Consider the following 55,403-nt stretch of genomic DNA (forward strand, 5'->3'; position numbering starts at 1 on the left):
CAGCCCCGACGAACTCCGCATCGACCTCGACCCCCAGCCGGGCACCGACTACGACGACGCCGTCCGCGCCGCCCACGAACTGCGCGCCGTCCTCGACGAGTTCGGCGGCCTGCGCGGCTGGCCCAAGACCTCCGGCGGACGCGGTCTGCACGTCTTCGTCCCCATCGAACCGCGCTGGACCTTCACCCAGGTCCGGCGCGCCGCCATCGCCGTGGGCCGCGAGATGGAACGCCGGATGCCGGAGCGGGTGACGATCAAGTGGTGGAAGGAGGAGCGCGGACAGCGCATCTTCCTCGACTACAACCAGACGGCACGCGACCGCACCATCGCCTCCGCCTACTCGGTGCGGCCCCGCCCGAACGCCCCCGTCTCGGCCCCCCTGCGCTGGGAGGAGGTCGGGGACGCGCACCCCCGGGACTTCGACCTGGCGTCCATGCCCGCGCGCTACGCCGCACTCGGCGACGTGCACGCCGACATGGACGACCACCGGTACTCCCTCGAGGCGCTGCTGGAACTCGCCGCGCAGGACGAACGCGACCACGGCCTCGGCGACCTGCCGTACCCGCCGGAGTATCCGAAGATGCCGGGCGAACCCCGGCGGGTCCAGCCGAGCCGGGCCAGGAAGCCGGGGCCCCCACCCCCCTGACCCGCGGCTGACCGGCCCGCGGCTGACCGGCCCGCGGTTGACCGGCCTGCGACTGACCGGCCTGCGATCCCCCGATGGTGAAGAAGACCGACGGCACGATCCCGGGTCACGAGCCGCACCGCCCGCACAGTGCGCAGGACGCCCCGGCGACGCACGGGGGGACGCACGGGCGCTGAGGGATCATGGGCCGGTGACACTCGTCCTGACACGCGGCGACCTGGAAGCCCTGCTCGACCCCGCGGCCTGCCTCGACGCCCTCCGCGAGGGCTTTCGCGCCGCGCACGCCACGGCGGTCCCGGGGCGCCGCGCCGCCGAATCAGGCGTGTTGGCGGGAGCCGAACTGTCCGCCGACGCCGCCGACGCCACCCTCGGTAACATCCTGCGCGGCGACCACCCCGGCCGCGTCGATCCCGCCGAACGGACGGTGTACGCCCCCGGCGGCCTGCCCTGGCAGGACCTGGCGCTCGCCCGGCTGGCGTACGAGCGGGCCGAACGGCAGGGCGTCGGACGGCGGATCGACCTCCTCGCCTGAGACGGACCGAGGCCGCGTGCTGCTCCCGGACCCGGGGCACCCCCGGCGAGAGGGGCCGGTGCACGGAGGAGAGCGCTCTCACCTCCCGGTTTCGCCGCGGCTATCCTGACTTCCCACCGACCCAGGAGGAGCCCCGAAGTGAGCGAGACAGCGCCGCGTCCCACGCTGGAGGCCGTGGCCGCGCTGGCCGGCGTCTCCCGGGCCACCGTCTCGCGGGTCGTCAACGGGAGCGACGGGGTCAGGGAGCCCCTCGCCGAGCGGGTCCGGCGGGCGGTGGAGGAACTCGGGTACGTTCCCAACCAGGCCGCCCGCAGCCTGGTGACGAAACGGCACGACGCCGTCGCCGTCGTCATCGCGGAACCGGAGACCCGGGTCTTCGCCGACCCCTTCTTCGCCCTGCAACTGCGCGGCATCAGCAAGGAGCTGACGGCCCACGACAACCAGCTCGTGCTGCTGCTCACCGAGGGCCGCGACGACCACGCCCGGGTCGCCCGCTATCTGGCCGGCGGTCATGTCGACGGTGCGCTCGTCTTCTCGCTGCACCTCGAGGACCCGCTGCCCGGTCTGATCCAGGGCGCCGGAGTGCCGACGGTGTTCGGTGGCCGGCCCGGCTGGAGCGACGGCACCCGTGACGTCGTGTACGTCGACAGTGACAACCGGGGCGGCGCCCGCGAGGCCGTGCGCCACCTGGTGGGCCTCGGCCGCACCCGCGTCGCGCACATCACCGGGCCGCTCGACCAGACCTCCGCCGCGGACCGGCTCGACGGGTTCCGGGACGTCATGGGCGACAGCGACCCGCGGCTCGTCGTGGAGAGCGACTTCACGCCCGGCGGCGGCGAGCGGGCCATGCGCGAACTCCTCGCCCGCCGCCCCGACATCGACGCCGTGTTCGCCGCCAACGACCTCATGGCCTCGGGTGCCCTGCGCGTCCTGCGCGAGCGGGGGCGACGGGTGCCCGAGGACGTCGCCGTCGTCGGTTTCGACGACATGCTGCCCGTCGCCGAACAGAGCGACCCGCCGCTGACGACGGTCCGTCAGGACATCGAGGAGCTGGGCCGGATCATGGCCCGGCTCCTGCTGCACACCCTGGACCGCCGGCCCCCGGACGGCGACGGCGACGACACGTCGTCCGGGGTGATCCTTCCGACCACCCTGGTGCGCCGCGCCTCCGCCTGACCGCACCCGCGCTCACCCGCGCTTGTGCTCACCCGCGCCTGCGCTCAACCGCTCGCTGTATATGCGCCCGGCCCGGCCTGCGCCTGGCCTGGCTTGCGCCTGGCCTGGCTTGCGCCTGGCCTGGCTTGCGCCTGGCCTGGCTTGCGCCTGGCCTGGCTTGCGCCTGGCCTGGCTTGCGCCTGGCCCGGCTGCGTCTGACCGCTCCTGGCCCTCACTCGCGTCCCGCGCTTCCGCGTCCCGCGCTTCCGCGTCCCGCGCCGGCGCGATCCCAGCCCCCGCGCGCCGCCCCGCGTGGCTCAGCAGGTCCGTGGCGCGCTCACTCCGGCTGTGGCGCGCTTCTGATCACCGCGAAGCGCGCCCCGTCCGGGTCGATGAGTCGGGCGACGCGACCGACGCCCTCGACGTCCGTGGCGGGCAGCCGGACGGTGCCACCCCGCTCCCGTGCGCGGGCGACGACCGCGTCCACGTCCGTCACCTCGAAGTACGGCAGCCAGTACGCACCGGACCACGCCTGCGTCGGGTCGCCGCCCGGCGGGACGATTCCGCCGAACATCGCGTCCTCCCCGGCGCCGGCCGGGTTGACGCAGGTGTACGTGCCGCCCGGGAAGGAGACGGCGGAGGTCTCCAGGCCCAGGGTGGCGTGGTAGAAGGCGGCCGCCGCGGCCTCGTCCGGCGTGTGCAGCTCGACCCAGCAGAGCGAGCCGGGCTGGCCCACCACGTCGAGCCCCTCGGTCCGGCCCGGCTGCCAGACGCCGAACGGCGCGCCCGCCGCATCGGCGAGCACCGCCATCGTGCCCTGGTCCATGACCTCCGTCGGCGGGAGGAGCACCCGGCCGTGCGCCTGCTCGGCCGCCTTGCAGGTGGCCTCGGCGTCCGCCGTCCGGAAGTACACCGTCCACGACGGCGGGCCCTGCTCGGGCGTGGTGGACATGCCGCCCGCGGCTGTTCTGCCGTCCGCCTGGAAGAAGCCGTAGCCGCCCGCTTCCGGTCCCGCCGACCGGTACCGCCATCCGAAGAGCGCGCCGTAGAAGGAAGCGGCGGCGTCGATGTCGGACGCGCCGACGTCGAGCCAGTTCGGAGCGCCGTTGACGAAACGGGTGCTGAGCATCGTCGCCCTCCTCGTCGCAGTCCCGTCTGCACTGCCGAGTCTCGCACCGGCCACTGACGATCGCCGCCGGAGCACGGCGCCGATCCGTCCCCGATCCGTCCCCGGTCCGTCCACCGTCCGTGCCCGGTGCGTCCTGATCCGCGGCCACCCTCCGCCGGGGCGGTCCCTCCGCGTCTTCGCCGCCGCTTGCGCGCGCCGCCGTGCGCTCCTACCCCAGCGGAGGGCACCATCGAGGCGGCCGGCGGCCCCGGCCCGCTCGTATATCCGGCGTTGATCGAACGTTTTTCACCGCCCGGCACGATCCTCGACATGTACACCGACACCATGGAAATGCCCGATCTCGCCTGGCAGAGCGAGGCACTGTGCGCGCAGACCGGGGCGGACTTCTTCTTCCCCGAGCCCGGCAGCTCGGTGCGGGAGGCCAAGCGCATCTGCGGCATGTGCGAGATGCGGGCCGCCTGCCTCGACTACGCCCTCGCCCACGACGAACGCTTCGGCGTGTGGGGCGGGCTGTCCGAGAAGGAACGCCTCCAGCTCCGGCGCACGTCTCGGTGAGGTCACCCACCCACGGCACCTCGCACAGGACGACGACCGGGTCGCGGGGGTCCGGTCACGATCCGCGTGCACGTGCCGCCGGTGTCGCCGTCGCCGCCGTTGTTCTCGCTGTCGCTGTCGCTGTCGCTGTCGCTGTCGCTGTCGCTGTCGCTGTCGCTGTCGCTTCCTCGGACGAGGACGCGCCGTAGTACGCCGAAGGGCGGCCCGCCCGGGTCCACACCCGGGCCGGCCGCCCTCCGCGCCGTGCCGGTCTGCCGCTACAGGTCAGGCGCCCGCCCGTGCCGCCATCCGCGCCTTGCGCGCCGCCAGCTTCTCGTCGAACTTCAGCGCCTCCGCGTCCAGACCGCTCATGTACATGCCGAGTTCGTCCTGCGCCTGCTGCCCCTCGGGCCCGAGGCCGTCGATCTCCATGACCCTGAGGTGGCGCAGGACGGGCTGGAGGACGTCGTCGTGGTGGATGCGCAGGTTGTAGACCTCGCCGATCGCCATCTGCGCCGCGGCCCGCTCGAAGCCGGGGATGCCGTGGCCGGGCATCCGGAAGTTCACGACCACGTCCCGCACCGCCTGCATGGTCAGGTCCGGCGCGAGTTCGAACGCCGCCTTGAGCAGGTTGCGGTAGAAGACCATGTGCAGGTTCTCGTCGGTCGCGATGCGGGCCAGCATGCGGTCGCAGACCGGGTCGCCGGACTGGTGGCCGGTGTTGCGGTGCGAGATGCGGGTGGCCAGCTCCTGGAAGGCGACGTACGCCACCGAGTGCAGCATCGAGTGGCGGTTGTCCGACTCGAAGCCCTCGCTCATGTGGGCCATGCGGAACTGCTCCAGCTTGTCCGGGTCCACCGCGCGCGAGGCGAGCAGGTAGTCGCGCATCACGATGCCGTGCCGGCCCTCCTCGGCGGTCCAGCGGTGCACCCAGGTGCCCCAGGCGCCGTCGCGGCCGAAGAGGCTGGCGATCTCGTGGTGGTAGCTGGGAAGGTTGTCCTCGGTCAGCAGGTTCACCACGAGGGCGATCCGGCCGATCTCCGTGACCTTGGACTGCTCCTTGTCCCACGCCTCGCCGTCCTCGAAGAGGCCGGGGAAGTTACGGGCGTCGCTCCACGGCACGTACTCGTGGGGCATCCAGTCCTTGGCGATCTTCAGGTGCCGGTTCAGTTCCTTCTCCACCACTTCCTCCAGTGCGTACAGCAGCCGGGCGTCGGTCCAGACGGAGGGGCTGCCGAGGTGCGGGGAAGCGATCGTCACGGGTACTCCAGGGGACGTGATGCAAAGCGGAAACCGTCCGGCAGGCGATGCCGGAACTTACGGGATCGTAGGCTACGAAACCGTAGGTTACGAAGCCGTAGGTTAAAAACGTTGTAAAGACCGCTGCTCAACCGGCCGTACCGGGACGGTCACCGGGGGTTTCGGGCATGTGGAACAGCCCCGGGACCCGCAGGCCCCGGGGCTAAACAGGTCGGTCCGCTCCCTCGCTCAGGCGTACAGGTCCCGCAGCCGCACCGAGAGGCATGTCACACAGCCCTCGAGCTTCTCGAACTCGCCGATGTCGACCACGACGGGCTCGTACCCGAGGTCCGTGAGCAGGTCCGCCGTCTTCGGCGCGCTCGCCGCCATGAGCACCTTCGGGCCGCCCAGCAGTACCACGTGGGCGCCGGCCTCCTCCGGCACGGACAGGAAGCGCGGGAAGAGCGAGGGGCGGTCGACCTTGGGGATGTGGCCGATCACCGTGCCGTCCGGAAGCGCGGTGACGGCCGACTTCAGGTGCAGCACCTTGCTCACCGGCACGGCGACGACGCGTGCCCCGAGCGGCTCGAACGCCTCCCGCACCTGCTGGACGCCGGCCGCGTTGGTGCGGCCGCCCCGGCCGACGTAGATCGTGTCGCCGACCTTGAGCACGTCACCGCCGTCCAGCGTGCCCGGCTCCCAGATCCAGTTCACCGAGCAGCCCAGCCGGGCCACCGCCTCCTCGACGCCGGCGGTCTCCTCCCGCCGGGACTCTGCGCCCGGGCGCGCGATCAGGGCGACGTTGCGGTACATCACCACCGTGTCCTCGACGAACACGGAGTCCGGGCAGTCGTCGGCCGGGTCGACCTCGACGGTCTCCCACCCGTGCGCGCGCAGCGCCTCGACGTACGCCTCCCACTGCTCCAGGGCGCGCGCCACGTCGACCTTCTCCCGCTCGAGGTGCGTCACCAGACCTTCGGCGAGGCGGGGGCTGGGGCGGCGGATGAGGGCCTTCTTGCTGGGCACGTCCAGGACTCCGGGATCGGTGGTGGCGGTCCGGCGCCCCTGACACGGCGCCGGTCCGCCATCATGCAGCGCCGGTCCGCGAGGACAAAACCCCGCCCGACGGGCCGTGCCCGCCGCGGACCGCGCGCCCTACGCCGGATCCGCCGGCGCCAGCACCTCCTGCGCGGACGTCGGACGCAGCTCGCCGTCCAGCAGCAGCCACCGGGTGATCCCGATCGAGTCCAGGAACGGCAGGTCGTGGCTGGCCACGATCAGGGCGCCCTCGTAGGACTCCAGAGCCGTGGTGAGCTGCCGCACGCTCGCCATGTCGAGGTTGTTGGTCGGTTCGTCCAGCATCAGCAGCTGGGGCGCCGGCTCGGCGAGCATCAGCGCCGCCAGGGCCGCCCGGAAGCGCTCGCCGCCGGACAGGGTCGCCGCCTTCTGGTCGGCGCGGGCGCCCCGGAACAGGAAGCGGGCCAGGCGCGCCCTGATCCGGTTGTTGGTGGCGCCCGGCGCGAACCGGGCGACGTTCTCGGCGACCGTCAGCTCGTCGTCGAGGACGTCCAGCCGCTGCGGCAGGAAACGCAGCGGCACGTGCGCGTGCGCCTCGCCCGCGACCGGTGCCAGCTCCCCGGCGATCGTGCGCAGCAGCGTCGTCTTGCCCGCGCCGTTGCGGCCGACCAGCGCGATGCGCTCGGGGCCGCGCAGATCGAGCCCGCCCGCCACGCGCGCGCCGTACACGAGCTCCAGGTCCCGCAGTGTGAGCACGTCACGCCCCGGCGGTACGGCCGTGTACGGCAGTTCGACGCGGATCTCGTCGTCGTCGCGGACGGCCTCCGCCGCCTCGTCGAGCCGCTCCCTGGCCTCGGCGAGCTTCTCCTCGTGGAGGATGCGGTGCTTGCCCGCGGACTCCTGCGCCGCGCGTTTGCGCGCCCCCATGACGATCTTCGGTTCGCGTTTGCTGTCCCACATCTTCTGCCCGTACCGCTTGCGGCGGGCCAGCTTGACCTGGGCGTCGGCCAGTTCGCGCTTCTGCTTGCGCAGATCGGCCTCGGCGACGCGCACCATGCGTTCGGCGGCCTCCTGTTCGGTGGCGAGGGCCTCCTCGTACGCCGAGAAGTTCCCGCCGTACCAGGTGATCTCGCCGGCGCGCAGGTCGGCGACCTGGTCGACGAGGTCCAGCAGTTCCCGGTCGTGGCTGACGATCACCATCACGCCCGGCCAGGACGCGACGGCGGCGTACAGGCGGCGCCGCGCGTACAGGTCGAGGTTGTTGGTGGGTTCGTCGAGCAGCAGGACGTCCGGGCGGCGCAGCAGCAGCGCGGCCAGGCGCAGCAGGACCGACTCGCCGCCCGACACCTGGCCGATGGTGCGGTCGAGGCCGATGTGGCCGAGTCCGAGTTCGCCGAGGGTGGCCAGGGCGCGTTCCTCGACGTCCCAGTCGTCGCCGACCGTCTCGAAGTGCTCCTCGCGGACGTCGCCGGACTCGATGGCGCGCAGGGCGGCCCGCCGGGCGGCGATGCCGAGGGCCTCGTCGACCCGCAGGGAGGTGTCGAGGGTGACGTTCTGCGGGAGGTGGCCGATCTCCCCGGTGGCGCGTGCGGTGCCGTCGGAGGGGGTGAGGTCCCCGGCGATCAGTTTCAGCAGGGTCGACTTGCCGGAGCCGTTGACGCCGACGAGCCCGGTCCGGCCGGAACCGAAGGCGACGTCGAGTCCCTCGAAGACGGAGGTGCCGTCGGGCCAGGCGAAGGAGAGGGCGGAACAGGTGATCGACATACTCAAGTGGGCCTCGCGGTTGCGTGTGCGGTCAGGGGCAACGCGTGTCGAGACACCGGAGAGCGGCGACCACCGGGGAGCGGGAGCATGCGGGAGGGGGCACGGAAACCCGTGGACGGGACAGGCCCTGTTCCGCAAGGACGGCTCGAACGCCGAGGTCGCACGCAGCGCACACACCTGTGCGGGTGTGGCGTGGTGTCTCAGGACCTCAGACGAGCAACGTCCTTCTCCAATCGGCGGCAACAGAAGCGTTTTACACCGTAGGAAAGGCCGGAAGGGCTGTCAACGGATTATCAGGCGTCCCGCATGAGTTCCGCGAGGTCGTGGTCGAGATCGAGCTGGAGGTGCTCCAGGCCGGCCGGCACCAGCTCGTCGGTGGCCCGCAGGAAGCGCCGGATGTCCGCCGAGTGCACGTGCACGATCGCGGTGCCCTCCGGGGCGTGGAACTCCAGCACCGTGCGGTCGTAGCCGTAGGGACGGACACGGACGTCGCCGTGTCCCTCGGCGTCGTGCAGACCGGCGGCGAGCAGGTCGCGGGCGAAGGTCCAGCAGACGTCCACGCCCTCCAGGGTGGCCGGGGCCGGGAAGGTCATGCGGACGGCGAAGGGATCGCGCCGGTCGTAGTGCAGCATGGCGGGGATGCTCTGCATCCGAGGCGCGGCGGCGACCAGGCGGGCCTCTACGGGCTGCTCGATGAGGATGGACAACGCCTTGCTCCCTTGTGACGGCGGGCGGACTCTCGGGCGGGGCGGGGGGCCGGACACTGGAAGAGACGTCGGAACCGGCCGATCCGTGCACACGCAGTTCGAGTGACCTCGGTCACCGCGTTTCATGCACGGGAGTGACTCACCTCTCCTCCCGTGCCGCACCGGGCGGTTGGGGCGGCCGGGGCCGTCTGGACGGCGTGCGGGACGTGGGCTAGCTTCGCCCGCCATGAGGCGCTTGGGGAAGACGCGACGCACGGTGGCCACGGTTCGGGGGGGACGCGCAGGGCGCACGGCGGTCGTGGGGGCGGCCTGCGCGGCGGTGCTGGCCCTGCTGACGGCGGGCCCCGCCCAGGCGGGTCCCCGCGGCCCGCAGTGGGCGGTGAAGGACACCGGCACGCCCACCGTCCGCTTCCGCGGCCTCGCCGCGGTCGACCGCGACACCGCCTGGGTGGCCGGCGGCCAGGGCACCGTCCTGCGCACCGGCGACGGCGGGGCGAGCTGGCGGAACGTCTCCCCGCCCGGCGCCGCCGACCTGCAGTTCCGCGACATCGAGGCGTTCGACGCGCGGCGCGCGGTGGTGCTGGCCATCGGCGAGGGCGAGGCCTCGCGCGTGTACCGCACCGACGACGGCGGAGCGACCTGGACGGAGTCCTTCCGCAACACCGACCCGCGCGCCTTCTACGACTGCATGACCTTCTTCGACCGCCGCCACGGCCTCGCGATGAGCGACCCGGTGGACGGCAGGTTCCGCATTCTGTCGACCGGCGACGGCGGCCGTTCCTGGACGGTGCTGCCGAGCGGGGGAATGCCGCCCGCGCTCGACGGGGAGGCGGGCTTCGCGGCCGGTGGCCAGTGCCTGGTGTCCGCCGGGTCCCGGGACGTCTGGCTGGCCACGGGCGGCGCCGCACGCGCGCGCGTGCTGCACTCGTCGGACCGCGGACGGACCTGGACGGCCACCGACACCCCGGTCCCGGCGGGCGACCCCGCGCGCGGGGTCTTCGCCCTGGCCTTCCGCGACCGCGCCCACGGTCTCGCCGTCGGCGGCGACTACCGGCCCGACCAGCCCTCCCCGCGCGCCGCCGCCACGACCGGCGACGGCGGCCGCACCTGGCGGCCGTCCGCGACGCCGCCGTCCGCCTACCGCTCCGGCGTGGCCTGGCTGCCGCACAGCCGCACCGCCGCCCTCGCGGTCGGCCCCACCGGCACCGATCTGACCACCGACGGCGGCCGCACCTGGCGCACGGTCGACACCGGCTCCTACGACACGGTCGACTGCACCCCCGACCTCGGGTGCTGGGCGTCCGGCGAACGGGGGAAGGTGGCCCGCCTGGAGGGCTGAGCCGCCGTTTCGGGGTACCCGGTGGGTGCGGACACGAAAGGAGTGAGCGCACATGCCACGCGGTTCCAGCCCCAAGCGGGAGCGCCAGTACGAGCACATCAAGGAGAGCGCGCAGGACCGGGGAGAGAGCACCGAGCGGGCGAAGGAGATCGCGGCCCGGACGGTGAACAAGGAACGCGCCCGGTCCGGCGAGTCGAAGACCGCCAGTCGCACCTCCACCCAGGACATGTCGTCCGGCAGGCGGGGCGGCCAGCGGTCCGGCAGCGGCTCCCAGGGCCCGACGTACGACCAGCTCTACGAGGAGGCCAAGCGCCGCAACATCCACGGCCGTTCGGACATGAACAAGAGCCAGTTGCAGCGCGCTCTGGGCAAGGGCTGACCGGGCCGGCGGGTGACGGCGTCGCGGGCCGCCGCGCGGGATGCGTACCCTCGTCCTCACCATGACGACCGTAAGCGTTCCCGCGGGCTGGCCCGCGACCGAGGAAGAGGCCCGCGCCGTCCAGGACGAGCTGCGGGCGCGGGTGGTGCTAGACGAGACGGGCCCGCCGCCCGGCACCGGCCACGTGACCGGGGTGGACGTCGCCTACGACGACGAGCGGGACGTCGTCGCGGCCGCAGCGGTCGTCCTGGACGCCGCGAGCCTCGAGGTCGTCGCCGAGGCCACCGCCGTGGGGCGGATCTCCTTCCCGTACGTGCCGGGACTGCTGGCCTTCCGTGAGATCCCCACCGTGCTCGCCGCCCTGGAGGCGCTGCACCGACCGCCCGGGCTGGTGGTCTGCGACGGCTACGGCCTCGCCCACCCGCGCCGCTTCGGCCTCGCCAGCCATCTCGGCGTCCTCACCGGCCTGCCGACCGTAGGCGTGGCCAAGAACCCCTTCACCTTCACCTACGACGACCCGCCGGCCCCGCGCGGAGCGGCCTCCCCCCTGCTGGCGGGCAGCGACGAGGTCGGGCGGGCCCTGCGCACCCGGGCCGGCGTCAAACCGGTCTTCGTGTCGGTCGGCCACCGGGTCACCCTGGACAACGCCTGCGCGCACACCCTGGCCCTCACGCCGGAGTTCCGCCTGCCGGAGACGACCCGGCGGGCGGACGCGCTGTGCCGGCGGGCGCTTCAGGAGGCGACGATCCGCCACTGACCGACCTCGCGGTACTCCGAGTCGTACACCGCCGACCCGTCGCCGGGCTCCAGGGCGTAGTGACGGAGGTTTCCGCCCCAGTACCGCAGGATGCGGCCGAGTTCACCGGCCGGGTCCCGCGTCAACGCCCCGTCGTCCGCGGTGACTTCGAGAACGAACTTCACACTGCTCACCTCCCTCCGCTGGTGTCCTTCCATCGTTTCATTGAAGTGCTTGTTGGCACTGTGCGGCCGTCGGCCGCAGGTGGGAGCGAGGGAGAGGGGCGCCAACCCTCAAACGGGCGGTCGGCAGGGGGCCGTCGGAGAACCCGGGTGAGCACGGGGCCCGGACACGGGCACTGAGTACGGCGTCTGAGTACCTGTACGGATGTGGCGGCCGCCCCGGCTCGGCAGGCTGGTCCGCATGACGACGCACCGTTCCCCCAGCCCCCTCGCCGACCCCGGCCGGCCCGTCGAGCGCGCCGTGAACGCCGCGCTGATCCTCGCCGTCCTCGCGGGGCTCGGCTGGATCGCCGGGATGATCTACACCCTGGTCGCGTGGCCGATGTGAGCCCGCCTCGCGGCCGGGTACGGGCGGACCTGCCCGGCGGCCCGGCCGGGTACGGGCAGACATATCGAACACGGTCCGGCGCAGGGCGGACCGACGGTCCGGCCGGGCTCGCGCAAGGTGACCCGGCCGTGTTCGCGCAGAGCTCTGTCAGCGTCTCCGCCCGTGCGGCCTCGCGTCACGCCCGTGCGGCCTCGCGTCACGGCCCGTCCGGTTCCGCGCGTGCCTCCGCCTGTCCGGGCGCCGGCGTCGCGGCCCGTACCGTTCGCCCGCGAGGCTCCCGCCCCTCTCCCTCCGGCCGCCCGCTCAGCGGCTCGCCGCCACTCGGAAGCGGATGCCCGCCGCCCGCAGTCGTGCGGTCAGGGCGTCGCCCATCGCCACCGCCGTCGTGACCTGACCGGCCGTCTCCGGCAGGTCGTCGAAGGCCAGCGACAGCGCCGCCTCGGCGAACATCTTGGCCGTCTCGTCGTAGCCGGGGTCGCCGCCCGAGACCTCGGTGTACACCCGCCGTCCGCCGCCCTCGCCCACGAACCGGACGGAGAACCAGCTCTTCGCCCGCTTCTCGGCGCTCGGCCCCTCCCCGGGCCTGAGCCGGCCCGTCAGCCAGCGCCGGGCGGCAGGCACCTGGGCGGCCGTGACCAGCGCCCCGAGGGCCGCGACCCCGCCCACGGCGACCGGCAGGTGCCGTACGGCCGCGTAGTGGCGGTAGCGGAAGTCGGGGCCGTAGCGCTCCAGGGTCCGCGCGGAGCGGCGCACGATCTGCGGGTCGATGGTCGGCAGCGGCAGTGCCCAGGCGCCGACCTCCGGGGCGAACCGGGGCGTCCCCAGGGGCGCCGCGGCCCGCCGGCCCATCAGGCGCGGCTCGTACCGGTGCCGCTCGCGTGCGGCGGACGCCATCTGCCGGCCGCGCGCGAACTGGCCCAGCGCGGAGGCGAACGTACCCCCCGAGAAGGCGGCGTCGGCGGTGACGAAGCCGTCGACGGTCAGCGGCACGCCCTCCGGCAGGTGCCGCACGGTGAAGTACACCCCCAGGTCGTGCGGGACCGAGTCGAACCCGCACGCGTGCACCAGGCGCGCCCCCGTCTCGCGCGCGCGGGCGTCGTGCCGGACGTACGTCAGGTCCACGAACTCCGGTTCACCCGAGAGGTCGAGATAGTCGGCACCGGTGTCCGCGCAGGCGGCCACCAGGTCCTCGCCGTACGAGACGTAGGGGCCGACCGTCGTCGCGACCACGCGCGCGTGCTCGGCGAGGGCGCGCAGCGAGGCCGGGTCGGAGACGTCCGCGCGCAGCACGGCGGGCTCGGCGCCGCCGGGAAGCCGGTCGCGCAGCCGCCGCAGCCTGTCCTCGTCGCGCCCGGCGATCGCCCAGCGCAGGCCCTCGGGCGCGTGCGCGGCGAGGTACTCGGCGGTGAGCGTCCCGGCGAAGCCGGTGGCCCCGTAGAGCACGATGTCGTACGGACGGTCCGTCTTTTTTAGCCTGCTCATGACACCCCTCGGTCGTGCAGCCCGCGCCGCTGTCGGTGGCTGAGGCTAGCGTGAGGGGTGCGGAGCCCGACGAGGAGGCCGGAGGCAACAGGTGGCCGTGGACAGGAACGCCCTGAGGAAGTGGGAGAAGGTGCGCGGGTTCGCGCTCGGGCTGCCGGGCGCGGCCGAGGAGTTCCCGTGGGGCGAGACCGTCGCCAAGGTCAACAAGAAGGTGTTCGTCTTCCTCGGCGTCGACGACGGCAGCCACCCCCTGGGTGTCACCGTCAAGCTCAGGGACGAGACGGCCCACGCCCACGCGCTGGCCTGCCCCGGCGCCGAACCCGCCGGCTACGGCCTCGGCAGGTCCGGCTGGGTGAGCGTCCCGATCGAGGGCGAGGGCGCCCCGGCCGCCGAGCTGCTGTGCGACTGGGTGGAGGAGAGCTACCGCACGATCGCCCCCAAGCGGCTCATAGCCGAGCTGGAAGCGCGCTGAGCGAGGGCGGCGCCCGAGGACCGCACATAAACTGGCTAAGCGCTTGCTCGCCCGCTCTTGTCTCCACTGGAACGCGTTCCTAACATCACTGGTGTTACATCGGTTGTGTCACAGCAAGGGGGCTGGATGACCACGGGCACGGCAGGTCCGGCGGACGCGCAAGGCCCCGCGGAGGCGCAAGGCCCCGGGGACGGCCCGGGTACGCCCGGCCACGGCCCGCTCACCGGGGTGCGCGTGGTCGAACTGGCCGGCATCGGGCCGGGCCCCTTCGCGGCCATGCTCCTCGCCGACCTGGGCGCCGACGTGGTCCGCGTCGACCGCCCCGGCGGGCCCTCCCTGGCCGTCGACCCCGCCCACGACGTCACCAACCGCAACAAGCGTTCAGTGGTCATCGACCTCAAGGCACCGGACGGCCCCGCGCGCGTACTGGATCTCGCCGCCCGCGCCGACGTGCTGATCGAGGGCAACCGCCCCGGCGTCGCCGAGCGCCTCGGCGTCGGACCCGGGCACTGCCACGCCCGCAACCCCCGGCTCGTCTACGGCCGGATGACCGGCTGGGGCCAGGAGGGCCCCCTCGCCGCCCGCGCCGGCCACGACCTCGCCTACATCGCGCTCACCGGGACCCTCGGCATGATCGGCGCCCCCGGCACACCCCCGCCCGCCCCCGCCAACCTCCTCGGCGACTACGCGGGGGGCTCGCTCTACCTCGTCGTCGGCGTCCTCGCCGCCCTCCACCACGCGCGCGTGACGGGGACCGGGCAGGTCGTCGACGCCGCCATCGTCGACGGCACCGCCCACCTGTCGGCCATGATCCACGGCATGCTCGCCGCCGGCGGCTGGCAGGACCGCCGCGCCGCCAACCTCCTCGACGGCGGCTGCCCGTACTACGGCACCTACGAGACCGCCGACGGCGGCTACATGGCCGTCGGCGCGCTGGAGCCGCAGTTCTACGACGAGTTCGTGCGCCTGCTCGGCCTCGACGGCTTCGACGACGCCCGCACGGACCGGATCCGCTGGGGTGAGCTGCGGGAGGCGGTCGCCGCCCGCTTCACGTCCCGCACCCGCGACGAGTGGACGGCCGTCTTCGAGGGCACCGACGCGTGCGTGGCGCCCGTGCTGTCGTTGCGCGAAGCCCCGCACCACCCGCACCTCGCGGCCCGCGGCACCTTCACCGACCACGGCGGCATCACGCAGCCCGCCCCCGCTCCCCGCTTCTCCGCGACCCCCACCGCCGTCCGCGGCGGCCCCGCGCGACCCGGCGCCCACACGGCGGAGGTGGCACGCGACTGGGACGTGCCCCTGCTCGCCGCCCCCCGGGACCCCCAGCTCGTCGACCCTCACCGAAAGGCCTCCCCGTGAGCACCGAAGCGTACGTGTACGACGCGATCCGCACCCCGCGCGGGCGCGGCAAGGCGAACGGCGCCCTGCACGGAACGAAGCCCATCGACCTCGTCGTGGGCCTCATCCACGAACTGCGCGACCGTTTCCCTGATCTGGACCCGGCCGCCGTCGACGACATCGTCCTCGGCGTCGTCGGCCCCGTCGGCGACCAGGGTTCCGACATCGCGCGCATCGCCGCGATCGCGGCCGGCCTGCCGGACACCGTCGCCGGCGTGCAGGAGAACCGCTTCTGTGCCTCGGGCCTGGAGGCCGTCAACATGGCCGCCGTGAAGGTCCGTTCCGGCTGGGAGGACCTCGTCCTCGCGGGCGGCGTGGAGTCCATGTCCCGGGTGCCGATGGCCTCCGACGGCGGCGCCTGGTTCAACGACCCGATGACCAACCTCGCCGTCAACTTCGTGCCGCAGGGCATCGGCGCCGACCTGATCGCCACCATCGAGCGCTTCACCCGCCGGGACGTCGACGAGTACGCGGCCCTGTCGCAGGAGCGCGCGGCCACCGCCTGGAAGGAGGGCCGCTTCGACCGCTCGGTCGTGCCGGTGAAGGACCGCAGCGGCCTGGTCGTCCTCGATCACGACGAGCACATGCGGCCCGGCACCACCGCCGACTCCCTCGCGAAGCTCAAGCCCTCCTTCGCCGACATCGGCGACCTGGGCGGCTTCGACGCCGTGGCCCTGCAGAAGTACCACTGGGTGGAGAAGATCGACCACGTCCACCACGCGGGCAACTCCTCCGGCATCGTCGACGGCGCCTCCCTGGTCGCGATCGGCTCGAAGGAGGTCGGCGAGCGGTACGGGCTCACCCCGCGCGCGCGGATCGTCTCCGCCGCCGTCTCCGGGTCCGAGCCGACCATCATGCTCACCGGCCCCGCCCCCGCCACCCGCAAGGCCCTCGCCAAGGCGGGCCTGACCATCGACGACATCGACCTCGTCGAGATCAACGAGGCCTTCGCGGCGGTCGTGCTGCGCTTCGTGAGGGACATGGGCCTGTCCCTGGACAAGGTCAACGTCAACGGCGGTGCCATCGCCCTCGGCCACCCCCTCGGCGCCACCGGCGCGATGATCCTAGGTTCGCTCGTCGACGAACTCGAGCGCCAGGACAAGCGCTACGGCCTCGCCACCCTCTGCGTGGGCGGCGGCATGGGCATCGCGACGATCGTCGAACGCGTCTGAACACCCCGGCGGAACCAAGACACTTCAACGGAGACCCTGTCATGACACAGAGCACCACCATCCGCTGGGAACAGGACCGCACCGGCCTCGTCACCCTCGTCCTGGACGACCCCGACCAGTCCGCGAACACCATGAACCAGGCGTTCCGCACGTCGCTCGCGGCGGTCACCGACCGCCTGGAGGCCGAGAAGGACACCGTCCGGGGCGTCATCATCACCTCCGCCAAGAAGACGTTCTTCGCCGGCGGCGACCTGCGCGACCTGATCCGCGTCACCCCCGACACCGCGCAGGAACTGTTCGACGGCGGCCTGGAGATCAAGCGCAACCTGCGCCGCATCGAGACCCTCGGCAAGCCGGTCGTCGCGGCCCTCAACGGCGCCGCCCTGGGCGGCGGCTACGAACTGGCCCTCGCCTGCCACCACCGCATCGCCCTCGACGCCCCCGGCTCCAAGATCGGCTGCCCCGAGGTCACCCTCGGCCTGCTCCCCGGAGGCGGCGGCGTCGTACGCACCGTCCGGCTCCTGGGCATCGCCGACGCACTCCTGAAGGTCCTCCTCCAGGGCACCCAGTACAGCCCGCGGCGCGCCCTGGAGAACGGCCTGATCCACGAGGTCGTCACCACCCCCGAGGAGATGCTGGCCCGGGCCCGCGCCTTCATCGACGCCAACCCGGAGTCGCAGCAGCCCTGGGACAGGCCGGGCTACCGCATCCCCGGCGGCACGCCCGCGCACCCGAAGTTCGCGGCGAACCTGCCGGCCTTCCCCGCCACCCTGCGCAAACAGACCAACGGCGCCCCCTACCCGGCCCCGCGCAACATCCTCGCCGCGGCCGTCGAGGGCTCCCAGGTCGACTTCGAGACCGCCCAGGTCATCGAGGCCCGTTACTTCGTGGAGCTGGCCGCGGGCCAGACCTCGAAGAACATGATCCAGGCGTTCTTCTTCGACCTCCAGGCCGTCAACTCCGGCGCCAACCGCCCCCAGGGCGTCGCACCCCGCCCGGTCCGCAGGGTGGCCGTCCTCGGCGCCGGGATGATGGGCGCCGGCATCGCCTACTCCTGCGCCCGCGCCGGCATCGACGTCGTCCTGAAGGACGTCTCGCTGGAGGCGGCCGTCAAGGGCAGGGGCTACTCCGAGAAGCTGTGCGCCAAGGCCGTCTCCCGGGGCCGCACGACCCAGGAGAAGGCGGACGCGCTGCTCGCCCGCATCACGCCCACCGCCGACCCGCAGGACCTGGCCGGCTGCGACGCCGTCATCGAGGCCGTGTTCGAGGACGCCGCCCTCAAGCACAAGGTCTTCCAGGAGATCCAGCACGTCGTCGCCCCCGACGCCCTGCTGTGTTCCAACACCTCCACCCTGCCCATCACCGCCCTCGCCGAGGGCGTCGAGCGCCAGGGCGACTTCATCGGGCTGCACTTCTTCTCGCCCGTCGACAAGATGCCGCTCGTCGAGATCATCAAGGGCGAGCGCACCGGCGAGGAGACGCTCGCCCGCGCCTTCGACCTGGTCCGGCAGATCAAGAAGACGCCGATCGTCGTCAACGACTCGCGCGGCTTCTTCACCTCCCGGGTCATCGGCCACTTCATCAACGAGGGCGTCGCCATGGTCGGGGAGGGCATCGAGCCCGCCTCCGTCGAGCAGGCGGCCGCGCAGGCGGGCTACCCGGCGAAGGTGCTGTCCCTGATGGACGAACTGACGCTCACCCTGCCGCGGAAGATCCGCAACGAGTCGAAGCGGGCGGTCGAGGAGGCCGGCGACACCTGGGCCGGGCACCCCGCCGAGGCCGTCATCGACCGCATGGTCGACGAGTTCGGCCGCACCGGCCGCAGCGGCGGCGCCGGCTTCTACGAGTACGGCGAGGACGGCAGCCGGACGGGCCTGTGGCCCGGGCTGCGCGAGCACTTCACGCGCGAGGGCGCGGAGATCCCCTTCCGGGACATGCAGGAGCGCATGCTCTTCTCCGAAGCCCTCGACACCGTCCGGCTGCTGGAGGAGGGCGTGCTGACGTCCGTCGCCGACGCCAACATCGGCTCCCTCTTCGGTATCGGCTTCCCCGGCTGGACCGGCGGAGTGCTCCAGTACGTCAACGGCTACGAGGGAGGTCTGCCCGGGTTCGTGGCCCGCGCGCGGGAACTCGCCGAACGCTACGGCGACCGCTTCGCCCCGCCCGCACTGCTGGTGGAGAAGGCGGAGAAGGGGGAGACCTTCACCGACGGCCGCTGACCCGACCCGTGCGTCAGGGGGAGCCGTCCGCCGGCGGCTCCCCGAGCCACACCCGCAGCTCCTCGCGCAGCGACCGCTGGAACGTCGTCAGCAGCGCCTCCACGACCAGCGGCTGCATGTGCGCGGACAGCGACCGCACCTCCTCGGCGCCGCGTTCGGCCACCGCGTCCCGCAGCAGCAGCGACAGCGCCTGCGCCGCCGCGCGCGAGTGCTCCAGCAGCACCTCGCGCGCCGCGAGGACCACCTCCTGCGACAGCGGGACGTCGAGCAGCTCGACGCCGAGCCGCAGCAGCCCCGCGTCGACCCGGAAGGCGCCGTCCTCGCCGACGACCACGTTCATGGCGGCCAGCCGCTCCACGTCCGCGTCGGTCAGCCGCCGCCCCGCCAGCCGGTCCAGCTCCTCCCGCGTCACCGTCTCCACCGTCTCCGGCGCCCACGAGGCGACGACCGCGCGGTGGAGGGCGAGGCCGTGCGCGTCGAGACCGGGCGGCAACTGGTTCAGATAGCGCTCGATCGCCGCCAGCGTCATGCCCTGCCGCCGGAGCTCCTCGATCAGCGCGAGCCGCGCCAGATGCCGCGGACCGTAGTGACCGACCCGGCGCGGGCCGATGACCGGCGGCGGCAGCAGTCCCCTGGTGCTGTAGAAGCGGACCGTCCGCACCGTCACCCCGGCCCGGGCGGCCAGCTCGTCGACCGTAAGGGTCGGCTCCTCGGTCTCGATCGTCATGTGCAGCAGTATCGCTGTCCCACCACCGCTGTGACACGCGTGTTCGGAGGGTGGCCGCGGCCGACGGTGAGGGGAGGGGCGGGTGATCCGGTGAGGGTCCTGTGAGAAGCGACGCCCTGTGACGCGGGCCACCGCATGACCCGCATGTCCCTGGAAAGCTGCCCCCTTGGCCCGTGCCCCTACCCGGGAGCCGCTGGCCAGGACCGTACGGAAACCCGGTCGCACACGTCCGGGCGCACCAGAGAGTGGAAGAACCCGTGAGCAAGGACACCGTGCACACGGCCGAGGTCGCCGCCCACCCCAGGGCGACCGCGACGCCCGCGGACACGGGCGACGCCGGCTACAGCAAGGGCCTCAAGCACCGCCACGTCAACATGATCGCCATCGGCGGCGCCATCGGCACCGGCCTCTTCCTGGGCGCCGGAGGGCGCCTCCACAACGCGGGCCCGGCACTGGCGCTCGCCTACCTCGTCTGCGGCGTCTTCGCCTTCTTCGTGGTGCGGGCCCTCGGCGAGCTGGTCCTGTACCGCCCGTCCTCCGGCTCCTTCGTGTCGTACGCGCGTGAGTTCCTCGGGGAGAAGGGCGCCTACGTCGCCGGCTGGATGTACTTCCTGAACTGGTCGACCACCGGCATCGCCGACATCACCGCGATCGCGCTGTACACGCACTACTGGAGCATGTTCACGAGCATCCCCCAGTGGGTGCTGGCGCTGATCGCGCTCGCCGTGGTCCTGGCGGTGAACCTGATCTCGGTGAAGATCTTCGGCGAGATGGAGTTCTGGTTCGCGATCGTCAAGGTCGCCACCCTCGTCGCGTTCATGTGCGTCGGCGTCTTCCTGCTCGCCACCCAGCACGAGGTCGCCGGCCGGACGCCCGGCCTGCACGTGATCACCGACAACGGCGGCGTCTTCCCGCACGGCCTCATGCCGGTCGTCCTCGTGATGCAGGGCGTGATCTTCGCGTACGCGGCGCTGGAGCTGGTCGGCGTCGCCGCGGGCGAGACCGCCGAGCCGGAGAAGGTCGTCCCTCGCGCGGTGAACTCGATCATGTGGCGCGTGGGTCTGTTCTACGTGGGCTCGGTCGTCCTCCTCGCGCTGCTCCTGCCCGGTTCGGTCTACTCGGCCGACGAGAGCCCCTTCGTCACCGTCCTGTCGAAGATCGGCGTGTCCGGCGCCGGCGACGTGATGAACCTCGTCGTCCTCACCGCCGCCATGTCGTCCCTGAACTCCGGTCTGTACTCCACCGGCCGCATCCTGCGCTCCATGGCCATGGCGGGCTCCGCCCCGAAGTTCACCGCCCGCATGAACCGCAGCCAGGTCCCCTACGGCGGCATCCTGCTGACCTGCGGCGTGTGCGTCCTCGGTGTCGGGCTGAACTTCCTGATGCCGGAGCAGGCCTTCGAGATCGTGCTGAACGTCGCCTCGCTCGGCATCATCAGCACCTGGGTGATCATCATGGTCTGTCACCTGGTCTTCGTCCGCCGCGCCAGGGCCGGCCTCGTCGCCCGCCCCGCCTTCCGCCTCCCCGGTACCCCGGTCACGGAGATCGCCACGATCGTCTTCCTCCTGGCGTGCCTGGGCCTGATGTGGAACGACCCCGAGGTCGGCCGCAGGACCCTGCTGCTCGTCCCGGTGATCGCGGCCGCCCTCGTCGGCGGCTGGTTCGCGATCCGCCACCGGACCGGACGAACGACGGACCAGGAACTCACCGACCTGACGAAGTAGCAGGCCGGGGCCGCTGTCAGCGGCATCGCCCACGGTGGCGTCACGTCGGAGATCAGTCGGCCGGCGCGGCTTCCTCCCGCCACGCCGGGCTTCGATCGCGCGGGGGGACCCCCAGCGGTGGCAAGGACGTCCCCGTGCGTCACGAGGCCGTCGACGCCGCCCTGGCCCGGCCGGCGGACAGGGCCGCCGAACCCGACGCCTGCGTCCCCATGCCCCGGATAGGCTGCGGAGCGGCCGGCGGCAGGTGGTCCCGTGTCGAACCACTGCTCACCGAGCGGTCGGTGCGACGGGTACCGCGGTCACGGCCCACGACCATGGGGAGGGCCGGAGTTGAGCCGTGACACCGACGTTCTCGTGCTGGGCGGCGCGGGAGTGGACACCATCGTGTACGTGCCGGAGCTGCCGCTCCCGTACGCCGACAGCTACATGATCGACAGCGGGATCCGCCCCCGCGCGGGCCAGACCGGGGACTTCGTCACACTGGCGCTGCACGCCCTGGGGCTGCGCACGCACCACCTCGACTTCCTCGGCGACGACCCCGAGGGCGACCTGGTGCGCGCCCTGCACCGCGACCGCGGCATCGCCCTCACCGCGCTGCCGCAGCCCGCCGGCACCAAGCGGGCGGTGAACCTGGTCGGCCCCGACGGCCGGCGCCTGTCGCTGTACGACAGCAGCCGTTCCCGTCCGGACGACCGGTTCCCGCCGGAGGTTCTGCGGCCCCTGGCCGAGTCGAGCCGCCACGTCCACGTCTCCATCACCCAGCCCTGCGCCCACGCCCTTCCCGTCCTGCGCGCGGCCGGCGCGAGCATCTCCACCGACCTGCACAACTGGGACGGGCAGAACGCCTACCAGGAGGCGTTCGCCCTCGCGGCCGACGTCGTCTTCCTCTCCACGACGGCCCTGGCCGACCCCGAGCGCACCATGCGCGCCATCGCGGAGCGCGGCCGGGCCGAGGTGGTCGTCGCCACCGCGGGGGCCGAGGGCGCGTACCTGCTGAGCGACGGCGAGCTGACCCATGTGCCGGCGGTGACGCCGCCCGCACCGGTGGTGGACAGCAACGGCGCCGGTGACGCCTTCGCCGCGGCCTTCCTCTACGGCCGCCTCACCGGCGAACCACCCCGCACCTGTGCCCGGTACGGCGCGGTGGCCGGCGCCCACGCGTGCACGGTCCCCTCGACGGAGACCGACGCCATCGGCCGGACGGACCTCCTCGCCCGGGCGGCCCAGCAGAGCCTCGCCTCCTGAGGGGTCCTTGCACTGCGCCCGTCCGGCCGCGCGGCCCGGCACCGCACCTCGTCCGTGTTGCCGGAGAGCCCGGGTAGCTCCGCTGCGAGGGCTCTCCGGCGCCTTGCGATGCGCGGCACCGGACCACGCGGCCTGATCAGGCACTCATCGTGCAAGGCCCCCTGAACCACCCGCCGGACGGTCAGTCCCCGTGCGTGTCCCCGTCATGCCCGTGCGCGTCCGCGTCGTGCCCGTCCGCGTCGTGCCCGTGCGCGTCCTCGTGCGCGTGCACCCCGTTCGTCGCCGCGATCTTCTTCCACGACCTAGGCTGCCGCACGGCGGCCGAGGTCCGGGCGACGGACGCCTCCGCCGCCGCGGGCGCCGCCGGCTTCGACGGCTGGAACAGCCAGGTGTCGAGCAGCGCGCCCAGCGACCTGCCCGACACCTCCTCCGCGTAGGCGCGGAAGTCGGCGACCGTCGCGTTGCCGTGCGCGTACTTCTGCGGCCAGCCCTTGAGGATCGCGAAGAACGCCTCGTCCCCGATCTCGTTGCGCAGCGCCTGGAGGGCCAGCGCGCCCCGGTCGTACACCGCGAGGTGGAACTGGTTCTCCGGGCCGGGGTCACCGGGCCGCACCGTCCAGAACGGGTCGCCGGCCGGACGCGAGGCGTACACGTAGTCCGCGATCTCCTGCGCGGTGCCCTCGCCCTCGTGCTCGGACCACAGCCACTGCGCATAGCGCGCGAAGCCCTCGTTGATCCAGATGTCCTTCCAGGCGGCGACGGACACCAGGTCGCCGTACCACTGGTGGGCCAACTCGTGCACGACCACAGAGGTGTTGGAGCCGTTCGCGAACTGCCGCGGACTGTAGAAGGGCCGCGTCTGCGTCTCCAGCGCGTACCCGGTGGTGACGTTCGGCACGTACCCGCCCAGCGCGTCGTAGGGGTAGGGCCCGAAGTACCCGGCCAGCCAGTCGGCGATCTCCCCGGTCCGTTCGATGCTCGCGCGCGCCGCGCCCGCATGGTCGCCGAGGTCCTTGCTGTAGGCGTTGACGACCGGGATGCCGCTCTCCGTCCGGCCGGTCGTGAGGTCGAACCTCCCCACGGCGAGCGTGGCCAGATAGGTCGCCTGCGGCTTGTTCGACCGCCAGGCGTACCGGGTCCAGCCGGCCCGGGAGGTCGTCGACTGGAGCGTTCCGTTGGAGATGGCCTGACTGCCGTCCGGCACCTGCACCGACACGTCGTAGGTGGCCTTGTCCAGCGGGTGATCGTTGCTCGGGAACCACCACCAGGCCGCCTCGGGCTCGTTGGCGGCGACCCCGCCGTCCGGGGTGCGGTGCCAACTGGTGAACCCGTACGCCTGCTTCGAGGACGGGACGCCGCGGTAGCGCACCACCACCGTGACCGCCGTGCCGGCGGCCAGCGGTGTCCTCGGCGTGATCTGCAGTTCGTGCTCGCCGGACGTCGTGAAAGCCGCCCTGACGCCGTTGACCCGCACCTCGCCGACGTCCAGCAGGAAGTCCAGGTCGAACCGCGACAGGTCCTCGGTGGTGCGGGCCAGGATCGTCGCCGTCCCCTCCAACTCGTCCGTGGCCGGCTGGTACCTCAGCCGCAGGTCGTAGTGGGAGACGTCGTATCCGCCGTTGCCGTAGGCCGGGTAGTAGGGATCGCCGATGCCCGGGGCGCCGGGGGACACACTCGCGGCCGATGCCGGGATCGCCAGCAGGACGGTCGCGGCCGCCAGGGCGCCCGGCGCGATGATTCTGCGGTGCACGAAAGCTCCAAGTCGTAGGGGCACGAGGTCTGTTCGGAGCCTATGGACTCCCTGTCCCCAGGACCTGCCCACGGCCACCGCTGTCACACGATCGCCATTCGGCCGTCATGGCCGATCCCTGCCCCCGGGTGCGTTCGGGTCGCAGTCGGTGCCCACCGGCCCTCTTCTGCACGGGAGTTGACCGCTGTAGCGTCCCGCGCATGCCGACACGCACGCGCTTAACCGTCTGGAGACCGCTCGCGGCCGCCGCCGTCACCGCCCTGATGGCCGCCTTCCTCACCCCGGCGGCAGCCCACGCCGGCCCGCGGGAGAGCAAGCCCGTCCACTCCTACGAGCACGCCGTACGCGAGGCCGTCTGGGTCGACACCGGCCTCGACGGCGACGGCGACGGCCGCACCGACCGGGTCGCCGTCGACATCGTCCGCCCCCGCGAACCCGCCGAACGGGGCCGCAAGGTCCCCGTCATCATGGACGCCAGTCCCTACTACTCGTGCTGCGGACGCGGCAACGAGAGCCAGAGGAAGACGTACGACGCCGCCGGCCACATCGTCGGGATGCCGCTGTTCTACGACAACTACTTCGTGCCCCGCGGGTACGCCGTCGTCGGCGTCGACCTGGCCGGCACCAACCGCTCCGACGGCTGCGTCGACGTCGGGGGCCGCTCCGACGTCCTCTCCGCGAAGGCCGTCGTCGACTGGCTCAACGGCCGCGCCAAGGCCTACACCAGCCGTACCGGAACCACCACCGCCACCGCGGACTGGACCAACGGCAGAACCGGCATGATCGGCAAGAGCTGGGACGGCACCATCGCCAACGGCGTCGCCGCCACCGGCGTCAAGGGCCTGAAGACCATCGTCCCGATCAGCGCCATCTCCTCCTGGTACGACTACTACTTCAGCCAGGGCGCCCCGCTGTACGACTCCGGCCCCGACTGGCTCTCGGACTACGTCGACAGCCCGGACGCCCGCGCCCGGTGCGCCGCCGTCCAGCGGAAACTCGTCGACGGGGCGCCGCGCACCGGCGACTGGACCGGCCTGTGGACCGAGCGCGACTACGTCAGGAACGCGGGCAAGGTGAAGGCGAGCGTCTTCCTCGTCCACGGCCTGCAGGACCTCAACGTCCGTATGGAGCACGTCGGGCCGTGGTGGGACGCCCTCGCGAAGAACGGCGTGCAGCGCAAGATCTGGCTCTCCCAGACCGGTCACGTCGACCCCTTCGACTTCCGCCGCGCCACCTGGGTCGACACCCTGCACCGCTGGTTCGACCACGAACTCCTCGGCTACGACAACGGCATCGACCGCGAGCCCATGGCCGACATCGAACGTCACCCCGACCGGTGGGTGACCTCCCAGGTCTGGCCCCCCGCGGGCACGCGGGCGGCGACCCTGCGCCCGTCCCCCGGCGACACACCCGGCGTCGGCACCCTCGGCGTGCGCCCCGGCCACGGCACCGCGACCTTCACCGACGACCCCCGGCTCGGCGAGACCGACTGGGCCGCCCGGATCGACACCCCGACCTCCGACAAGGCCGGCTTCGTCACCGGCCCCCTCACCCGTGACCTGCGCCTGTCCGGATCCTCCCGGGTCACCGTCACGGCCACGCCCACCACCCCGACGGCCCACCTGACCGCCGTCCTCGTCGACCTCGGCCCCGACACCATCCGTGACTACGCGGCGAGCGGCGAGGGCATCACGACCCTCACCGACCGGACCTGCTGGGGCGCGAGCACCGCCGGCGACAGCGCCTGCTTCAAGGAGACCCAGTCGCGGACCACCGACGTCGAGCACACGGTCGTCAGCCGCGGCTGGGCCGACCTCGGCACCCACGCCGACCCCGGCAAGGGCGTCCCGCTGACCCCGGGCAAGGCCTACACGATCACCCTCGACCTGGCGGCCACCGACCACGTCGTACCCGCCGGCCACCGCCTGGCGCTGATCGTCGCGGGCACCGACAAGGACCTCATCGACCCGCCCGCCGACACCCCGACCCTCACCCTGGACCTGTCCCGCACCTCGGCCCGGGTCCCCTTCGTCGGCGGCGCCGGGGCGTTCGCCGCCGCCACGGCCGGATCGACGGCCACCGCGCCCGCGCCGGCGCCGCTGGACGGCGTACGGGCACCGCGCACCACGCAGCGGATCCCCTGACGCCCGACCGCGCCTACGAGGGGGCGGCCAGCCCGGCCGCCTCCTCCGCGCACCCCCACGCCACGGTCACCCCGCCCCCGCCGTGCCCGTAGTGGTGGACCAGCACCCGCCCGTCGGGCAGGGCCGTGCGCTCAAGCCGCACCGCGGGCCGTACGGGCCGCAGCCCCACCCGGTGCTCCAGGATCCGCGCCCCGGCGATCTCCGGCCGCAGTGCGGCGCAGCGCCGCACGATCGCCTCGGCCACCTCCGGGTCCGGCTCCGGCGACCACACGTCGTCCTCGGAGGTGCCGCCGAGAACCAGCCGCCCGGGCTGCGGGAACACGTAGGCCATCTCACCCTCCGGGGTGGTGGACACGATCCAGGTGCGGATCCCCGGGTTCTCCACGACGACCAGCTGCCCCCGCACGGGCCGCACCGACGGGTCCCGGGCCAGCTCGCGCGCGCCCAGCCCGGCGCAGTCGACCACCACCGGGGCGTCGGCCTCCGCCAGGTCGGACACGGTCCGCTCCTCGACCGTGCCGCCCGCGCGCAGCAACCGCCGGCGCAGCCAGGGAAGGTGAACCGTCATGTCGATCAGCGGCAGCCGTGCCCGCACCCCCGGCTCGCCGCCGCACTCCTCGGCCGTGGCACGGCGCAGCCCGGTCAGCCGGCCCGCCGTCCAGCGCTCGACGTCGGCCGGGTCCGCCCCGCCCATGACGCCCTCGACCAGACGCACCCCGGTCTCCTCGGGCCGCCCGGCCAGGTCCTCGTACACCTCCAGCGAGCGCAGCGCCCACGCGCGCGCCGACGCGAGCGGCTCGACGTGGTACGGCCACCACAGCGCCCCTGCGACGGCGGAGGTGGTCCGCTCCACCGGATCCCGCGTCCACACCCGCACCCGGCGGCCCCGCTCGGCGAGGACGACCGCCGTCGCCAGCCCGATGACGCCGGCGCCGACCACGACGACCTCGGCGCCCTCCCGTTGCCCGACAGTTCCCTGAACGTCCACGTCCGGACGGTAACCGACGACGCCCCCGAGGGGCGACGGGCCGACCGCCGCGACGCCCGGACCGCGCGCCGACTAGGATCCACGGTCTGTGACCGCCACTCTCGTCGCCAAGAACCTCGCCGCCGGCCACGGCGACCGCTCCCTCTTCTCCGGACTCGACCTCGTCGTCGCCCCCGGGGACGTGATCGGGCTGGTCGGCGCCAACGGCGCCGGCAAGTCCACCCTGCTGACGCTGCTCGCCGGACTCACCGCGCCAGAGCAGGGCGAGCTGAGGCTCTCCCCGCCGACCGCGACCGTCGGCCACCTGCCGCAGGAACCGGAACGCCGGCCGGGTGAGAGCGTGCGGGAGTTCCTCGCCCGCCGCACCGGCGTCGCCGAGGCCCAGCGCGTCATGGACGAGGCCACACAGGCCCTGGTCGACGGGGCGCCGGGCGCGGACGACGCGTACGCGACGAGCCTGGAGCGCTGGCTCGGCCTCGGCGGCGCCGACCTCGACGAGCGGGCGGAGGAGGTCGCCGGCGCTCTCGGCCTCGGCGTGGATTTCGACCAGCCGATGACGTCCCTGTCCGGCGGTCAGGCCGCCCGCGCGGGCCTCGCCTCCCTTCTGCTGTCCCGCTACGACGTCTTCCTCCTCGACGAGCCCACCAACGACCTCGACCTCGACGGCCTGGAGCGCCTCGAACGCTTCGTGACCGGCCTGCGCGCCGGCACCGTCGTCGTCAGCCACGACCGCGAGTTCCTCACCCGCACCGTCACCAAGGTCCTGGAACTCGACCTCGCCCAGCGGCGGATCAACCTCTACGGCGGTGGCTACGACGCCTACCTGGAGGAACGCGAGGTGGCCCGACGGCACGCCCGCGACGACTACGAGGAGTACGCCGACAAGAAGTCCGCCCTCCAGGAGCGTGCGCAGATGCAGCGCTCCTGGATGGACAAGGGCGTGAAGAACGCGCGCCGCAAGGCGGGCAACGACAACGACAAGATCGGCCGCAAGTTCCGCAGCGAGGCCAGCGAGAAGCAGGCCGCGAAGGCCCGCCAGACCCAGCGCATGATCGAACGCCTGGACGTCGTGGAGGAGCCGCGCAAGGAGTGGGAGCTGCGCATGGAGATCGCGGCCGCCCCCCGCTCCGGCGCGGTCGTGGCGACGCTGAGGGACGCCGAGGTCCGACGCGGCGACTTCGTCCTGGGTCCCGTGTCGCTCCAGGTCGACTGGGCCGACCGGGTCGCGGTGACCGGCGCGAACGGCGCCGGGAAGTCGACCCTGCTCGGTGCGCTCCTCGGCCGCGTCCCGCTGGACGCCGGGCACGCGGCCCTCGGCTCGGGCGTCCTGGTCGGCGAGGTCGACCAGGCCCGCAGGCTGTTCCACGGCACCGAGGCACTGCTCGACGCGTTCGGCGCGGCCGTCCCGGACACCGAACCGGCCGAGGTGCGCACCCTCCTGGCCAAGTTCGGTCTGAAGTCGGACCATGTGCTGCGCCCGGCGGGGAGCCTGTCACCGGGGGAGCGGACGAGGGCCGCCCTGGCGCTGCTCCAGGGCCGGGGCGTCAACCTGCTCGTCCTCGACGAGCCGACCAACCACCTCGACCTCCCGGCCATCGAGCAACTCGAGTCCGCCCTCGACGCCTACGAGGGCACCCTGCTCCTGGTCACCCACGACCGGCGCATGCTGGACGCGGTGCGCGTCACCCGCCGCCTGGAAGTCGCCCACGGCAAGGTGACCGAACGGTAGACGGCCTCACCGACACGGCAGGCGGCCCTGCCCGAGCCCGCCCGCCTGCCCGGCCGACCGCTCCACCCGCTCGTGGTGCGCCCCACCACCCGGCGTCGCCCTCCGGCGTGTCCGCGCCGCCCGGCCGCTGCCCCGTGGCGCCGTCGATCAGCTCCCGACGATGTCGGCGTGCCCGGGGTGCCGGTGCGTTTGGCGACCATGTGGGCGGGGACGCGATGCGGCGTCAGCGCGGTCGCCTCGTCCCCCGGGAGCCGGCCGACAGCGTCCCGCGGCAGCGTGGCGATCGTCTCGTCCGCGGACGCGCACGCCCCCCGGTACCGCCCGACGATCTCCTCCCGGCTCTCGTCGGCCCGGGCCCACAGGCCGGTGTTCGGCTCGGCGTCCCCCGTGATCCACAGCGGCGTGCCTGCGAACGGACGTCCGAAGGCCGCGCCGAAGTACAGCGCCTCCGCCCCTGCCAGGTGTTTGACGAGCCCCAAGCAGGTTCGTGCCGGTCGGCGTCATGGGCCGTCGCACGTCGTACTCCGACAGCCCGTCGGGCTTCGGCCGCGGGCGGCGCGTCCTGGAGGCCCTGAGCGGCATGGTGCGGGTGTCCTGAAGGCCTTGTGGAGGTCCGTCCTGGGATCCCGTCCGGTCGGGCGACCAGTCTGTCCGCCTCGAGATCGTCGCAAGCGGCTTTCACCGGTTCTCAGCCGAGGCGCGTCGCCAGCCCCGGGTAGTCGACGACGTAGCCGTCCTCGTCGAACTCGATGTCGCTCCTGAAGGTCCCGGAGACGAAACGCACCCGAGCGCCCCGCTCACCCGGCCCGGCATACGTGTACGTCTGCCACGACGGCCGCACGGTCAGCCCGGGCACCGACACCCACGCCATCAGGAACCGCCGCTCGCCCGGCCCCCGGTGCAGCCCGTGCCGCAGCACCGGCATCGTGTTGGTGAGCGGACACCAACCGAGGTCGCAGTCGACGGCGTCCTCGAAACCGGGCAGCCGCTCCCCGTCGGCCGTCCACCCGCCGCGCCCGTCGTGCCGCAGGTCCAGCGAGCGGGTGCGTCCGGCGGTCTCCACCGTCACGGTCAGCCGTCGCGTCACGAACCCGTCGGCGGTGTCGAGCTCGTACGTGACCCAGTACGGCTCCGGGGCCGTCCCGACCGCGCGCCCCCGCGCCCGCAGCACGCCGTCGCCGGCCTCGGTCCACGCGGTCTCGTAGCCGCCGTTCGCCGTGACGTTCCAGGTGAGGACACGGGATGTGGTCATACCGTCACCATACGGGCGGACGGGCCGGGCCGCGGCCCGGCCCGCCCCCTCAGCCGCGGCCCTTCTTCGGGTCGAGCAGCCCCGCCCGGCGCAGCGCGTCGGCCATCGCGCTGTTCGCCGGCGCCGGAGCCTGACGCGCACCGCCGCCGGCGGCGCGCTGGCCACCGGCCCCGCCGCGCTGGCCGGACTGCTGCCGCTGCTGCGGCGGACGCCCGCCCCCGCGCTGCGGCCGGCCCTCGCCGGAGCCGCCCTTGGGGGCCGCCTCGTCGTCCAGGCGCAGCGTCAGCGAGATCCGCTTGCGCGGGATGTCGACGTCCAGGACCTTCACCCTGACGATGTCACCGGGCTTGACGACCTCCCGCGGGTCCTTCACGAACGTCCGCGACATCGCGGACACGTGCACCAGACCGTCCTGGTGGACGCCGACGTCGACGAACGCGCCGAACGCCGCCACGTTCGTCACGACACCCTCCAGGACCATCCCGGAGGACAGGTCGGAGATCTTCTCGACGCCGTCCTTGAAGGTGGCCGTCCTGAAGGCGGGCCGCGGGTCGCGCCCGGGCTTCTCCAGTTCCTTGAGGATGTCCGTCACCGTCGGCAGACCGAACGTCTCGTCCACGAACTCGGCCGGCTTCAGCGAGCGCAGCACCGACGTGTTGCCGATGAGCGAGGCCACCTCCTGCCCGGACGTCTTCACCATCCGCCGCACCACCGGGTACGCCTCCGGGTGCACGCTGGAGGCGTCGAGCGGGTCCGAGCCGCCGCGGATCCGCAGGAAGCCCGCGCACTGCTCGTAGGCCTTGGGGCCGAGCCGCGGCACCTTCTTCAGCTCCGCGCGGGACGTGAACGGCCCGTTGGCGTCCCGGTGCGCCACGATGTTCTCCGCGAGGCCGGAGGTGATGCCGGAGACCCGCGAGAGCAGCGGCGCGGACGCCGTGTTCACGTCGACGCCGACGCCGTTCACACAGTCCTCCACCACCGCGTCCAGCGAACGCGACAGCTTCACCTCGGACAGGTCGTGCTGGTACTGGCCGACGCCGATGGACTTCGGGTCGATCTTCACCAGCTCGGCCAGCGGGTCCTGGAGCCGGCGCGCGATGGAGACCGCGCCGCGCAGCGACACGTCCATGTCCGGCAGCTCCTGCGAGGCGAACGCGGACGCCGAGTACACGGAGGCGCCGGCCTCGGACACCATCACCTTGGTGAGGTTCAGCTCGGGGTGCCGGGTGATGAGCTCGCCGGCGAGCTTGTCGGTCTCGCGGGACGCGGTCCCGTTGCCGATCGCGACCAGCTCGACCGCGTGCTCCTTCGCCAGCCGCGCCAGCTTGGCGATCGCCTCGTCCCACTTGTTGGCCGGGACGTGCGGGTAGATGACGTCGGTGGCGACGACCTTGCCGGTCGAGTCCACCACGGCCACCTTCACGCCCGTACGGAAGCCGGGGTCCAGGCCCAGGGTCGCGCGGGTGCCCGCGGGGGCGGCCAGCAGCAGGTCGCGCAGGTTCGCCGCGAACACGTCGACCGCCTCGTCCTCCGCGGCCGTCCGCAGCCTCAGGCGCAGGTCGATGCCGAGGTGCACGAGGAGGCGGGTGCGCCATGCCCAGCGGACCGTGTCCGCCAGCCACTTGTCGGCGGGGCGGCCCCGGTCGGCGATCCCGAACCGGTGGGCCACGATCCCCTCGTACGACGAAGGTCCCTCCGTCGCCTCCTCGGGCTCCAGGACGAGGTCGAGGACCTCCTCCTTCTCACCGCGCAGCATCGCCAGGATCCGGTGCGAGGGCAGCTCGGTGAACGGTTCGGCGAAGTCGAAGTAGTCGGCGAACTTCGCGCCCGCCTCCTCCTTGCCCTCCCGTACCTTCGCGACGAGGCGCCCGCGCACCCACATGCGCTCGCGCAGCTCTCCGATCAGGTCGGCGTCCTCCGAGAACCGCTCGGTGAGGATCGCCCGCGCGCCGTCCAGCGCCGCCTGCGGGTCCGCGACACCCTTGCCGGCGTCGACGAAGGCGGCGGCCGCCGCGAGCGGTTCGACGCCAGGGTCGCCGAGCAGGCCCTCGGCCAGCGGCTCCAGCCCGGCCTCCCGCGCGATCTGCGCCTTCGTCCGCCGCTTGGGCTTGTACGGCAGGTAGATGTCCTCGAGGCGCGCCTTGGTCTCCGCACCCCGGATCCGCGCTTCCAGCTCGCCGGTGAGCTTGCCCTGCTCGCGCACGGACTCCAGGATCGCCGTCCGGCGTTCCTCCAGCTCCCGCAGGTAGCGCAGCCGCTCCTCGATCGTGCGCAGCTGCGCGTCGTCGAGCATCTCGGTCGCTTCCTTGCGGTAGCGGGCGATGAAAGGCACCGTCGAGCCGCCGTCGAGCAGCTCCACGGCGGCCTTCACCTGCCGCTCCCGTACGCCGAGCTCCTCGGCGATCCTGCCTTCGATGGACCCTACTTCGATGGACCCGGGTGTCGTCACGATCCCGTACCGCCTTCTCCACTGAGGTTGCGCGGCAATTGTGGCAGGCGGCACCGACACTCGGGGATCAGGGCGCCGTGCGCGGCGGGCCTCAGGCCCGGTGGCCGCGCGCGGAGCCCGAGGCTCCGCCGAAGAGGCGGGCCAGGGCCCGGAAGGGCAGCGTCACGACGGTGGCGATGGCGCCGCCGATCTGGCGCAGGACGTCCGCGATGGCTCGGAACACGTGGTTCTCCTCTCTCTCACCGGCCGCGGTGGCCGGTGCTGAGCGGGTACCTCCGCGACGCCGGGACATGCCCGTCGGCTTTCCCGCGACGGCAGGAAAGGTGGGGAACCGGTCATTGCGGCCCCGCGGGGATCGCCGAAGAATCGACCGCATGGCCCAGCGAACCGTCCTCGTCGTCCTCTTCGACGGCGTCCAGAGCCTCGACGTCACCGGTCCCGTGGAGGTCTTCGCGGGGGCCGAGCAGCACACCCCGGGGAGCTACCGCCTGCGCACGGCCTCGCTGGACGGCGGCCCCGTGCGCACCTCGAGCGGCCTGACCCTCGTCGCGGACGGGGCCCTCGGCGAGGCGCCCGACCCGCACACCCTCCTCGTTCCGGGCGGGCAGGGCACCCGCAGCCCGGACCGGCGGCTGACCGACTGGTTGCGGGGACGCGCGCCCCGCGCCGAGCGCCTCGTGTCGGTGTGCACCGGCGCGATCCTGCTTGCCCAGGCGGGGCTGCTGGACGGTCGCCGGGCGACGACCCACTGGGGGTACTGCGACAAGCTCGCGCGCGACCACCCGGCCGTCGAGGTCGACCCTGATCCGATCTTCGTGCGGGACGGCAAGGTCCACACCTCGGCCGGGGTCACCTCCGGTATCGACCTGGCCCTCGCCCTGGTCGAGGAGGACCTCGGCCGGGAGGTGGCGCTGACCATCGCCCGCCACCTGGTCGTCTTCCTGCGCCGCCCCGGCAACCAGGCCCAGTTCAGCGCCCAGCTCGCCGCCCAGACGGCCCGGCGCGAGCCCCTGCGGGACGTCCAGCGCTGGATCAGCGAGCACCCCGCGGCCGACCTGAGCGTCGAGTCCCTCGCCGCCCGCGCCCGGCTGTCGCCCCGCCACTTCGCCCGCGCCTTCCGCGACGAGACCGGCACGACTCCCGGCCGCTACGTCGACCGGGTCCGCCTGGAACACGCCCGGCGCCTGCTGGAGGACACCGGGGGCGGCGTCGAGGAGGTCTCCCGCGCCAGCGGCTACGGCACCCCCGAGGCCATGCGCCGCGCCTTCCTCAGGGCCCTCGGCACCTCCCCGGCCGAATACCGCCGCCGCTTCCGCCCCGCCCACCCCCGATGACCGGCCACGAGGGACCCCACGACCGACCGGAGCCGGGCCCGCCGACCGGCCGCGAGGAAACAACGCCCCCCGACGAAGGGAAGCCCGTGCAGATCGCCATCGTCCTCTTCGACCGCTTCACCGCCCTCGACGCCGTGGGCCCCTACGAGACGCTCGGCCGTCTCCCGGGTGCGGAGACCGTCTTCGTCGCCGAGCGGACCGGTCCGCTGCGCACCGACACCGGCAACCTCGCCCTGGTCGCCGACCGGACCCTGGGCGAGGTGCCGCGTCCCGACATCGTGGTCGTGCCGGGCGGCCCCGGCCAGACCGCCCAGATGGACAACGCGCCCCTGCTGGACTGGCTGCGCGCCGCCGACGCCACCAGCACCTGGACGACCTCCGTGTGCACGGGCTCCCTGCTGCTCGCCGCGGCCGGACTCCTGAACGGACGCCGGGCCACCTGCCACTGGCTGGCCCTGGAGCAGCTCGAGCGCTTCGGGGCCGCCCCCACGGGGGAGCGCGTCGTCACCGACGGCAAGTACGTCACCGCGGCCGGCGTCTCCTCCGGCATCGACATGGGCCTCACCCTGCTGGGCCGCATCGCCGGCGACACCGTCGCCCGGACCGTGCAACTGGCCACGGAGTACGACCCGCAGCCGCCCTACGACGCCGGATCGCCGCAGAAGGCGCCCGCGGAGATCGTCGACACGCTCAGGGCGCACAGCCGCTTCATCCTGACGTAGTCCACGTGAAGCGCGGCTCCCTGCGCTCCAGGAACGCGGCGACGCCCTCCGCGGTATCGCCGCTGCCGCGCGCCTGCGCCGCCCAGTGGGCGTCCCGGTCGGTGCGGCCGTCGGCGAACTCCTTCGCGGCGGCCTGCGTCAGCTGCGAGCGGGACACCAGCACGCCGGTGAACTCCGCGACGCGCTCGTCGAGTTCCCCGGCCGGCAGCACCTCGTCGACCAGGCCCGTGCGCAGGGCCCGCCCGGTGTCGATCAACTCCCCGGAGAACAGCAGGTACTTGGCGGTGGCCGGACCCACCAGCGCCACCAGCCGGCGGGTCGCCGAGGACGGGTAGACGATCCCGAGCTTCGCGGGCGTCACCCCGAACAGCGCGCCCTCCTCGGCGAAGCGCAGGTCGCAGGCGGCCGCGAGCTGGGCGCCGCCGCCCACGCAGTGGCCCTTCACCGCCGCCAGCGTCGGCTTCGGGAAGGCGGCGAGTGCTTCCTCGGCCCGCACCGCCAGCTCCTGCGCCTCCCGCGCGGACCCCTGGAGCGTGGAGATGTCGGCGCCCGCGCAGAAGGTGCCGCCCGCGCCGGTCACCACCAGAACCCGCACCCCGGGGTCGGCGGCGAGCTGTTCCAGCAGCGGCGGCAGCGCCCGCCACATGGCGGCCGTCATGGCGTTGCGTTTGGCCGGGTGGTGCAGGACGACGGTGGCGACCGCGTCCGTGACGCCGTACAGCAGTTCGGGCTCCATGGGCCGGATGCTAACCGGCCGCCCGCCCCACCGATCGCGCACCTCCCGGTGCGTGCGACCCGCTCGCGCGCGTCCCGGTGAGTGCGACCCCATCGGGGGCACACAGGGGAGGGAAGAGGAACGCACGTGAGGAGGCGCCCATGGCCGCGTCCACCCCGCCCCGGGACGAGGCGGCGAAGCTGCAGAGGGGTTTCGGCTGGCTCGCGGTGCTCGGCACCGTCCTGGTCGTCGCCGGGCTGGTCGGCCTCCTCTACACCGGGTTCGCCACGCTCACCTCGATGCTGCTGTTCGGCTGGCTGCTGCTGATCGGCGGCGCGGTCGGTCTGCTGCACGCCGTCCAGGCGCGCGGCAGCAACTTCTTCTGGCTCGGGGTCATCGTCGCCGCCCTGAACATCGCCGCCGGCGTGGTGATCATCCGCAGGCCCGACGCGACCGCCGCCGCGCTCACCATGTTCGCCGCCCTGCTCTTCCTCACCGGCGGCCTCTTCCGGCTGGTCGGCAGCCTGGTCGTGCGTGGCCCGCAGTTCGGCTGGACGCTGGTGCTGGGCGCCTTCGACCTGCTCCTGGGCATCCTCGTGCTGATCGACTGGCCGAGCAGCAGCCAGTACGTCATCGGCTGCTTCTTCTCCCTCGCCCTGCTCTTCGACGGTCTCGGTCTGCTCGCCACCGGTTTCGGCGGCCGGCGCATCGTGGGGCTGGTCGCGGAACGGCTGGGCACGGACGCGTCCCCGGGGACCGCCGGCCCCGGGGACGGAACGGAGGAACGGCACCGCAAATCCGTACAACCCGAATAGTGCGCGAACGTGGCACGGACGGGACAGGAGCGGTCGCTCCCGTCATCGCCTCGTGCGTCGACGGTCGTGAACGCTCGAAAACCGCTGACTTGTGTTCAGTCCCGGGGCGGGTGGCCGCCCGTTGTCAAGACTCGACGTGTGGTGACAATCGAGCGCGAGGGTGGCGACCGGACGATGGACGACCACGGGCGCGGGCCCGGCCCACACCCGGCGGACGACGGGGGCGCCCCTGCCGGACCCGACGAGGACAGAGTGCCGCAACCGCTCCCCTACGAGCACGGAGTGGCGCGATTCCTTCCCCCCGAGAGGAAAGCGGCGCGACCGCTTCCCCCCGAGGACACTGCGGCGCGACCGCTTCCCCGCGAGGACACGGTGGCGCGACCGCTTCCCTACGAGGGCGTCTGGCGGTTCACCGCCCCCGCCGTGGACGCCTCGGTCCCGCAGGCGCGACACGCCGTGCGCGACCTGCTGTACCGGCAGGGCGTGCCGGTCTGCGAGGACGTCGCCCACGGCCTCCTGCTGATCGTCTCCGAGCTGGTGACCAACGCCGTACGGCACGCGGCGCTGCTGTCCCCGACGCTGGCGGTGGAGGTGGCCGTCGGAGCCGAGTGGGTGCGGGTCTCCGTGGAGGACGAGCACCCCTACCGCCCGACCGCCCTGGAGACCGACCACGCGCGCACCGGCGGCCGCGGCTTGCTCCTGGTCCGCGAGGTCGCCCGGGAGGCGGGCGGGGTGTGCGACGTCGAGCACACGGCGAGCGGCGGCAAGGTCATCTGGGCCGCCCTGCCGCTGAAGCCCGCCGCGTTCCCGGTCACCAGCCGGCCGACGGACCCGTGAGCTCCCGCACGGCCGGACGGGCCGCGTCCAGCACGGTCATGAACCAGGCCGAGAAGGTGTCCCTCGCATGCCGTTCGGCCAGCTCGGGCGGGGTCACGAAGGCCGTCCGGCCGACCTCCTCGGAGTCCGGCCGCAGCGGGGACTGCACCAGCCCCACGAACAGGTGGTTGTACTCCTGCTCCACCAGCCCCGACGCCGGGTCCGGATGGTTGTAGCGGACCGTGCCGGCCTCCGCGAGCAGCGACGGGGACACGCCCAGCTCCTCGAACGTGCGCCGCGCGGCCGCCGCGAAGGGCGCCTCGCCGGGGTAGGGGTGACCGCAGCACGTGTTGGACCACACACCGGGGGAGTGGTACTTGCCGAGCGCCCGCTGCTGGAGCAGCAGCCGCCCCCGCTCGTCGAAGAGGAAAACGGAGAACGCGCGGTGCAGCCGTCCGGGCGGCTGATGGGCCGCGAGCTTCTCCGCGGTCCCGATGGTCACACCGTTCTCGTCGACCAGTTCCAGCAAGATCGCGTCCGCGGCGCCGCTCGACGAGCCGGGCGTCGCGGTGGCAGGTGTGATCGGCATACCCATCCTTAGCATCGGTCCTCGCGCCCCCAGTCTGCCGTACGGGAGCGGCGCTTCCGGCGCTTCGCGCGCCCGCCCGCATGTCCCGCGCACGGCGGCCGGGCCCCGGCTGCGATCTTGCCCGGCGGGGCGGGCGGAGAACCGTACGGAACGATTGTCCGATTCGGGAAGGCCCCCGGCGGCGACCGCCGTTCAGTGGCAGAGGCGGGCCTCGTGCTCCGCGTGCCCGACCGGCTCCAGCTGGAAGGTGCAGTGCGCCACGTCGAAATGGTCGCCCAGGCAGCCCTGGAGCTCGTGCAGCATCTTCTCGTGACCGATCGCGTTGAGCACGTCCGAACTCACCACCACGTGCGCCGAGAGCACCGGCATCCCGGAGGTGATCGTCCAGGCGTGCAGGTCGTGCACGTCCTCGACCCCGTCGAGGGCGAGGATGTGGGCCCGCACCTGCGCCATGTCGACGTCCTTCGGCGCCGCCTCCAGCAGCACGTCCAACGTCTCGCGCAGCAGCTTCACGGTCCGCGGGACGATCATCAGGCCGATGACGAGTGAGGCGACCGGGTCGGCGGCCTGCCAGCCGGTGGTGAGGATCACGACCGCCGAGAGGAGCACCGCGACCGACCCGAGCGCGTCGGCGGCCACCTCCAGGAACGCGCCGCGCACGTTCAGGCTCTCCGCCTGGCCGCGCATGAGCAGCGTGAGCGAGACGGTGTTGGCGACCAGGCCGATCGCACCGAACACGATCATCAGCCCGCCCTCGGTGGGCGCGGGCGTGAGGAAGCGCTGAACCGCCTCGTACAGGACGTAGCCGCCCACCCCCAGCAGCAGCAGGCAGTTGGCGAGGGCGGCCAGTATCTCGGCGCGGGCGTAGCCGTAGGTGCGGCGGGCGCTCGGCGGGCGGTTGGCGAAGTGGATGGCGAGCAGCGCCATGCCCAGGCCGACCGCGTCGGTGGCCATGTGCGCCGCGTCCGCGATCAGGGCGAGGGAGTCGGCGAGCAGTCCTCCGACGATCTCGACCACCATGACGGTGAGCGTGATCGACAGCGCGACGCGCAGCCGCCCGCGGTAGGCGGCCGCGGCCGTGCCGGTCGTCGGCGCGTGGGCGTGCCCGTGGCCGTGGTCGTGCCCAGCCCCCATGAGAAACAGCCTCCTGTGATCCGCTCGGGCCTTCAGTGAACTACGGGTGGGGGGTATCCGGCAACGCGGCACTGAACACCGTTGTCATATGCCCTGACCTGCGGAAACGAATCGCAGGTCAGGGCGTCCTCCAGGTGTGTGCCGACCGTGGCGACCGCCCGGTCCGGACCGGTGCCGCGCCGGACCGGGGCCGACCGCCCGAGCCCGGACGCCCGGCGCGATGTCCCGGATGTCGGGTCTGTGGGGCGCGGTTTGTGGGCGGGGCCGCCGATCCCCGATGATGATCTCGGCACAGGCCGGTCCCACCGCGCCGCGGACCGTCTCGACCGGCGCCTGAACGGCCGGTGAACACGGGCTTCCGGGCATCCGATAGCCTCTGCCGACATGCCGCCCGCCTGGTGCCGCCAAGGGGCGCCCGCACCATGCAGACGACCGACGCGGACGCGTCGGGACCCAGGGAGTGAGTTCGGTTGCCGACCGCCATCCTCACCGGTCAGCCGGTACCGGGATCGTCGATCGAGGGCGACCTGCGCTCCCTCGGCTTCGACGTGCGCGGCGCCGCCGACGCCGCCGACGCGGAGACCCTCCTCGCCGCCGTCCCGGCCGACCAGCGCGTGGCCGTCGTCGACGCACACTTCGTCGGCCACCTGCACGCGCTGCGCCTCGGCCTCACCGACCCCCGCTTCCCGCTCGCCGCGATCCCCGGCGCCGTCACCGCCCAGCCGGCCGGCCGCCGGGCCCTGACCCGCGCGCTGGCCCGGGAGAACTCGGCGAGCGGCGGCACCGCGCTCGTCGTCGGCAGCCTCGCCGACCGCGTCGTCGCCGCCCTGGACGCCGACGGCGCCGGCGTGCACCGGCCCGAGCTCGGCAGCCTGGTCGCCGCCGTCCCCGCCGACCCGCAGGCCCGCAACGAGGCACGGCAGGCCGTCTCCGCCGTCGACGACGAGGCCGTACGCCTGAAGTCGGCCGTCAAGGCCGGCGACGGCTTCTTCACCACGTTCTTCATCAGCCCCTACTCGCGGCACATCGCCCGCTGGTGCGCCAGGCGCGGTCTCACCCCCAACCAGGTCACCACCGCCTCGCTGCTCACCGCGCTCGTCGCGGCCGGCTGCGCGGCCACCGGCTCGCGCGGCGGGTTCGTCGCGGCCGGCGTCCTGCTGATCGTCTCGTTCGTCCTGGACTGCACCGACGGCCAGCTCGCCCGCTACTCCCTGCAGTACTCCACCCTCGGCGCCTGGCTGGACGCCACCTTCGACCGGGCCAAGGAGTACGCCTACTACGCGGGCCTCGCCCTGGGGGCCGCGCGGGGCGGCGACGACGTGTGGGCCCTCGCCCTCGGCCTGATGGCCCTGCAGACCTGCCGGCACGTCGTGGACTTCTGCTTCACCGAGGCCAACCAGGACGCCGACGCCGAGACCAGCCCCACCGCCGCCCTCTCCGACCGGGTGGACAGCATCGGCTGGACCGTCTGGGTGCGCCGGATGATCGTGCTGCCCATCGGCGAACGCTGGGCCCTGATGGCCGTCCTGACCGCGGCCACCACCCCCCGCGTCACCTTCTGCGTCCTGCTGGCCGGCTGTGCCTTCGCCGCCGCCTACACCACGGCGGGCCGCGTCCTGCGCTCGCTGACCCGACGGGCGCGGCGCACCGACCGGGCCGCACGGGCCCTCGCCGACTTCGCGGACTGCGGCCCGCTCGCCGAAGGGCTCGCGACGGCGTTCCGCGACCCCGCGCGCCGGCTGCCGGGGCTCGCCGCCCCCGCCGTCGCCCTCCTCGGCGGCATCGCCGTCGTCGCCACGGCCGCGCTGACCGACTACGGCAGCCCCTGGCCCGTCGTCGCCGCACTCGTCCACGCCGCCGCCTCGGGCCTGGCCGTCGCCCGGCCCCTCAAGGGCTCCCTGGACTGGCTCGTCCCGGCCTTCTTCCGGACGGCCGAGTACACCACCGTGCTCGCCGTGGCGGCCCGGGCAGACGCGGACGGCGCGCTTCCGGCGGCTTTCGGGCTGGTGGCCGCCGTCGCCTACCATCACTACGACACGGTGTACCGCATCCGCGGTGACGCCGGCGCGCCGCCGGCCTGGCTGGTGCGCGTCATCGGGGGCCAGGAAGGGCGGGCGCTGGTCGTCACCGTCCTGGCCGCGGTGCTGACCGCCGCGCAGTTCACCGTCGCGCTCACGGTGCTCGCCGTGGCCGTGGCCCTCGTGGTGCTCGCCGAGAGCATCCGCTTCTGGGTGTCCGCCCACAAGGGCGGCGCGCCCGCCGTACACGACGAAGGAGAACTCGCATGATCGGCCTCGTGCTGGCGGCCGGCGCCGGACGGCGTCTGCGCCCCTACACCGACACCCTGCCGAAGGCGCTGGTGCCGGTGGGGCCCGAGGGTGTCGAGGGGGAGCCCACGGTCCTGGATCTGACGTTGGGCAACTTCGCCGAGATCGGGTTGACGGAGGTTGCCGTCATCGTGGGGTACCGCAAGGAGGCGGTGTACGAGCGGCGGGCGGCGTTGGAGGCGAAGTACGGGCTGAAGCTGACGTTGATCGACAATGACAGGGCGGAGGAGTGGAACAACGCCTATTCGTTGTGGTGTGGCCGGGGGGTGCTGGGTGACGGGGTGATCCTGGCCAACGGTGACACGGTGCATCCGGTGTCGGTGGAGCGGGCGTTGCTGGCGGCCCGGGGTGAGGGCCGCAGGATCATCCTCGCGGTGGACACGGTGAAGAAGCTGGCGGACGAGGAGATGAAGGTCGTCGTGGATCCGGAGCGGGGGTTGACGAAGATCACGAAGCTGATGGATCCGGCCGAGGCCAGTGGTGAGTACATCGGTGTGACGTTGATCGAGGGTGGGGTGGCGGCGGAGCTGGCCGATGCGTTGCGGGCGGTGTGGCAGGCCGATCCGCAGCAGTTCTACGAGCACGGTTACCAGGAGCTGGTGGAGCGGGGTGTGCGGATCGACGTGGCCCCGATCGGTCAGGTGGACTGGGTGGAGATCGACAATCATGACGATCTGGCGCGGGGTCGGGAGATCGCGTGCCGGTACTGACGCGTTTGATTCCCTCGCCGGTCGTGGTGGACATCCGTGAGGGTGCACTGGACGATCTGGGTGGGGTGTTGGCGGATGAGCGGATTTCGCGGTCGGGGCGGTTGGCGATCGCGGTGAGTGACGGGTCGGGGGCGCGGTTGCGGGAGCGGCTGGCGCCGTTGATGCCGGGTGCGACGTGGTGTGAGGTCGGTGGGGGGACGTTGGACGACGCGGTCCGGCTGGCGGGGGAGATCAAGGCCGGGCGGTATGAGGCGGTTGTGGGTCTGGGTGGGGGGAAGATCATCGATTGTGCGAAGTTCGCGGCGGCGCGGGTGGGGTTGCCGTTGGTGGCGGTGCCGACGAATCTGGCGCATGACGGGTTGTGTTCGCCGGTGGCGACGTTGGACAACGATGCGGGGCGGGGTTCGTACGGGGTGCCGAATCCGATCGCGGTGGTGATCGATCTGGAGGTGATCCGGGCGGCGCCGGTGCGGTTCGTGCGGGCGGGGATCGGTGATGCGGTGTCGAACGTGTCGGCGATCGCGGACTGGGAGCTGTCGCATCGGGTGACGGGGGAGAAGATCGACGGTCTGGCGGCGGCGATCGCGCGGCAGGCGGGTGAGGCGGTGCTGCGTCATCCGGGTGGGGTGGGGGACACCGGTTTTCTGCAGGTGCTGGCGGAGGCGTTGGTGCTGAGCGGGATCGCGATGTCGGTGTCGGGGGACTCGCGGCCGTCGTCGGGTGCGTGTCATGAGATCAACCATGCGTTCGATCTGCTGTTTCCGCGGCGGGCGGCGGCGCATGGGGAGCAGTGCGGGCTGGGTGCGGCGTTCGCGATGTATCTGCGGGGGGCGCATGAGGAGTCGGTGCACATGGCGGGGGTGCTGCGCCGGCACGGGTTGCCGGTGCTGCCGCAGGAGATCGGCTTCACGGTGGAGGAGTTCGTGCGGGTGGTGGAGTTCGCTCCGGAGACCCGGCCGGGCCGGTACACCATCCTCGAGCACCTCGACCTCACGACGGAACAGATCAAGGACGTCTACGCCGACTATGTCAAGGCCATCGGTAGCTGAACTCAGACCGGTCGTCCATCCCCCGGGGGTGAAGGACCGACGCAGCGGTGAGCACTGGGCAGGGCGCCTCTACATGCGCGAGGTGTCCCTGCGGGTCGACCGCTTTCTGGTCAACACCAGGGTCACGCCCAACCAGCTCACGTACCTGATGACCGTCTTCGGCGTGCTCGCCGCCCCCGCCCTGCTCGTGCCGGGCATCGCGGGGGCCGTGCTCGGCGTGGTGATGGTCCAGCTGTACCTGCTGCTCGACTGCGTGGACGGCGAGATAGCGCGCTGGAAGAAGCAGTACTCGCTCGGCGGGGTCTACCTGGACCGCGTCGGCGCCTACCTGACCGACGCCGCCGTCCTGGTCGGCCTCGGACTGCGCGCCGCCGACCTGTGGGGCCCCGGCCGCATCGACTGGCTGTGGGCGTTCCTCGGCACGCTGGCCGCACTCGGCGCGATCCTGATCAAGGCGGAGACCGACCTCGTCGGCGTCGCCCGCCACCAGGGCGGCCTGCCGCCCGTCAAGGAGGCCGCCGCCGAGCCGCGCTCCTCCGGCATGGCGCTGGCCCGCCGGGCCGCCGCCGCGCTCAAGTTCCACCGGCTGATCCTCGGCATCGAGGCGTCCCTGCTGATCCTGCTGCTCGCGATCGTCGACGCGGCCAGGGGCGACCTGTTCCTCACCCGCCTGGGCACCGCCGTACTCGCCGGGATCGCGCTGCTGCAGACGCTGCTGCACCTGGTGTCCGTCCTCGCGTCGAGCAGGCTGCGGTGAGCGTGCGGATGAAGGTCGGCGCGGTGATCATCACCATGGGCAACCGCCCCGACGAGCTGCGCGCACTGATCGACTCCGTCGTCGAGCAGAAGGGCGACCCGGTCGAGGTGGTCGTCGTCGGCAACGGCTCGCCGGTCCCCGACGTCCCCGAGGGCGTGCGGACCGTCGAGCTGCCCGAGAACCTCGGCATACCCGGCGGCCGCAACGTCGGCGTCGAGGCCTTCGGCCCCAGCGGCCGCGACGTCGACGTGCTGCTCTTCCTCGACGACGACGGCCTGCTCGCCCGGCACGACACCGCCGAGCTGTGCCGCGAGGCCTTCACGGCCGACCCGAGGCTCGGCATCATCAGCTTCCGCATCGCCGACCCCGACACCGGTGTCACCCAGCGCCGCCACGTACCGCGGCTGCGCGCCTCCGACCCGATGCGCTCCTCCCGGGTCACCACCTTCCTCGGCGGCGCCAACGCCGTCCGCACCCGGGTCTTCGCGGAAGTCGGCGGGCTTCCGGACGCATTCTTCTACGCGCACGAGGAAACCGACCTGGCATGGCGGGCCCTCGACGCGGGCTGGATGATCGACTACCGGTCCGACATGGTGCTGCACCACCCGACGACCGCGCCCTCGCGGCACGCGGTCTACCACCGCATGGTCGCCCGCAACCGCGTCTGGCTGGCCCGCCGCAACCTCCCCGCGCCCCTCGTCCCGGTCTACCTCGGGGTCTGGCTGTTGCTCACGCTGGCACGCCGGCCCTCCCGCCCCGCGCTCAAGGCGTGGCTCGGGGGCTTCCGGGAAGGGTGGACCACACCGTGCGGACCGCGCAGGCCCATGAAGTGGCGTACGGTGTGGCGGCTGACCCGACTGGGCCGGCCTCCGGTCATCTGACAAGCTCGTCCCCGAGGGCCCGGAGCGTCCCGAGGCCCCCCCGGCTCATGCCAGACCCCCTCAGGCTGTGCATCCCGAAGACGAAAGTTTCCTACTGGTGAGTGAGACAACGCATGACGGCGGAGTCGCGGTGAGCGTGCCTCCGTCGCCCGACGAGGGCCTCACGGCGGCGCAGCTGGCCGCCAAGCACGGGCTGGCCGTGAGCGGCGCCCGGCCCACGCTGCGGGAGTACGTCCGCCAGCTCTGGGGCAGGCGCCACTTCATCCTGGCGTTCTCCTCGGCGAAGCTGACCGCCCAGTACAGCCAGGCCAAGCTCGGCCAGCTGTGGCAGGTGGCCACCCCGCTGCTGAACGCGGCCGTGTACTTCGCGGTCTTCGGCCTGATCCTCGATGCGGGCCGCGGGATGGAGAAGAGCGTCTACATTCCCTTCCTGGTCACGGGCGTCTTCGTCTTCACCTTCACGCAGAGCTCCGTCATGAGCGGTGTGCGCGCCATCTCCGGCAACCTCGGGCTGGTGCGCGCCCTGCACTTCCCGCGCGCCTCGCTGCCGATCTCCTTCGCGCTCCAGCAGCTCCAGCAACTGCTGTTCTCGATGATCGTGCTGTTCGCGGTGGCCATCGGCTTCGGCAGCTACCCGGACGCCTCGTGGGCGCTGATCGTCCCCGTGCTGGTCCTGCAGTTCTGCTTCAACACCGGCCTGGCGCTGATCTTCGCCCGGGCCGGCGCGAAGACCCCGGACCTCGCGCAGCTGATGCCGTTCGTGATGCGCACGTGGATGTACGCGTCCGGCGTGATGTTCTCCATCCCGGTCTTCCTCGCGGACAAGCCGGACTGGATCGCGACCGTGCTGCAGTGGAACCCCACCGCCGTCTACATGGACCTGATGCGCTTCGCCCTCATCGAGGGCTACGGCGCCGAGAACCTCCCCGACCACGTGTGGGCCATCGCCCTCGGCTGGGCGCTGCTGTTCGCGTTCGGCGGGTTCGTGTACTTCTGGAAGGCGGAAGAGAGGTACGGCCGTGGCTGACGACCAGAGTGTCGAGCGGGTCCCCACCGTCATCGCGGACGACGTCCACATCGTCTACCGCGTCAACGGCGCCAAGACCGGGAAGGGCAGCGCGACCGCCGCCCTCAGCCGCATCCTCAAGCGCGGCGAGGAACGCGGCGTGCGCAAGGTGCACGCCGTCAAGGGCGTCTCCTTCGTCGCCTACCGCGGCGAGGCCATCGGCCTGATCGGCTCCAACGGCTCCGGCAAGTCCACCCTGCTGCGCGCCATCGCCGGCCTGCTGCCGCCCGAGAGCGGCAGGGTCTACACCGACGGCCAGCCCTCGCTGCTGGGCGTGAACGCCGCCTTGATGAACGACCTCACCGGCGAGCGCAACGTCATCCTCGGCGGTCTCGCCATGGGCATGTCCCGCGAGCAGATCAAGGAGCGCTACCAGGGCATCGTCGACTTCTCCGGCATCAACGAGAAGGGCGACTTCATCACCCTGCCGATGCGCACCTACTCCTCGGGCATGCAGGCCCGTCTGCGCTTCTCCATCGCCGCCGCCAAGGACCACGACGTCCTGATGATCGACGAGGCGCTGGCCACCGGCGACCGCAAGTTCCAGGTGCGGTCCGAGCAGCGCATCCGGGAGCTGCGCAAGGAGGCCGGCACGGTCTTCCTGGTCAGTCACAGCAACAAGTCGATCCGGGACACCTGCAACCGGGTCCTGTGGCTGGAACGCGGCGAATTGCGCATGGACGGCCCGACGGAGGACGTACTCAAGGAGTACGAGAAGTTCACGGGCAAGTAGCCCGTACCGTCCAGGGCCCCGCCGCGGAGACGACCGGTGGGGCCCTGCGTCTGCAAAGAAAGCGTCAACTCCGGCCCGGCGCAGGAAGCTTGGCGCCGATCGGTGTGTTGTTGTGACCCGCGGGACACCCCCGCGGTCCGCGCTGCGCTGTACAACGTAAGCTGTACCGGTCCCGAAACGCGTCAAGTGGGGCGATAAGGCGCGACACCCCCGACCGCACCGCTGTGCGGGCGGCTGGGCGGCGTGTCCGAAATAGTGCGTATTGGGTTGGCAGTGTAGAACGGGAGATGTGACGGCAATGGCTACGGAAACTCCCCAGCTCAACGCAGCATGCGCCGTCCCTGCCCCGGGCAGCCGACGGTGAGCGCGACGACGGCGTCGCGCACCGGGGAGTCCGGCCCCGGCACCCTGGACAAGGCCGCCGACGAGAACTTCCCGGTGGCCCCCTTCTTCCTCCCCCGCGCCTGGCGCGAGGACCTCTTGGCCGTCTACGGCTTCGCCCGGCTCGTCGACGACATCGGCGACGGCGACCTCGCCCCCGGCGGCGCCGACGCCCGGGCGCTCGGCGTGCCGGCCACCGACGCCGAGGACCGGCTCGTCCTGCTGGACGCCGTCGAGGCCGATCTGCGGCGGGTCTTCGCCGGCACGCCCCGCCACCCCCTGCTGCGCCGCCTCCAGCCCACCGTCCGACGCGGCGGGCTCACCCCCGAGCCCTTCCTCGGCCTGATCGCGGCCAACCGCCAGGACCAGCTCGTCACCCGCTACGAGACCTACGACGACCTCCTCGCGTACTGCGAACTGTCCGCCAACCCCGTGGGCCGCCTCGTCCTCGCCGTCACCGGCACCACGTCCCCCGAGCGGACCCGCCGCTCCGACGCGGTCTGCACCGCGCTGCAGATCGTCGAGCACCTCCAGGACGTGGCCGAGGACCTCGGACGCGACCGCGTCTACCTGCCCGCCGCCGACATGAGGCGCTTCCACGTCCAGGAGACGGACCTCGCCGCGCCGACGGCGAGCGCGTCGGTGCGCGCGCTGGTCGCCTTCGAGGCGCAACGCGCCCGCGCCCTGCTGGACGAGGGCGCCCCGCTGGTGGGCAGCGTCCACGGCAGGCTGAGGCTGCTGCTCGCGGGCTTCGTGGCGGGGGGACGGGCGGCCCTCCACGCGATCGCCGCCGCCCATCACGACGTCCTTCCCGGCCCGCCCCGGCCCGGCAAGCTCCGGTTGCTGCGCGAGACGGGCGTGATCCTGCGAGGAGAGGGGTGACCCGGACCGTGGACTCTCCGCCACACCCGTCCGCACCGGTACTCGCCGCCTACGGCTACTGCGAGACCGTCACCGGACGGCAGGCCCGCAACTTCGCGTACGGCATCCGGCTGCTGCCGACGCCGAAGCGGCGCGCGATGTCCGCGCTGTACGCGTTCTCGCGCCGCGTCGACGACATCGGCGACGGCGCCCTGGACGGCGACGTCAAGATCGCCCGGCTCGAGGACACCCGGGCCCTGCTCACCCGGGTGCGGGCAGGCGAGGTCGAGGAGGACGACACCGATCCCGTCGCCGTCGCCCTCGCGCACGCCGCGCGGACCTTCCCGATCCCGCTGGGCGGCCTGGACGAGCTGATCGACGGCGTCCTGATGGACGTGCGCGGCGAGACGTACGAGACCTGGGACGACCTGAAGACGTACTGCCGGTGCGTCGCGGGCGCCATCGGCCGGCTCTCGCTCGGCGTGTTCGGCACCGAACCCGGGGCGCGCGGCGCCGAACGCGCACCGGAGTACGCCGACACCCTCGGGCTCGCCCTCCAGCTGACCAACATCCTCAGGGACGTCCGCGAGGACGCCGCGGGCGGGCGCACCTACCTGCCGGCCGACGACCTCGCGAAGTTCGGCTGCTCGTCCGGGTTCGACGGGCCGCGGCCGCCGGAGGGCTCCGACTTCGCGGGCCTCGTGCACTTCGAGGTGCGCCGGGCCCGCGCCCTGTTCGCCGAGGGCTACCGGCTGCTGCCCCTGCTCGACCGGCGCAGCGGCGCCTGTGTCGCGGCGATGGCCGGCATCTACCGCCGCCTCCTCGACCGCATCGAACGCGACCCCGAGGCCGTCCTGCGCGGCCGGGTCTCCCTGCCCGGCCGGGAGAAGGCCTACGTCGCCGTGCGCGGACTGTCCGGTCTGGACACCCGGCACGCGAGCCGGCGGACCGTCCGGAGGCCCATCTGATGGACATCCGGGGCGACACGGTGGAGCGAGGTGACGACACCGGCGAACAGCGGCACGCAACCCTCCGGTGCGGCGCGGCGTCCCTGACTGCGACGGCCCGCCGTGCACAGTGCCCACGTCACGTCGGCCGCGCAGGGGAGGGAGCACGATGAGCGAGGAGCCGCTCCCGCACGCCCCGGTGACATCCGGACGGGACGTCGTCGTGGTCGGCGGCGGCATCGCCGGTGTCACCGCCGCCCTCGCCCTCGCCGACGCGGGGGTGCGCGTCACCCTGCTCGAAGGCCGGCCCCGGCTCGGCGGCCTGGCGTTCTCCTTCCGGCGCGACGGGCTCACCGTCGACAACGGGCAGCACGTCTACCTGCGCTGCTGCACCGCCTACCGCTGGTTCCTCGACCGCGTCGGGGGCAGTGCGCTGGCACCGCTGCAGAACCGTCTCGACGTTCCCGTCGTCGACGTCGCCAGGCCCGAGGGGCGGCGGCTCGGCAGACTGCGGCGCCACGCGCTGCCCGTCCCCCTCCACCTCGGGCGCAGCCTCGCCACGTATCCGCACCTCTCGCTCGCCGAACGCGCCGGGGTCGGCCGCGCCGCGCTCGCGCTGCGGGGCCTCGACCTCGCCGACCCGGCCCTGGACGACCAGGACTTCGGCAGCTGGCTGACCGCGCACGGCCAGTCGCCGCGCGCCGTCGAGGCCCTGTGGGACCTGGTCGGCGTCGCCACCCTCAACGCGGTCGCGGGCGACACCTCCCTCGCGCTCGCCGCGATGGTGTTCAAGACCGGTCTGCTGTCCGACCCGGGCGCGGCCGACATCGGCTGGGCCCGCGTCCCGCTCGGCGAACTGCACGACCGGCTGGCCCGCAGGGCGCTCGACGCCGCCGGCGTGCGCACCGAACTCCGCACCCGTGTCACCTCCCTCGCGTACGACTCCCGCGCGCACGGCGGCGGCAGATGGAGCGTCCGGACGCCCGGCGGGACGCTGGCCGCCGACGCGGTCGTGCTCGCCGTACCCCAGCGCGAGGCGCACGGCCTGCTGCCCGACGGCGCGCTCGACGCGCCCGAGCGGCTGTCGGCGATCGGCACCGCGCCGATCCTCAACGTGCACGTCGTCTACGACCGCAAGGTGCTCGACGTGCCGTTCCTCGCCGCGCTCGGCACGCCCGTGCAGTGGGTCTTCGACCGCACCGAGGCCTCCGGTCTGCACCGGGGCCAGTACCTGGCGCTGTCCCAGTCGGCCGCGCAGGACGAGATCGACCTGCCCGTGGCCGCGCTGCGCGAGCGCTACCTGCCCGAACTGCGGCGGCTGCTGCCGAGGACGCGCGCCGCGCACGTGCGGGACTTCTTCGTGACCCGGGAGCGCACCGCGACCTTCGCTCCCACCCCCGGCGTCGGGCGTCTGCGGCCCGCCGCCCGCACCAAGGCACCCGGCCTGTACCTGGCCGGAGCGTGGACCGCCACCGGGTGGCCCGCGACCATGGAGAGTGCGGTCCGCAGCGGCGTGAGTGCGGCGGACGCCGCGCTCGGCGCCCTCGGCCGGCCCCGCCCCCGCCACCTCTTCGCCTTCGAGGAGGCGGCGTACTGCATCGCCCCGGGGGCCGCCCCCCGGACCCCCGGCCGAGAACCGGAGGGGACCGGCGTCTCACCGCGAGGTGAGATCCGGTGACGTTCGATCAGCACGGCTCGGCACGTTTCCGCACCCCCTCCGGCACCGCGACAAGAGGAGAAACTGTGCCCACTGTGCCCCCGGCCTCGCCGGCCGCCCGCAGGACCGCGGTGGACGTGACCGCCCTGCTGGAGCGCGGCCGGACCCTGGCCACGCCGGTGCTGCGGGCGGCCGTCGACCGCCTGGCACCCCCCATGGACACGGTCGCCGCTTACCACTTCGGCTGGATCGACGCCCACGGCAACCCCACCGACGGCGACGGCGGCAAGGCCGTGCGTCCCGCGCTCGCGGTGCTCTCCGCCGAGGTCACCGGTGCCGCGCCCGAGGTGGGCGTGCCGGGCGCGGTCGCCGTCGAACTGGTCCACAACTTCTCGCTGCTGCACGACGACCTGATGGACGGCGACGAGCAGCGCCGCCACCGCGACACCGTGTGGAAGGTGCACGGCCCCGCCCAGGCCATCCTCGTCGGGGACGCCCTGTTCGCCCTGGCCAACGAGGTGCTCCTGGAGCTCGGGACCGTCGAGGCGGGGCGCGCCACCCGCCGGCTGACCACCGCGAGCCGCGCCCTGATCGACGGCCAGGCGCAGGACATCTCCTACGAGCACCGCGACCGCGTCAGCGTCGAGGAGTGCCTGGAGATGGAGGGCAACAAGACCGGCGCCCTGCTGGCCTGCGCCAGCTCCATCGGCGCCGTGCTCGGCGGCGCCGACGAGCGCACCGCCGACACCCTGGAGAGGTACGGCTACCACCTCGGCCTGGCCTTCCAGGCCGTCGACGACCTGCTCGGCATCTGGGGCGACCCGGTCTCCACCGGCAAGCAGACCTGGAGCGACCTGCGCCAGCGCAAGAAGTCCCTGCCGGTCGTGGCCGCGCTCGCGGCGGGCGGCCCCGCCTCCGAGCAGCTCGGCGAGATGCTCGCCGCCGACGCCAAGAGCAGCGACTTCGACACCTTCTCCGAGGAGGAGTTCGCGGCCCGCGCCGCCCTCATCGAGGAGGCGGGCGGCCGGGAGTGGACCGCCGAGGAGGCACGCCGTCAGCACACCATCGCCATCGAAGCGCTGAACGCCGTCGACATGCCCGCCGAGGTGCGGGACCGGTTCGCGGCGCTCGCCGACTTCGTCGTCGTACGAAAGAGATGATCACTATCGGTCGAATAGCCCTCGCGTAGTCGCCGGCCGGTGTCGCGGGACGAGACGCACCGGCCGACGGCGGACCCACAGCAGACGCAACGACATGCACACTGCACGAAGGGGAAGCCATGACAGCGACGACCGACGGAAGCCCCGGGGCCCTGCCGCCCCGCGCTGCCGCGGCCAGCGACACCGACATCGACACCCCCGGGGCGGCCGGGGTACAAGAAGCCGCCGTGCGCGCCGTGCGGCGCGCGACCGGATTCCTGCTCGCCCGGCAGGACGCCGAGGGCTGGTGGAAGGGCGACCTCGAGACGAACGTCACGATGGACGCCGAGGACCTGCTGCTCCGTCAGTTCCTGGGCATCCGCGACGAGTCGACGACGCGTGCCGCCGCCCTCTTCATCCGGGGCGAGCAGCGTGAGGACGGCACCTGGGCCACCTTCCACGGCGGCCCGGGCGACCTCTCCGCCACCGTCGAGGCGTACGTCGCCCTGCGCCTGGCCGGCGACCCGCCCGACGCCCCCCACATGGCGAAGGCCTCCGCCTGGGTCCGCGACCGGGGCGGCATCGCCGCCGCCCGCGTCTTCACCCGGATCTGGCTCGCGCTGTTCGGCTGGTGGAAGTGGGAGGACCTGCCCGAACTCCCTCCGGAACTGCTGTACTTCCCCAAGTGGTTCCCGCTCAGCATCTACAACTTCGGCTGCTGGGCCCGGCAGACCATCGTCCCCCTGACCGTCGTCTCCGCGAAACGCCCGGTGCGTCCGGCGCCGTTCCCGCTCGACGAGCTGCACACAGACCCGGCCCGACCGAACCCGCCCAGGCCCCTGGCCCCGGTGACCAGCTGGGACGGGCTGTTCCAGCGACTGGACAAGGTCGTGCGCGGCTACCGCTCGGTCGCGGTGCGCCGGCTGCGCAGGTCCGCCATGAACTCCGCCGCCCGCTGGATCATCGAGCGCCAGGAGAACGACGGCTGCTGGGGCGGCATCCAGCCGCCGGCCGTGTACTCGGTCATCGCCCTGCACCTGCTCGGCTACGACCTCCGGCACCCGGTGATGCGGGCCGGCCTCGAGTCCCTGGACCGGTACGCGGTCTGGCGCGAGGACGGGGCCCGGATGATCGAGGCCTGCCAGTCGCCGGTGTGGGACACCTGCCTGGCCACGATCGCGCTGGCCGACGCGGGGGTGCCCGCCGATCACCCCCAACTGGTCAAGGCGGCCGACTGGATGCTCGGCGAGCAGGTGGTGCGTCCCGGCGACTGGTCCGTGCGCAGACCCCACCTCCCGCCGGGCGGCTGGGCGTTCGAGTTCCACAACGACAACTACCCCGACATCGACGACACCGCCGAGGTGGTCCTCGCACTGCGCCGGGTCAGGCACCACGACCCCGAGCGGGTCGAGCGGGCCATCGGGCGCGGGGTGCGCTGGAACCTCGGGATGCAGTCGAGGAACGGGGCCTGGGGCGCCTTCGACGTCGACAACACCAGCCGCTTCCCCAACCGGCTGCCGTTCTGCGACTTCGGGGAGGTCATCGACCCGCCCTCCGCGGACGTCACCGCGCACGTCGTGGAGATGCTCGCCGTCGAGGGCCTCGCGCACGACCCGCGCACCCGGCGGGGCATCGAGTGGCTGCTCGCCGAACAGGAGGCCGACGGCTCGTGGTTCGGGCGCTGGGGGGTGAACTACGTCTACGGCACGGGGTCCGTGGTGCCGGCCCTGGTCGCGGCCGGGATGCCCGTCTCCCACCCGGCGATCCGGCGGGCGGTGGCCTGGCTGGAGCGGGTGCAGAACGACGACGGCGGCTGGGGCGAGGACCTGCGCTCGTACCAGGACGCCGGCCGGTGGAGCGGCCGGGGCGCCTCCACCGCCTCGCAGACGGCCTGGGCGCTGATGGCGCTGCTCGCGGCGGGGGAGCGGGAGTCGAAGGCAGTCGAGCGGGGCGTCGCCTGGCTGGCGCGGACCCAGCGGGAGGACGGCTCGTGGGACGAGCCGCACTTCACCGGCACCGGCTTCCCGTGGGACTTCTCCATCAACTACCACCTCTACCGCCAGGTGTTCCCCCTCACCGCGCTCGGCCGGTACGTCCACGGGGAGCCCTTCGCCGCGAAGGCCCCGGACGCGACCGCCGCCGAAACCGTCGTCGGGCCTCCCGCCCCGGCTGTCGTCGAGTCGGTCGTCGGGCCTCCCGCTCCGGCTGTCGTCGAGTCGGTCGTCGGGCCTCCCGCTCCGGCTGTCGTCGAGTCGGTCCTCGGGTCTGCTCCCGCCGCTGTCGTCGACACGGCCGTCGAGGCCTGCGCCCCGGCTCCCGTCGAGGCCGAGGGCAGCTGATGAGCGCCCAGCCCGCCGCCACCCCGCTGCTGATCGCCTGCGCGCTCGGCATCGAGCACCTCGCCCTGCGCCTGGGCGACCGCGGCGGGGCCGGCGGGCCGGTCACCGTGCTGCGCACCGGCATGGGGCCGAAGGCGGCCGAGCGCTCCGTCACCCGGGTCCTCGCCGACCCGGTGCTCGGCGCTGCGGCCGTCCTCGCCACCGGCTTCTGCGCCGGACTCGCCCCCGGAATGCACCCCGGCGACCTGGTCGTCGCCGACGAAACCCGCGACCCGCGCGGCACCGTGCCGTGCGTCGGCACCGAACTGCTCGTCAAGGAACTCGTGCGCACCCTGCCCGGGCGCACCGTCCACACCGGGGCGCTGACCGGCTCCGACCACGTCGTGCGTGGGCCGGAGCGGTCCGAGCTGGGCGCGACGGGCGCCATCGCGGTCGACATGGAGTCGGCCGCCACGCTGCTGAGCGCCGTCCGCGCGGGGACACGCCCCGTTGCGGCCGTCCGGGTGGTCGTGGACACCCCTGAACATGAACTCGTCCGGATCGGCACGGTACGCGGTGGAATATCGGCTTTCCGCGTCCTTCGCTCCGTCCTGCCTGCATTCTTCGAATGGCACCGCAACGTGCTGCTCCCCCGGAGGTGAGCCAGATGGCCATGCCGCTGCGCCAGTCCATCAAGGTCGCTACATACTTGGCTGAACAGAAGCTCCGCAAGCGGGACAAGTTCCCACTCATCGTCGAGCTGGAACCGCTCTTCGCCTGCAACCTGAAGTGCGAGGGCTGCGGCAAGATCCAGCACCCGGCGGGAGTGCTCAAGCAGCGCATGCCGGTCGCCCAGGCCGTGGGGGCGGTGCTCGAGTCGGGCGCCCCCATGGTCTCCATCGCCGGGGGCGAGCCGCTGATGCACCCCCAGATCGACGAGATCGTGCGGCAGTTGGTGCAGAGGAAGAAGTACGTCTTCCTGTGCACCAACGCCATGCTGCTGCGCAAGAAGATGGACAGGTTCACGCCCTCCCGCTACTTCGCCTTCGCCGTGCACATCGACGGGCTGCGCGAGCGGCACGACGAGTCGGTGGCGAAGGAGGGCGTGTTCGACGAGGCCGTCGCGGCCATCAAGGAGGCCAAGCGGCGCGGCTTCCGGGTCACCACCAACTCCACCTTCTTCAACACCGACACCCCGCAGACCGTCATCGAGGTGCTCAACTTCCTCAACGACGACCTCGAGGTGGACGAGATGATGATCTCGCCGGCCTACGCCTACGAGAAGGCGCCCGACCAGGAGCACTTCCTGGGCGTCGAGCAGACCCGCGAGCTGTTCCGGAAGTCCTTCGCGGGCGGCAACCGGAGCCGCTGGCGGCTCAACCACTCGCCGCTCTTCCTGGACTTCCTGGAGGGCCGGGTCGACTTCCCGTGCACGGCCTGGGCGATCCCCAACTACTCGCTCTTCGGCTGGCAGCGCCCCTGCTACCTGATGAGCGACGGGTACGTGCCGACGTACCGCGAACTCATCGAGGACACCGACTGGGACCGGTACGGCCGCGGCAAGGACCCGCGGTGCGCCAACTGCATGGCGCACTGCGGCTACGAGCCGACCGCCGTCCTCGCCACCATGGGCTCGCTGAAGGAGTCGCTGCGCGCGATGCGCGAGACGGTCTCCGGGAACCGGGGGTGACCCGGTGACGGCCGTCTCCCCGGGCGTTCCCGGGATGCCGGTCCGGCCGGTCGCCGAGCGCCGGAAGAGCCGGCGGATCCAGGTCGGCTCCGTGGCGGTGGGCGGGGACGCGCCGGTGTCGGTGCAGTCGATGACGACGACCCATACGTCGGACGTCGGCGCCACGCTCCAGCAGATCGCGGAGCTCACGGCGTCCGGCTGCCAGATCGTCCGGGTCGCGTGTCCCACGCAGGACGACGCGGACGCGCTGGCGACGATCGCCCG

53 protein-coding genes (1 of these 53 cut by a window edge) are annotated in these 55,403 nt (G+C 73.0%); 36 read left to right on the forward strand and 17 right to left on the reverse strand.

Features of this window, described 5'->3' with window-relative positions; genetic code table 11:
• From ligD to ACZ4YY_RS05995, 3 genes are all read left to right on the forward strand, one after another.
• On the forward strand, positions 1-646 hold the 3' portion of the coding sequence (gene ligD, locus ACZ4YY_RS05985) for a non-homologous end-joining DNA ligase (protein ID WP_468284231.1). The gene continues 380 nt to the left of window position 1, outside the view; 646 of the gene's 1,026 nt are visible here — the last part of the coding sequence; the start codon falls outside the window, past its left edge; it ends in the stop codon at positions 644-646.
• A gap of 190 nt (positions 647-836) precedes the next feature.
• Positions 837-1,178, forward strand: coding sequence for a hypothetical protein (locus tag ACZ4YY_RS05990; protein ID WP_468284233.1), 342 nt, complete (start codon positions 837-839; stop codon positions 1,176-1,178).
• A gap of 138 nt (positions 1,179-1,316) precedes the next feature.
• On the forward strand, positions 1,317-2,354 hold the full coding sequence (locus ACZ4YY_RS05995) for a LacI family DNA-binding transcriptional regulator (protein WP_468284234.1): 1,038 nt from the start codon (positions 1,317-1,319) through the stop codon (positions 2,352-2,354).
• Between the two features lie 316 nt (positions 2,355-2,670).
• Here the strand turns inward: ACZ4YY_RS05995 and ACZ4YY_RS06000 are convergent, their stop codons facing one another.
• Entirely contained in the window at positions 2,671-3,462 is a 792-nt protein-coding gene (locus tag ACZ4YY_RS06000) for a VOC family protein (RefSeq protein ID WP_468284236.1), read from the reverse strand.
• A 309-nt stretch (positions 3,463-3,771) separates the two neighbouring features.
• Between ACZ4YY_RS06000 and ACZ4YY_RS06005 the strand changes: the two genes are divergently transcribed.
• A complete protein-coding gene (locus tag ACZ4YY_RS06005) occupies positions 3,772-4,017 on the forward strand; it encodes a WhiB family transcriptional regulator (RefSeq protein WP_468284238.1) in 246 nt (81 codons plus the stop codon).
• 264 nt (positions 4,018-4,281) lie between these two features.
• On the opposite strand, the gene ACZ4YY_RS06010 is transcribed toward ACZ4YY_RS06005, so the two are convergent.
• The 4 genes from ACZ4YY_RS06010 to ssgD all read right to left on the reverse strand — a co-directional run bounded on the left by ACZ4YY_RS06010 (position 4,282) and on the right by ssgD (position 8,723).
• Entirely contained in the window at positions 4,282-5,256 is a 975-nt protein-coding gene (locus tag ACZ4YY_RS06010; protein WP_468284240.1) for an acyl-ACP desaturase, read from the reverse strand.
• Between the two features lie 228 nt (positions 5,257-5,484).
• The gene (gene ddaH / locus ACZ4YY_RS06015) at positions 5,485-6,261 is read right to left on the reverse strand and encodes a dimethylargininase (protein ID WP_468284242.1); all 777 of its coding nucleotides are present in this window, start codon (positions 6,259-6,261) and stop codon (positions 5,485-5,487) included.
• Positions 6,262-6,390: 129 nt separating this feature from the next.
• Complete coding sequence (locus ACZ4YY_RS06020) at positions 6,391-8,022, reverse strand: ABC-F family ATP-binding cassette domain-containing protein (RefSeq protein WP_468284244.1); 1,632 nt, start codon at positions 8,020-8,022, stop codon at positions 6,391-6,393.
• A 287-nt stretch (positions 8,023-8,309) separates the two neighbouring features.
• Positions 8,310-8,723, reverse strand: coding sequence for a spore wall synthesis regulator SsgD (ssgD, locus tag ACZ4YY_RS06025; protein WP_468284246.1), 414 nt, complete (start codon positions 8,721-8,723; stop codon positions 8,310-8,312).
• Positions 8,724-8,949: 226 nt separating this feature from the next.
• On the opposite strand from ssgD, the gene ACZ4YY_RS06030 reads away from it, so the two are divergent.
• From ACZ4YY_RS06030 to ACZ4YY_RS06040, 3 genes are all read left to right on the forward strand, one after another.
• Complete coding sequence (locus ACZ4YY_RS06030) at positions 8,950-10,062, forward strand: WD40/YVTN/BNR-like repeat-containing protein (RefSeq protein ID WP_468284248.1); 1,113 nt, start codon at positions 8,950-8,952, stop codon at positions 10,060-10,062.
• Positions 10,063-10,114: 52 nt separating this feature from the next.
• Positions 10,115-10,441, forward strand: coding sequence for a plasmid stabilization protein (locus ACZ4YY_RS06035; RefSeq protein ID WP_468284250.1), 327 nt, complete (start codon positions 10,115-10,117; stop codon positions 10,439-10,441).
• 61 nt (positions 10,442-10,502) lie between these two features.
• Positions 10,503-11,198, forward strand: coding sequence for an endonuclease V (locus tag ACZ4YY_RS06040; protein WP_468284252.1), 696 nt, complete (start codon positions 10,503-10,505; stop codon positions 11,196-11,198).
• On the opposite strand, the gene ACZ4YY_RS06045 is transcribed toward ACZ4YY_RS06040, so the two are convergent.
• Positions 11,174-11,362 carry a hypothetical protein gene (locus tag ACZ4YY_RS06045; RefSeq protein ID WP_468284254.1) on the reverse strand — a complete coding sequence of 63 codons (189 nt, stop codon included), beginning with the start codon at positions 11,360-11,362 and terminating at the stop codon, positions 11,174-11,176. The two genes, ACZ4YY_RS06040 and ACZ4YY_RS06045, sit on opposite strands and share 25 nt — an antisense overlap.
• 238 nt (positions 11,363-11,600) lie before the next feature.
• On the opposite strand from ACZ4YY_RS06045, the gene mmpA reads away from it, so the two are divergent.
• Positions 11,601-11,747, forward strand: coding sequence for a morphogenic membrane protein MmpA (gene mmpA, locus ACZ4YY_RS06050; RefSeq protein ID WP_468284256.1), 147 nt, complete (start codon positions 11,601-11,603; stop codon positions 11,745-11,747).
• 303 nt (positions 11,748-12,050) lie between these two features.
• Here the strand turns inward: mmpA and ACZ4YY_RS06055 are convergent, their stop codons facing one another.
• Positions 12,051-13,229, reverse strand: coding sequence for a saccharopine dehydrogenase family protein (locus ACZ4YY_RS06055; protein ID WP_468284258.1), 1,179 nt, complete (start codon positions 13,227-13,229; stop codon positions 12,051-12,053).
• A 91-nt stretch (positions 13,230-13,320) separates the two neighbouring features.
• Here ACZ4YY_RS06055 and ACZ4YY_RS06060 point away from each other — a divergent pair, with 91 nt between their 5' ends.
• The 4 genes from ACZ4YY_RS06060 (at position 13,321) to ACZ4YY_RS06075 (ending at position 18,490) form a co-directional block, all read left to right on the forward strand.
• A complete protein-coding gene (locus tag ACZ4YY_RS06060) occupies positions 13,321-13,701 on the forward strand; it encodes an MmcQ/YjbR family DNA-binding protein (protein WP_468284260.1) in 381 nt (126 codons plus the stop codon).
• Positions 13,702-13,935: 234 nt separating this feature from the next.
• Positions 13,936-15,060, forward strand: a complete 1,125-nt coding sequence (locus ACZ4YY_RS06065; protein WP_468284381.1) for a CaiB/BaiF CoA transferase family protein — start codon at positions 13,936-13,938, stop codon at positions 15,058-15,060.
• Complete coding sequence (locus tag ACZ4YY_RS06070; RefSeq protein ID WP_468284262.1) at positions 15,057-16,271, forward strand: acetyl-CoA C-acetyltransferase; 1,215 nt, start codon at positions 15,057-15,059, stop codon at positions 16,269-16,271. The genes ACZ4YY_RS06065 and ACZ4YY_RS06070 overlap by 4 nt, the downstream gene beginning before the upstream one ends.
• A 41-nt stretch (positions 16,272-16,312) precedes the next feature.
• Complete coding sequence (locus ACZ4YY_RS06075) at positions 16,313-18,490, forward strand: 3-hydroxyacyl-CoA dehydrogenase NAD-binding domain-containing protein (protein ID WP_468284264.1); 2,178 nt, start codon at positions 16,313-16,315, stop codon at positions 18,488-18,490.
• Between the two features lie 13 nt (positions 18,491-18,503).
• Here the strand turns inward: ACZ4YY_RS06075 and ACZ4YY_RS06080 are convergent, their stop codons facing one another.
• The gene (locus ACZ4YY_RS06080) at positions 18,504-19,217 is read right to left on the reverse strand and encodes a MerR family transcriptional regulator (RefSeq protein WP_468284266.1); all 714 of its coding nucleotides are present in this window, start codon (positions 19,215-19,217) and stop codon (positions 18,504-18,506) included.
• A gap of 257 nt (positions 19,218-19,474) precedes the next feature.
• Here ACZ4YY_RS06080 and ACZ4YY_RS06085 point away from each other — a divergent pair, with 257 nt between their 5' ends.
• Positions 19,475-20,941 (forward strand): amino acid permease, encoded by a 1,467-nt coding sequence (locus ACZ4YY_RS06085; protein WP_468284268.1) that lies wholly within the window; start codon positions 19,475-19,477, stop codon positions 20,939-20,941.
• 330 nt (positions 20,942-21,271) lie between these two features.
• The gene (locus ACZ4YY_RS06090; protein WP_468284270.1) at positions 21,272-22,186 is read left to right on the forward strand and encodes a PfkB family carbohydrate kinase; all 915 of its coding nucleotides are present in this window, start codon (positions 21,272-21,274) and stop codon (positions 22,184-22,186) included.
• A 181-nt stretch (positions 22,187-22,367) separates the two neighbouring features.
• On the opposite strand, the gene ACZ4YY_RS06095 is transcribed toward ACZ4YY_RS06090, so the two are convergent.
• Positions 22,368-23,936: a M1 family metallopeptidase gene (locus ACZ4YY_RS06095; RefSeq protein ID WP_468284272.1), complete on the reverse strand. Its 1,569-nt coding sequence runs from the start codon at positions 23,934-23,936 to the stop codon at positions 22,368-22,370.
• Between the two features lie 200 nt (positions 23,937-24,136).
• Between ACZ4YY_RS06095 and ACZ4YY_RS06100 the strand changes: the two genes are divergently transcribed.
• Positions 24,137-26,080, forward strand: coding sequence for a Xaa-Pro dipeptidyl-peptidase (locus ACZ4YY_RS06100; RefSeq protein ID WP_468284274.1), 1,944 nt, complete (start codon positions 24,137-24,139; stop codon positions 26,078-26,080).
• Between the two features lie 13 nt (positions 26,081-26,093).
• On the opposite strand, the gene ACZ4YY_RS06105 is transcribed toward ACZ4YY_RS06100, so the two are convergent.
• Complete coding sequence (locus ACZ4YY_RS06105; RefSeq protein ID WP_468284276.1) at positions 26,094-27,068, reverse strand: NAD(P)/FAD-dependent oxidoreductase; 975 nt, start codon at positions 27,066-27,068, stop codon at positions 26,094-26,096.
• Between the two features lie 88 nt (positions 27,069-27,156).
• Between ACZ4YY_RS06105 and ACZ4YY_RS06110 the strand changes: the two genes are divergently transcribed.
• Positions 27,157-28,797 (forward strand): ABC-F family ATP-binding cassette domain-containing protein, encoded by a 1,641-nt coding sequence (locus ACZ4YY_RS06110; protein ID WP_468284278.1) that lies wholly within the window; start codon positions 27,157-27,159, stop codon positions 28,795-28,797.
• Here ACZ4YY_RS06110 and ACZ4YY_RS06115 read toward each other — a convergent pair.
• The 4 genes from ACZ4YY_RS06115 to ACZ4YY_RS06130 all read right to left on the reverse strand — a co-directional run bounded on the left by ACZ4YY_RS06115 (position 28,692) and on the right by ACZ4YY_RS06130 (position 32,721).
• Positions 28,692-29,276: a mycothiol transferase gene (locus ACZ4YY_RS06115; protein ID WP_468284280.1), complete on the reverse strand. Its 585-nt coding sequence runs from the start codon at positions 29,274-29,276 to the stop codon at positions 28,692-28,694. The genes ACZ4YY_RS06110 and ACZ4YY_RS06115 overlap by 106 nt on opposite strands.
• Positions 29,277-29,485: 209 nt before the next feature.
• Entirely contained in the window at positions 29,486-30,049 is a 564-nt protein-coding gene (locus ACZ4YY_RS06120) for a putative glycolipid-binding domain-containing protein (protein ID WP_468284282.1), read from the reverse strand.
• A 49-nt stretch (positions 30,050-30,098) separates the two neighbouring features.
• Positions 30,099-32,498 carry a Tex family protein gene (locus ACZ4YY_RS06125; RefSeq protein ID WP_468284284.1) on the reverse strand — a complete coding sequence of 800 codons (2,400 nt, stop codon included), beginning with the start codon at positions 32,496-32,498 and terminating at the stop codon, positions 30,099-30,101.
• A 91-nt stretch (positions 32,499-32,589) separates the two neighbouring features.
• Positions 32,590-32,721: an LPFR motif small protein gene (locus ACZ4YY_RS06130; protein ID WP_260844787.1), complete on the reverse strand. Its 132-nt coding sequence runs from the start codon at positions 32,719-32,721 to the stop codon at positions 32,590-32,592.
• Between the two features lie 151 nt (positions 32,722-32,872).
• Between ACZ4YY_RS06130 and ACZ4YY_RS06135 the strand changes: the two genes are divergently transcribed.
• Both ACZ4YY_RS06135 and ACZ4YY_RS06140 read left to right on the forward strand, forming a co-directional pair.
• Positions 32,873-33,832 (forward strand): GlxA family transcriptional regulator, encoded by a 960-nt coding sequence (locus tag ACZ4YY_RS06135; protein WP_468284286.1) that lies wholly within the window; start codon positions 32,873-32,875, stop codon positions 33,830-33,832.
• 86 nt (positions 33,833-33,918) lie between these two features.
• Positions 33,919-34,554 carry a DJ-1/PfpI family protein gene (locus ACZ4YY_RS06140; RefSeq protein ID WP_468284288.1) on the forward strand — a complete coding sequence of 212 codons (636 nt, stop codon included), beginning with the start codon at positions 33,919-33,921 and terminating at the stop codon, positions 34,552-34,554.
• Here the strand turns inward: ACZ4YY_RS06140 and ACZ4YY_RS06145 are convergent.
• Entirely contained in the window at positions 34,541-35,290 is a 750-nt protein-coding gene (locus ACZ4YY_RS06145) for an enoyl-CoA hydratase/isomerase family protein (RefSeq protein WP_468284290.1), read from the reverse strand. The genes ACZ4YY_RS06140 and ACZ4YY_RS06145 overlap by 14 nt on opposite strands.
• A 140-nt stretch (positions 35,291-35,430) precedes the next feature.
• Here ACZ4YY_RS06145 and ACZ4YY_RS06150 point away from each other — a divergent pair, with 140 nt between their 5' ends.
• Positions 35,431-36,084, forward strand: a complete 654-nt coding sequence (locus ACZ4YY_RS06150) for an HdeD family acid-resistance protein (RefSeq protein WP_468284292.1) — start codon at positions 35,431-35,433, stop codon at positions 36,082-36,084.
• Between the two features lie 174 nt (positions 36,085-36,258).
• A complete protein-coding gene (locus ACZ4YY_RS06155) occupies positions 36,259-36,921 on the forward strand; it encodes an ATP-binding protein (protein ID WP_468284383.1) in 663 nt (220 codons plus the stop codon).
• Here ACZ4YY_RS06155 and idi read toward each other — a convergent pair.
• Complete coding sequence (gene idi / locus ACZ4YY_RS06160) at positions 36,896-37,489, reverse strand: isopentenyl-diphosphate Delta-isomerase (RefSeq protein WP_468284294.1); 594 nt, start codon at positions 37,487-37,489, stop codon at positions 36,896-36,898. The genes ACZ4YY_RS06155 and idi overlap by 26 nt on opposite strands.
• A gap of 192 nt (positions 37,490-37,681) precedes the next feature.
• The gene (locus ACZ4YY_RS06165; protein ID WP_468284296.1) at positions 37,682-38,623 is read right to left on the reverse strand and encodes a cation diffusion facilitator family transporter; all 942 of its coding nucleotides are present in this window, start codon (positions 38,621-38,623) and stop codon (positions 37,682-37,684) included.
• A gap of 470 nt (positions 38,624-39,093) precedes the next feature.
• Here ACZ4YY_RS06165 and ACZ4YY_RS06170 point away from each other — a divergent pair, with 470 nt between their 5' ends.
• The 16 genes from ACZ4YY_RS06170 to ACZ4YY_RS06245 form a co-directional block, all read left to right on the forward strand.
• Entirely contained in the window at positions 39,094-40,911 is a 1,818-nt protein-coding gene (locus tag ACZ4YY_RS06170; protein WP_468284298.1) for a DUF5941 domain-containing protein, read from the forward strand.
• Positions 40,908-41,660: a phosphocholine cytidylyltransferase family protein gene (locus ACZ4YY_RS06175; protein ID WP_468284300.1), complete on the forward strand. Its 753-nt coding sequence runs from the start codon at positions 40,908-40,910 to the stop codon at positions 41,658-41,660. The genes ACZ4YY_RS06170 and ACZ4YY_RS06175 overlap by 4 nt, the downstream gene beginning before the upstream one ends.
• Positions 41,648-42,709 (forward strand): iron-containing alcohol dehydrogenase family protein, encoded by a 1,062-nt coding sequence (locus ACZ4YY_RS06180; RefSeq protein WP_468284302.1) that lies wholly within the window; start codon positions 41,648-41,650, stop codon positions 42,707-42,709. Before ACZ4YY_RS06175 ends, ACZ4YY_RS06180 begins: the two co-directional genes overlap by 13 nt.
• Complete coding sequence (locus ACZ4YY_RS06185; RefSeq protein ID WP_468284304.1) at positions 42,687-43,466, forward strand: CDP-alcohol phosphatidyltransferase family protein; 780 nt, start codon at positions 42,687-42,689, stop codon at positions 43,464-43,466. Before ACZ4YY_RS06180 ends, ACZ4YY_RS06185 begins: the two co-directional genes overlap by 23 nt.
• 8 nt (positions 43,467-43,474) lie before the next feature.
• Positions 43,475-44,347: a glycosyltransferase family 2 protein gene (locus ACZ4YY_RS06190; RefSeq protein ID WP_468284385.1), complete on the forward strand. Its 873-nt coding sequence runs from the start codon at positions 43,475-43,477 to the stop codon at positions 44,345-44,347.
• 97 nt (positions 44,348-44,444) lie between these two features.
• Positions 44,445-45,374, forward strand: a complete 930-nt coding sequence (locus ACZ4YY_RS06195) for an ABC transporter permease (protein WP_468284306.1) — start codon at positions 44,445-44,447, stop codon at positions 45,372-45,374.
• The gene (locus ACZ4YY_RS06200; RefSeq protein ID WP_468284308.1) at positions 45,367-46,146 is read left to right on the forward strand and encodes an ABC transporter ATP-binding protein; all 780 of its coding nucleotides are present in this window, start codon (positions 45,367-45,369) and stop codon (positions 46,144-46,146) included. The genes ACZ4YY_RS06195 and ACZ4YY_RS06200 overlap by 8 nt, the downstream gene beginning before the upstream one ends.
• A 330-nt stretch (positions 46,147-46,476) precedes the next feature.
• A complete protein-coding gene (gene hpnC / locus ACZ4YY_RS06205) occupies positions 46,477-47,409 on the forward strand; it encodes a squalene synthase HpnC (protein WP_468284310.1) in 933 nt (310 codons plus the stop codon).
• Positions 47,406-48,356 carry a presqualene diphosphate synthase HpnD gene (hpnD, locus tag ACZ4YY_RS06210; protein WP_468284312.1) on the forward strand — a complete coding sequence of 317 codons (951 nt, stop codon included), beginning with the start codon at positions 47,406-47,408 and terminating at the stop codon, positions 48,354-48,356. Before hpnC ends, hpnD begins: the two co-directional genes overlap by 4 nt.
• Positions 48,356-48,508, forward strand: coding sequence for a DUF6380 family protein (locus tag ACZ4YY_RS06215; protein ID WP_468284314.1), 153 nt, complete (start codon positions 48,356-48,358; stop codon positions 48,506-48,508). Before hpnD ends, ACZ4YY_RS06215 begins: the two co-directional genes overlap by 1 nt.
• Positions 48,505-50,013 (forward strand): hydroxysqualene dehydroxylase HpnE, encoded by a 1,509-nt coding sequence (hpnE, locus tag ACZ4YY_RS06220; RefSeq protein ID WP_468284315.1) that lies wholly within the window; start codon positions 48,505-48,507, stop codon positions 50,011-50,013. The genes ACZ4YY_RS06215 and hpnE overlap by 4 nt, the downstream gene beginning before the upstream one ends.
• 74 nt (positions 50,014-50,087) lie before the next feature.
• Positions 50,088-51,152 carry a polyprenyl synthetase family protein gene (locus ACZ4YY_RS06225; protein WP_468284387.1) on the forward strand — a complete coding sequence of 355 codons (1,065 nt, stop codon included), beginning with the start codon at positions 50,088-50,090 and terminating at the stop codon, positions 51,150-51,152.
• 119 nt (positions 51,153-51,271) lie between these two features.
• Complete coding sequence (shc, locus tag ACZ4YY_RS06230) at positions 51,272-53,470, forward strand: squalene--hopene cyclase (protein WP_468284317.1); 2,199 nt, start codon at positions 51,272-51,274, stop codon at positions 53,468-53,470.
• Complete coding sequence (locus tag ACZ4YY_RS06235) at positions 53,470-54,111, forward strand: phosphorylase family protein (protein WP_468284319.1); 642 nt, start codon at positions 53,470-53,472, stop codon at positions 54,109-54,111. The genes shc and ACZ4YY_RS06235 overlap by 1 nt, the downstream gene beginning before the upstream one ends.
• 5 nt (positions 54,112-54,116) lie before the next feature.
• Positions 54,117-55,139 carry an adenosyl-hopene transferase HpnH gene (gene hpnH / locus ACZ4YY_RS06240; protein WP_468284321.1) on the forward strand — a complete coding sequence of 341 codons (1,023 nt, stop codon included), beginning with the start codon at positions 54,117-54,119 and terminating at the stop codon, positions 55,137-55,139.
• A 4-nt stretch (positions 55,140-55,143) separates the two neighbouring features.
• Positions 55,144-55,403: flavodoxin-dependent (E)-4-hydroxy-3-methylbut-2-enyl-diphosphate synthase (locus ACZ4YY_RS06245; protein WP_468284323.1), on the forward strand; the 260-nt coding region annotated here is incomplete at its 3' end.

The sequence above is a fragment of the Streptomyces sp. NPDC030143 genome, from assembly GCF_055573695.1.

Bases quoted from the DNA above. Each gene is read 5' to 3' on its own strand.
- ACZ4YY_RS06000 (WP_468284236.1), bottom strand. From the start codon at position 3,462: ATGCTCAGCACCCGTTTCGTCAACGGCGCTCCGAACTGGCTCGACGTC.
- ACZ4YY_RS06005 (WP_468284238.1), top strand. From the start codon at position 3,772: ATGTACACCGACACCATGGAAATGCCCGATCTCGCCTGGCAGAGCGAG.
- ACZ4YY_RS06030 (WP_468284248.1), top strand. From the start codon at position 8,950: ATGAGGCGCTTGGGGAAGACGCGACGCACGGTGGCCACGGTTCGGGGG.
- ACZ4YY_RS06035 (WP_468284250.1), top strand. From the start codon at position 10,115: ATGCCACGCGGTTCCAGCCCCAAGCGGGAGCGCCAGTACGAGCACATC.
- ACZ4YY_RS06040 (WP_468284252.1), top strand. From the start codon at position 10,503: ATGACGACCGTAAGCGTTCCCGCGGGCTGGCCCGCGACCGAGGAAGAG.
- mmpA (WP_468284256.1), top strand. From the start codon at position 11,601: ATGACGACGCACCGTTCCCCCAGCCCCCTCGCCGACCCCGGCCGGCCC.
- ACZ4YY_RS06055 (WP_468284258.1), bottom strand. From the start codon at position 13,229: ATGAGCAGGCTAAAAAAGACGGACCGTCCGTACGACATCGTGCTCTAC.
- ACZ4YY_RS06075 (WP_468284264.1), top strand. From the start codon at position 16,313: ATGACACAGAGCACCACCATCCGCTGGGAACAGGACCGCACCGGCCTC.
- ACZ4YY_RS06080 (WP_468284266.1), bottom strand. From the start codon at position 19,217: ATGACGATCGAGACCGAGGAGCCGACCCTTACGGTCGACGAGCTGGCC.
- ACZ4YY_RS06100 (WP_468284274.1), top strand. From the start codon at position 24,137: ATGCCGACACGCACGCGCTTAACCGTCTGGAGACCGCTCGCGGCCGCC.
- ACZ4YY_RS06120 (WP_468284282.1), bottom strand. From the start codon at position 30,049: ATGACCACATCCCGTGTCCTCACCTGGAACGTCACGGCGAACGGCGGC.
- ACZ4YY_RS06135 (WP_468284286.1), top strand. From the start codon at position 32,873: ATGGCCCAGCGAACCGTCCTCGTCGTCCTCTTCGACGGCGTCCAGAGC.
- ACZ4YY_RS06145 (WP_468284290.1), bottom strand. From the start codon at position 35,290: ATGGAGCCCGAACTGCTGTACGGCGTCACGGACGCGGTCGCCACCGTC.
- ACZ4YY_RS06150 (WP_468284292.1), top strand. From the start codon at position 35,431: ATGGCCGCGTCCACCCCGCCCCGGGACGAGGCGGCGAAGCTGCAGAGG.
- ACZ4YY_RS06155 (WP_468284383.1), top strand. From the start codon at position 36,259: ATGGACGACCACGGGCGCGGGCCCGGCCCACACCCGGCGGACGACGGG.
- idi (WP_468284294.1), bottom strand. From the start codon at position 37,489: ATGCCGATCACACCTGCCACCGCGACGCCCGGCTCGTCGAGCGGCGCC.
- ACZ4YY_RS06165 (WP_468284296.1), bottom strand. From the start codon at position 38,623: ATGGGGGCTGGGCACGACCACGGCCACGGGCACGCCCACGCGCCGACG.
- ACZ4YY_RS06175 (WP_468284300.1), top strand. From the start codon at position 40,908: ATGATCGGCCTCGTGCTGGCGGCCGGCGCCGGACGGCGTCTGCGCCCC.
- ACZ4YY_RS06185 (WP_468284304.1), top strand. From the start codon at position 42,687: ATGTCAAGGCCATCGGTAGCTGAACTCAGACCGGTCGTCCATCCCCCG.
- ACZ4YY_RS06190 (WP_468284385.1), top strand. From the start codon at position 43,475: ATGAAGGTCGGCGCGGTGATCATCACCATGGGCAACCGCCCCGACGAG.
- hpnC (WP_468284310.1), top strand. From the start codon at position 46,477: ATGCGCCGTCCCTGCCCCGGGCAGCCGACGGTGAGCGCGACGACGGCG.
- ACZ4YY_RS06215 (WP_468284314.1), top strand. From the start codon at position 48,356: ATGGACATCCGGGGCGACACGGTGGAGCGAGGTGACGACACCGGCGAA.
- hpnE (WP_468284315.1), top strand. From the start codon at position 48,505: ATGAGCGAGGAGCCGCTCCCGCACGCCCCGGTGACATCCGGACGGGAC.
- shc (WP_468284317.1), top strand. From the start codon at position 51,272: ATGACAGCGACGACCGACGGAAGCCCCGGGGCCCTGCCGCCCCGCGCT.
- ACZ4YY_RS06235 (WP_468284319.1), top strand. From the start codon at position 53,470: ATGAGCGCCCAGCCCGCCGCCACCCCGCTGCTGATCGCCTGCGCGCTC.
- hpnH (WP_468284321.1), top strand. From the start codon at position 54,117: ATGGCCATGCCGCTGCGCCAGTCCATCAAGGTCGCTACATACTTGGCT.